This window comes from Pseudomonas sp. 18058, from assembly GCF_902706155.1.
Classification (GTDB): Bacteria; Pseudomonadota; Gammaproteobacteria; order Pseudomonadales; family Pseudomonadaceae; genus Aquipseudomonas; species Aquipseudomonas rustica.
Genome location: NZ_CACSJY010000039.1, coordinates 1 through 56,778 on the forward strand (window position 1 = coordinate 1; position 56,778 = coordinate 56,778).

Below are 56,778 nucleotides of genomic sequence, written 5' to 3' on the forward strand. Positions count from 1 at the left end.
AATTCTTCAACAACTTCAACCACTTGCGCTTCAGATCTCTCGTCAGCGGGAGGCGAATTCTACAGCGTTACACGCTGCTGTCAACACCTCTTTTTCAACTTCCTTTTGGCTTCGATGAACTGAAGCAACCTGCTGCCGAAAACTTCGTAACTCATTGAATCTCAAAGAGTTTTCCGTTTCAACTGCGCCGGAAGTGGGCGAATTATAGACATCTAGAATTCGCCGTCAACCCCTATTTGCAGCTTTACTCGGATTTCAGCGTAATCCGTGCAAATGCCTTCTTGCCTGCCTGGCAAACGTGAGTCGCACCCAGTACATATATAAAGGAGCGATCAACCACCTCACCATCAACACGCACACCACCGGACGCCAACAGGTCGCGCGCCGCTGCAGAGTTCTTCACCAGGCCTGCCTTATTAAGGACAGCGGCGATCGGCATGTCTTCAGCAGAAGTCAGTTCAATCTCCGGCAGATCATCTGGCAGCTCTCCATCCTTCATACGGTTGCCTGCCGCGCGATGAGCATTGGCCGCAGCCTCTTCACCATGGAAGCGCGCAACGATTTCTTCAGCCAGCTTGATTTTGACGTCACGCGGATTGGCGCCTGCTTCTACCTCAGCACGCAGCGCATTGATCTCGTCCATCGAGCGGAAGCTAAGCAGCTCGAAGTAACGCCACATCAATGCATCCGGGATCGAAACCAGTTTGCTGTACATGACGCCCGGCGCCTCCTGAATGCCGACGTAGTTGCCCAACGACTTGGACATCTTCTTCACGCCATCCAGTCCTTCAAGCAGCGGCATGGTCAGAATGCATTGAGCTTCCTGACCGTAACCACGCTGAAGCTCGCGCCCCATCAGCAAGTTGAACTTCTGATCGGTGCCGCCCAACTCAACGTCCGCACGCAAGGCCACCGAGTCGTAACCCTGAACCAGCGGATAGAGGAACTCGTGAATAGCGATCGGTTGATTGGTGGTGTAGCGCTTGTCGAAGTCATCGCGCTCAAGCATGCGAGCAACGGTGTACTGCGAAGTCAGACGGATGAAGTCCGCCGGCCCCATCTGGTCCATCCAAGTGGAGTTGAAGGCAACTTCAGTTTTCGCCGGATCGAGAATCTTGAACACCTGAGTCTTATAAGTCTCGGCGTTTTCCAGGACTTGCTCACGGGTCAACGGTGGGCGCGTGGCGCTCTTGCCGCTCGGATCACCGATCATCCCGGTGAAGTCACCGATAAGGAAGATCACTTGATGCCCCAGCTCCTGGAACTGGCGCAGCTTATTAATAAGCACCGTGTGACCCAAGTGCAGATCCGGAGCGGTCGGATCGAAACCAGCCTTGATACGCAGCGGTTGGCCGCGCTTGAGCTTCTCGATCAGCTCGGACTCGACCAATAGTTCTTCCGCACCACGTTTAATCAGCGCTAGCTGCTCTTCAACCGACTTCATAACAGACCCGCAAGGCTCAGATTCAAAGGGAACCAACCATACAAGATCGTGCACCAATTACAAGTTTTGCCCGGCGCACGGACACCAATCCACAAACGCGCTGTCTGTAGACTTGCTTAAGAGATGATTTGGTTATATTTTATACAGTTATTTCATCTTCATCATGTCATTCATCTTTTCCAATTCATCATATTTCAAAGTCAAAACTACTTATGACCACAGAACCGTCTAAAGCGCCTCCGCTTTACCCGAAGACCCACCTGCTCGCTGCAAGTGGAATCGCTGCCCTTCTCAGTCTGGCGCTCCTGGTATTCCCTTCCAGTGATGTTGAAGCCAAAAAGACGACCCTGAGTCTTGAACTGGAAAGTCCTGCTGAACAACTGACACAAGATCAAGACGCTGCTGACGCCGCTCAAGCCACAAATGAGCCTGTCAGCTCGCCATTTGCACAAATCGAAAACACTGACGAAAACGCTCCGCAAACCGCTGAAACCGAGCCGGCACCTGCCCCGGCTGCAGAGAAAGCCAAGGCTGCCAGCCATCGCGAAGTCGTCGTCGCCAAGGGTGATACGCTGTCCACTTTGTTTGAAAAGGTCGGTCTGCCCGCCGCTTCCGTTCACGAAGTATTGGCCAGCGATAAACAAGCCAAACAGTTCAGCCAACTTAAGCACGGCCAGAAGCTCGAATTCGAATTGAACCCGGAAGGCCAACTGACCAGCCTGCACAGCAAGGTCAGCGACGTCGAAACCATTACCCTGACCAGGAATGACAAGGGTTATGCCTTCAATCGGGTTACCACTAAACCAACCGTACGCACCGCTTACGTACACGGCGTGATCAACAGCTCGCTGTCCCAGTCCGCCGCCCGCGCTGGCCTCTCGCACAGCATGACCATGGACATGGCCAGCGTGTTTGGTTACGACGTCGACTTCGCTCAGGACATCCGTCAGGGCGACGAATTCGACGTGATCTATGAGCAAAAAGTGGTCAACGGCAAAGCCGTCGGCACTGGCCCGATCCTCTCAGCACGCTTTACCAACCGCGGCAAGACCTACACCGCCGTGCGTTACACCAACAAACAAGGCAACAGCAGCTACTACACCGCTGACGGCAACAGCATGCGCAAGGCGTTCATCCGTACGCCGGTGGACTTCGCCCGTATCAGCTCGAAGTTCTCCATGGGCCGCAAACACCCGATCCTCAACAAGATCCGCGCCCACAAAGGCGTCGACTACGCAGCACCACGCGGCACGCCTATCAAGGCTGCCGGCGACGGTAAAGTACTGCTGGCCGGCCGCCGCGGCGGTTACGGCAACACCGTGATCATCCAGCACGGCAACACTTACCGTACCCTTTACGGCCACATGCAAGGCTTCGCTAAGGGCGTGAAAACCGGCGGTACCGTCAAGCAGGGCCAGGTGATCGGCTATATCGGCACCACCGGCCTGTCCACTGGCCCGCACTTGCACTATGAGTTCCAGGTCAACGGCGTCCACGTCGATCCGCTGGGCCAGAAGCTGCCAATGGCTGACCCCATCGCCAAAGCCGAGCGTGCTCGCTTCCTCGCGCAGAGCCAACCGCTGATGGCGCGCATGGATCAAGAGAAGGCCACCATGCTGGCTTCGAGCAAGCGTTAAGCCATGGCCCTTTATATCGGTGTGATGTCCGGAACCAGCCTCGACGGTCTGGACATTGCTCTGATTGAGCAGACCTCGGCGATCAAACTGATCGCCACGCACTACATTCCCATGCCTGAATCCCTGCGCGCCGAGCTGCTTGGCTTGTGCGCCAGCGGCCCCGACGAAATCGCCCGTTCGGCGATTGCCCAGCAACACTGGGTGAAGCTCGCCGCGCAGGGTATTCATACCCTCCTCGACCTGCAGCAACTCAAACCCGAAGCCATTCGTGCGATCGGCAGCCACGGCCAGACCATTCGCCACGAACCGGCGCGCGGCTTCACGGTGCAGATCGGCAACCCTGCCCTGCTCACCGAGTTGACCGGCATTACCGTGGTCAGCGACTTCCGCAGCCGCGATGTCGCTGCCGGCGGCCAGGGTGCGCCGCTGGTTCCGGCCTTCCATGAAGCTTTGTTCGAAGAGCGTACCGGTAACCAGGCAGTCTTGAATGTCGGCGGTTTCAGCAATCTCAGTCTGATAGAGCCGACCAAGCCTGTAGCCGGTTTCGACTGTGGCCCTGGGAATGTTCTGATGGACGCCTGGATTCAGCAGCAGCGCGGTGAAAACTACGACCGTAATGGCGACTGGGCGAGATCAGGGGCTGTTGAGCCAACCCTGTTGCAGGCGCTGCTCAGCGATCCATTCTTCGTCACCAAAGGCCCGAAAAGCACCGGTCGCGAAGTGTTCAACCTGCCTTGGCTGGAGCAACACTTGTCACGGTTGCCGGCCTTCGCTGCGGAAAACGTGCAGGCCACGCTGCTTGAACTGACTGCGCTGACCATCATCGAGTCGCTGCAAAGCGCTCAGTCCGACACCCAAGAGTTGTTGGTCTGTGGCGGCGGCGCGCATAACGCCACATTGATGAAGCGCTTGGCCGCCCTGCTGCCTAACGCAACCGTAGCCAGCACTGCCACTCACGGCGTCGATCCGGACTGGGTCGAAGCCATGGCCTTCGCCTGGCTCGCTCATTGCTGCCTCGAAGGCATCGCCGCCAACCGCCCGAGCGTCACCGGCGCTCGCGGTCTTCGCGTCTTGGGCGCCATCTACCCGGCCTGATCAAACCGCACACAGCAAAACGCCGCAGAACCGAAAGGCTCTGCGGCGTTTTGTTATCTGAAACGAAGAGGCGTCAGATCGAGAACGAAGAACCGCAACCACAGGTCGTGGTGGCGTTCGGGTTCTTGATCACGAAGCGCGAACCTTCCAGACCTTCCTGGTAATCCACTTCAGCACCGGCCAGGTACTGGAAGCTCATCGGATCAACCACCAGACTCACGCCTTCGCGCTCGACGATGGTGTCGTCCTCGGCCACGTCTTCATCGAAGGTGAAACCGTATTGAAACCCTGAACAACCGCCGCCCGTAACGAATACGCGCAGCTTCAAGCGATCATTCCCCTCTTCATCGACCAGGCTCTTCACCTTGTGCGCGGCACCGTGGGTGAATTGCAAAGCCGTGGGGGTGAAGGATTCGACGCTCATGCTGACTATCTCCCGGCGTTACGCCGCCATAATGCGTGATGACGCGCATTATCCGCTTCTCCTAGAAAATCGGTCAACTATTGTTACGGTATATCAATAAACCCGATGAGCTGTTCAGAATGCAAAAAGGCCCGTTTGACGGGCCTTTTTGCTGCGCGGCTTAAAGTGTTACGGCAGCATACCGGCATGAGACAGACCGAAGCGCTCGTCCAGACCGAACAGGATGTTCATGTTCTGCACCGCTTGGCCCGACGCGCCTTTGACCAGGTTGTCGATCACCGACAACACCACCACCAGATCGCCATCCTGTGGACGGTGCACTGCGATGCGGCAGACATTGGCGCCACGCACGCTGCGGGTTTCCGGATGACTACCGGCTGGCATCACGTCGACGAACGGTTCGTTGGCATAACGCTTTTCGAACAGCGCCTGCAGATCCACCGAACGATCAACCACGGTCGCGTAGAGCGTGGAGTGAATACCACGAATCATCGGCGTCAGGTGCGGAACGAAGGTCAGCCCCACGTCCTTGCCCGCTGCGCGACGCAGACCCTGGCGAATTTCCGGCAGGTGACGGTGACCTTTCACCGCATAGGCCTTCATGCTTTCCGACGTCTCGGAGTACAACGAGCCTACAGCCGCACCGCGACCGGCGCCGCTGACACCGGATTTGCAGTCGGCGATCAGCATCGATGTGTTGGCCAGACCGGCTTCAAGCAAAGGCAGGAAACCCAGCTGCGTCGCAGTCGGATAGCAACCCGGCACCGCGATCAGACGAGCTTTCTTGATCTGCTCGCGATTGACTTCCGGCAGACCGTAAACCGCTTCGTCCAGCAGTTCAGGCGCGCCGTGCGGCTGGCCGTACCACTTGGCCCACTCTTCCGCGTCTTGCAGACGGAAGTCCGCCGACAGGTCGATGACCTTGGTGCCCGCTGCCAGCAGTTCGCCCGCCAGTGCGTGAGCCACACCGTGCGGCGTGGCGAAGAACACCACGTCGCAAGCGCCGAGGGTTTTGATGTCCGGCACGCTGAAGGCCAGGCCGTCGTAGTGACCGCGCAGGTTCGGGTACATATCAGCCACGGCCAGACCGGCCTCGGATCGGGAAGTGATCACAACCACTTCTGCCTGCGGATGCTGTGCCAACAGACGCAGCAATTCGACACCGGTGTAACCCGTGCCGCCGACGATACCGACCTTGACCATAACCTGCCCTCAAAGAACCCACTGGAAAGCCGTCGATAATAGGGGCCGCGCGGCCCTGCGACAACCGTCAAGGTGACGTGCGGACGCTCAAGCCTCTACTATCCGGGTACCGTGAACCTGGAATAACTAAAAATGCTCTATTTATGGATAAAAGCTTTTCACATTGTCAGCGTCGTTTGCTGGTTTGCCGGACTCTTCTACTTGCCGCGACTGTTCGTGTATCACACGCAAAGCGAAGACACGATCAGCAAAGAACGCTTCAGCGTCATGGAGCGCAAGTTGTACCGCGGCATCATGGGCCCGGCGATGATTGCCACGCTGATCTTCGGCGGCTGGCTGATCTACCTCAATCCGAGCATCTTCAGTATGGGCGGCTGGATTCACGCCAAACTGACTCTGGTCGTTTTGCTGATCGGCTACCACCACATGTGCGGCGCGCAGGTAAAACGTTTTGCCCGTGGCGAAAACACCCGCAGCCATGTCTTTTATCGCTGGTTCAATGAAGTGCCGGTTCTGATATTGCTGGCTATTGTAATTCTCGTCGTGGTCAAGCCGTTCTAACTTCAACAAGAACAGATCTTTGGGGTATTCATCATGTCGCTGCCCGCTTTGCTCGAACAACGTCTGCGTCTGCCCGTAGTGGCGGCGCCGATGTTTCTGATTTCCAACCCTGAGTTGGTGCTCGCCTGCTGCCGTAATGGCGTAGTCGGCAGTTTCCCCGCGTTGAACCAACGCGAAAGCAGCGGCTTCAAAGCGTGGCTGGAACAGATCGAAGCGGGCCTTGCGACACTGGAGAACCCCGCGCCCTACGCAGTGAACCTGATCGTACACAACAGCAATCCGCGCTTGCAGGCGGATCTGAACATCTGCGTCGAACACAAAGTGCCGATCGTCATCACCAGCCTCGGCGCGGTGAAGGAGTTGGTCGACGCGGTACACAGTTATGGTGGCCTGGTCTTCCATGACGTCACCACGCGCCGGCATGCCGAGAAAGCGGCCGAGGCCGGGGTCGATGGTTTGATCGCGGTCGCCGCCGGCGCCGGGGGCCATGCCGGTACCTGGAGTCCGTTTGCGCTGATCGCCGAGATCCGTGAGTTCTTCGACAAGACGCTATTGCTTGCAGGATGTTTGAACCACGGCCATGAGATTCTCGCCGCACAGCTGCTCGGCGCGGATTTGGCCTACTTCGGTACGCGATTTATCGGCACCACTGAAAGTCATGCGCCTGACGCTTACAAGGAGATGCTCCTGACAGCCAAGGCTGCGGACATCATTCATACTCCAGCGGTGTCAGGGGTTCCGGCCAGCTTCATGCGCCAGAGCCTGCAAGCCGCCGGTTTCGATACGGCTGCCCTGCAAGGCAAGGGCGAAGTGAATTTTGGCGACAAGCTCAAGCCGATCAATGACGAGGCCAAGGCCTGGAAGACCGTATGGTCTGCCGGTCAAGGTGTCGGGCAGATCGATGACCTGCCGAGTGTCGATCAGTTGATCGCACGACTCGACGCCGAGTATCGTCAGGCGCAGGAGCGCGCGGCACAGTTACCAAAACGCTGGCCTCGCCAATAAAAACAGGCCAGTCGCCCGTTGACTGGCCTTACACTGCTGACCTCAATCATTCGCGACAAGGATGCCTCGGCCATGAGCGACCCCCGTTACAAGATCGTTTTCGACGGTGCTCTACAGCCCGGTGTCGATATCACGACCGCCAAACTCAATCTGGCGAATCTATTCAAAAGCGATGTGGCCGCCATTGAGCGCCTCTTCAATGGCAGCGTCGTCGCCCTCAAACGTGATCTTTCCCACAGCGATGCGCAGACGTACCTGCAAGCGCTGAACAAAACCGGGATTGATGCGCGCATTGAAAATGAAACCGCCATCGAGCTGAACCTCAATGACGTCCACGAGCATGCCCCCGCCGTGGCCGAACCTGATTCTCCTTATGCACCGCCACGTGCCAGCGTCGGCGAAAGCCTGCCGGCCTTCGCAACGCTCAAGCCGTTTGGGGTCGAAGGCCGGATCGGTCGTCTGCGTTTTCTCGCCTGGACAATGGTGCTCGGCTTGGTGACGCTACCGATCGTGGGTGTGTTCGCACTGATCGCCTTGGGGCTGGTCAGCGGCGAATCGACCACTGGCTTGATCATCGGCGGGATTCTCGCCTTCTTTTTGTTCCTCGGCTTTTTCATCATCAGCATTCTGTTCAGCGTTCAACGCCTGCACGATATCGGCTGGTCGGGCTGGCTTTGGTTGCTCAACCTGGTGCCGGTGGTGGGCAGTTTCTTCCCGCTGGTGATCATGGTCGTGCCGGGCAATACCGGCGCCAACCGCTACGGCCCGCCGCCGCCACCGAACAGTACCGCGGTTAAAGTCCTGTGCTCGTTGTGGATCGTGTTCTTCGCGCTGATCTTTGTCGGTGGAATATTCGGCGGGTTCTCGGCCGTCCAGGACGAATATGAAAGCAACCTGGAAAGCAGCTACCAAAGCGGTTCAGTGACCACCGATGAAATCGACGTCGAGGTCGAACCCGCAGCGAATTCCACCGACGAGGCAGCCGAACCGGCGCAGGCCCCTGTAGACTCTGCGAAAGAATGAACAGCGCTCCCCGCCGTGACACCCGCGTCGCCGGCGCGGAGCTGTTGCGATGGAGAATTGCATGACCCGTTACGCTCTGATCACCGGCGCCTCCAGCGGCATCGGCCTGGCCATGGCCGAAGCTCTGGCCCGGCGCGGCCGCAGCCTGATTCTGGTGGCTCGACAGCGTGATCAGCTGGAAAGCATTGCGATCGAATTGACCCAGCGCTTCGGCGTCGAAGTGTTGTTCCGTGCCTGCGATCTCGGTGAGCCGTTGCGCTTGTCCGGTTTTCTGCTGGAACTGGAAGAAGGCGATCGGCAGATTGATTTGCTGGTGAACTGCGCCGGTATCGGCACCTGCGGCCCGTTCCTCGCGCAGGACTGGATGACCGAGCAGGATCTGATCGAGGTGAACATCCTCGCCCTCACCCGCCTCTGCCACGCGATCGGCAACAGCATGGCGCTGCAAGGTGGCGGGCAGATTCTCAACGTCGCTTCGGTGGCGGCGTTCAATCCCGGCCCGTGGATGAGCACTTACTTCGCCAGCAAGGCTTATGTGCTGCACTTTTCCGAAGCGTTGCGGGTCGAGCTGAAGAAGTGCGCGGTCAAGGTCTCGGTGCTCTGCCCCGGCCCGACGCGTACTGCCTTCTTCCGTACCGCACAGCTGAACACGGAAAAGCTCAACGCCAGCAACGTGCTGATGAGCCCCGAGGAAGTCGCGCTGTACACCGTGCGCGCCCTCGACAAGAACCGCGCGATCATCATTCCGGGGCGCCGCAACCGCTGGTTCGCGTTCCTGCCGCGACTGGGTTCGCGCTGGCTTAACCGCACGATTGTCGGCATGGTTAACAAAGCTTACTGCCCGCGCTGAAGCAGCATGATTCAACGCGGTACACTCGATTCAGCCCAAACAACGGAGAAAACAGTAGTGGATACTCTGTTCACCAAGATCATCAACCGGGAAATCCCGGCCAAGATCATTTACGAGGACGACCAGGTTCTGGCCTTCCACGACATCGCCCCTCAGGCACCGGTGCATTTTCTGGTGATCCCGAAGAAACCGGTGCGCACCCTCAATGACCTGACCGAAGACGACAAGGCTTTGGCCGGGCATATCCTGTTCACTGCGCAGCGTCTGGCACTGGAACTGGGTTGCGAGGACGGCTTCCGCGTGGTGATGAATTGCAATGAAAAAGGTGGTCAGACGGTTTACCACATTCATATGCATGTACTTGGTCAGCGCCAGATGAACTGGCCGCCGGGCTAAGATTCACCGACCAGGCCTGCGGCTTGTCACCTGTAGGAGCTGCCGAAGGCTGCGATCTTTTGATCTTCGAGGTAGCAAAAACAAGATCAAAAGATCGCAGCCTTCGGCAGCTCCTACATAAAGCCCCCCAGTACATCCAGCACATAAAGCGCATCCAGCGTGCCGAATGACCCAGCGCAAACCTTCCCCGGCCGATTCGGTTAAACTGACCGCCGAGATTCTTCCCGGAGGTCAGCATGACTACCCAACGTCACTACTCGCCGATTGACCGTCTTCTGCTGCAAGCCGATGCCGCGATGCGTACCCTGCTGCCCTCCAGTGGCCAGCCGTACCGTCCGTCGCCAGCGATCTTGCAGCCGGACACGCAGATGAGCGACGAGGACACCCGCCACGTCGCCGGTCTGATGCGCATCAACCACACCGGTGAAGTCTGCGCCCAGGCGTTGTATCAAGGGCAAGCATTGACCGCCAAGCTGCCGCAAGTGCGCGCAGCCATGGAGCACGCGGCTGAAGAAGAGATTGATCATCTGGTCTGGTGCGAACAGCGCATTCACCAGTTGGGCAGCCATACCAGTGTGCTCAATCCGCTGTTTTACGGGATGTCGTTCGGGATTGGTGCGGTGGCCGGGTTGATCAGCGACAAAGTGAGTCTGGGCTTTGTGGCGGCGACGGAGCACCAGGTGTGTAAACACTTGAATGAACATCTGGAGCAATTGCCGGCGGAGGACGAGAAGTCCCGGGCGATTCTGGAGCAGATGCGTATTGATGAAGAGCATCATGCGGAGAGTGCGCTGGAGGCTGGAGGGTTTCGTTTTCCGGCGCCGGTGAAGTTCGGGATGAGTATTTTGGCTAAGGTGATGACCAAGAGTACTTATCGGATTTGAAGTGTGATTGTGTGTTGCTGCGTTGGGCCTCTTCGCGAGCAAGCTTTGCTCCTACAAGGGGGTTATGGCAGACATGAAAAAGGCGACCGAGAGGTCGCCTTTTTTTGTGTGCGGGAATCTTAGGTCGGCATGTTGCGCGCGTAGAAGATTTCCAGCATTTCGTGTTTCACCCGGTCGGTCACCTGAGCACGCTGCTCGGAGGACAGGCTGCTGGTCGCGTCGCCGAACAGGTAGTTATCCAGTTCGAAGTTCTTCAGCAGCATTTTGGTGTGGAACAGGTTTTCCTGGTACACGTTCACGTCGGTCATCTGGTACGCGTCGCGAGTGTCTTCGGAGAGGTAGTTCTGGATCGAGTTGATCTCGTGGTCGATGAAGTGCTTGTTGCCTTCAACGTCACGGGTGAAGCCGCGCACACGATAATCCACAGTCACGATGTCCGAATCGAACTGGTGAATGAGGAAATTGAGCGCTTTCAGCGGTGAGATGACACCACACGTCGACACGTCGATGTCCACACGGAACGTGGCAATACCGTCGTCCGGATGAATTTCCGGATAGGTGTGCACCGTGATGTGGCTCTTGTCGAGGTGGGCCAGGATAATTTCGGGCAACGGGCCCGGCGATTCTTCGATCTGGCTGTCGGTCGGGGTGACCGGCTCTTCAGAGATCAGAATCGTGACGCTGGCGCCCTGGGGTTCATAGTCCTGACTCGCGATGTTCAGGATGTTGGCACCAATGATATCGACAACTTCCGTGAGGATCTGCGTCAGACGTTTCGCGTTGTACTCTTTATTGATGTACTCGACGTACGCCTGCTGGTCTTGCGGGGTTTCCGCGTAGCAGATGTCATAGATGTTGAAGCTCAAGGTCTTTGTCAGGTTATTGAACCCGTGGAGCTTGAGTTTGCTTTTCACCGTTAAAAACTCTCTATGTATGCGGCGCAGCCGCGTGATCAAGCATGCCCGTCAAGTGCGAACAACGCACCTGCGTAGGACGGTTAACACCTCTTCGCGATGGCGATTTTGGTTATCTGTTCAGGCGGATGACCCGTCGGTTGACCGATCACTGCCCTGAAAAAAGTGGCGCATTATGCAGACGTCAGCGGGGGATCGCCAGAGTCTGCACTGCTTTTATGATAGTTGAATGTCGCTTCAACCGAGTTCGACGATTTCGTAATCGTGGGTGATGGCCACGCCAGCGGCGCCGAGCATGATCGAGGCCGAGCAATATTTCTCGGCGGACAGTTCGATCGCGCGTTTGACCTGGGCTTCTTTCAAGCCACGGCCCTTGACCACGAAGTGCATGTGAATCTTGGTGAACACTTTCGGATCTTCGGTCGCGCGTTCGGCTTCAAGAAAGGCTTCGCAGCTTTCCACGGCCTGACGCGACTTCTTCAGAATGCTGACCACGTCGAAATTGCTGCAACCGCCCACACCGAGCAGGAGCATTTCCATCGGGCGAACACCCAGGTTACGACCACCGGCGTCCGGCGGTCCGTCCATCACCACGACATGACCGCTGCCGGATTCGCCGAGGAACATGGCTTCGCCAGCCCATTGGATGCGTGCCTTCATCGCCAAGACTCCACTGTAGAAAAAAGGGTCGCCAGCTTAGCACGGGCATTGTGCCGTCAGCGCGCGTCGTTCCTAGGACGGATGCGTCTACGACGTAGGTAATTTCTCGAATTTGCGACGAAGTGTCTGTTAAGCTGGCGCCAATTCGCTGGCGCCCATGCCAGCTGTGCAGCGACCGCCTTCAGCGCCTCATAAAAAAACCAAACATCACCGTGCAGTCTTTTCGGGATACAACCATGGTTGCTATTACCCCCACACCCAAAATCAAGAACCTCGACAAGCTGCTGATGCATTGTCAGCGCCGTCGTCATGCGGCCAAGAGCAACATCATCTGCGCCGGCGACCGTTCCGATACGTTGTATTTCATCATCAAGGGTTCGGTGACGATCCTGATCGAAGATGACGACGGTCGCGAAATGATCATCGCCTACCTGAACGCCGGGGATTTCTTCGGTGAACTGGGTCTGTTCGAACACGCCGGGCAGGAGCAAGAACGCAGCGCCTGGGTGCGCGCCAAGGTTGAATGCGAGATCGCGGAAATCAGCTACACCAAGTTCCGCGAATTATCGCAGCAGGATCCAGACATTCTTTACGTCCTCAGCGGACAAATCGCACAACGTCTGCGCAACACCACACGCAAAGTCGGCGATCTGGCGTTCTTTGACGTGACCGGTCGCGTAGCGCGTTGCCTGCTGGAGTTGTGCAAACAGCCAGACGCAATGACCCACCCGGACGGCATGCAGATCAAGGTGACGCGTCAGGAAATCGGCCGGATTGTCGGCTGTTCACGGGAGATGGTCGGTCGCGTGCTCAAGGATCTTGAGGAACGCAACCTGGTCGATGTGAAAGGCAAAACCATGGTGGTCTTCGGTACGCGTTAAGCCCGTAACTCAGACGCTGTACATCTGCGCCAGCATCAGACGAAACAGCTCATCGAGACGCGCCAAGGCCTGTGGCGCGTTGAATTTTTCATGCAAAGCGATGTGGCTTTGCGCCCTCACCCGCTGCTCCAGGCCACACGCTTCGTTGAAGCGATTGACCGCCGCGACCATCGATTCGCGCTCGTCATCCATCAGCATCGCCCCGTGCACCAGACCGACCGGACGCTGTCCGCCCTGACTCTGGCGCCAGCGCTGGGCGGTGCCGACCATTTTGCGACCGCCGAGATTGACGTTGAAGCGGCCGTCGCAGAATGCGCCGTCGATTTCGCCTAACGATGACGTGCCGCCCAACTCATCGAGCAACTGACAGATCGGATCGCAGAGGCGGTGGTAACCGGTTTCGATGCGGTTCAGGTCGCCTTCGCTGCGCGGTGGTGCGTAAACCAACGCGATGTTGATGGTGGCGGCGGATTGCGGGACGGGTTCGCCGCCGGTTTCACGCAGCAGGACGGGCCAGCCGGCGGCGGCGGAGACTTCGCAGGCGTGGTCGAATGCGGGCAGACGATTGAGGCGGCGTGGCATGACCAACGCGCGATCGCTGGGTTGCCAGAAGAGAAGGCCGAATTCGGAGTCGCCGGCGCAGACCGAGGCCAGCAAGTCTTGTTCGGCCTGGAGGCCGGCTTCGATGGTCAGGGGGGTTGGCAGCGACATGGAGAACTCCGGCAGATCGAAAATCTTCGGGAAATTTGAAGGCCCTTTCGCGAGCAAGCCCGCTCCCACAGGGGAAATGCATTCCAAATGTGGGAGCGGGCTTGCTCGCGAAGGGGTCGACTCGGTCTAACGGCAATCAGTCGAGGGTCGAACCGCTGATCGAGGTGCCACGCTCCGGGAAGAACAGGCGCTGCAGTTCAGTGCCCGGGTTTTCCGCGCGCATGAATGCTTCGCCGACCAGGAACGAATACACGTCGCTGATTTCCATCAACTCGACATCGGCACGGTTGAGGATTCCGCTCTCGGTGATCACCAACCGGTCGCGCGGAATACGCGGCAACAGGTCGAGCGTCACTTCGAGGCTGACGTCGAAGGTGTGCAGGTTACGGTTGTTGACCCCGACCAACGGCGTGTCGAGGGTTTTCAACGCGCGCTCCAGCTCATCACCGTCGTGCACTTCAACCAACACATCGAGACCGACGCTTTTGGCGACAGCGGCCAGCTCGGCCATTTTCACGTCATCCAGTGCGGAGACGATCAACAGCACGCAGTCGGCGCCCAACGCGCGGGCTTCGACGATCTGGTACGGATCGATCATGAAGTCCTTGCGGATCACCGGCAGGCTGCACGCGGCACGCGCCTGTTGCAGATAAGCATCGGCGCCCTGGAAGTAATCGATGTCGGTCAGCACGGACAGGCAGGTCGCCCCGCCCTTCTCGTAGCTTTTGGCGATGTCGGCCGGAACGAAGTTCTCGCGGATCACGCCTTTGCTCGGTGAAGCCTTTTTGATTTCGGCAATCACCGCTGGCTGCTTTTTCTTCGCTTGCGCCAGCAGCGCGTTGGCGAAACCGCGGGGTGCATCGGCCGCCTTGGCCAGACTTTCCAGCTCGCTCAGGCTGACGCGGGCGCTACGCTCGGCAACTTCCTGAACTTTGCGGGCCAGAATGTTTTCCAGAACCGTCGGTACACTCATCCCTCATTCTCCACTCTGAATACCGCGGTAAAGGCACCCAGCTCCTCGAGTTTTTCCCGAGCGAGGCCGGTGTGCAAAGCGTCGTGCGCGAGCTCCACGCCCTGTTTCAAACTGCTCGCCACGTCGGCGGCGTACAGCGCGGCACCGGCGTTGAGCACAATCATTTCGGCGGCTTTCTGGCCGTTCTCGGTTTTGCGCTTGCCGAGGGCATCGCGGATCAGCGCCAGCGATGCTTCCGGGCCGTCGACCGACAGACCGTGCAGACTCTGGCTCTTCATGCCGAGATCTTCCGGCTCGACCCAATACTCAGTGATTTCGTTGTTCTTCAGCTCGGCGACAAAGGTCGGCGCGGCGAGGCTGAACTCGTCCAGACCGTCCTTCGAATGCACCACCAGCACGTGCTTGCTGCCCAGACGCTGCAACACTTCGGCCAATGGCCGGCACAGTGCCTTGTTGAACACGCCCACTACCTGATGCTTAACACCGGCCGGATTCGTAAGCGGGCCGAGCATGTTGAACAACGTACGCAGGCCGAGATCGCGGCGCGGGCCGGCGGCATACTTCATGGCTTTGTGGTGAGTCTGAGCGAACATGAAACCGATGCCGACGTTGTCGATGCAACGCGCAACCTGCACCGGCGTCAGGTTCAGATAAATGCCGGCGGCTTCGAGCAAGTCGGCGCTGCCGCTTTTACCCGAGACCGCGCGGTTGCCGTGTTTGGCCACAGTGCAACCGGCTGCCGCGACGACGAACGAAGAAGCCGTCGACACGTTAAAGATGTTCGCACCGTCACCGCCGGTGCCGACCACATCGACCACGCCGTCGAGGGTTTTCAGTTCGACCTGATCGGCCAACTCACGCATCACCGACACAGCGCCGACGATCTCGTCGATGCTCTCGCTCTTCATGCGCATGGCCATCATGAACGCGCCGATCTGCGCGTCGCTGCATTGGCCGGTCATGATTTCGCGCATCACATCGCGCATTTCATCGGTGCTGAGATCGAGGTGCTCGACGATACGGCTCAGGGCTGACTTGATATTCATGGGAAGTCCTTAGCGCGTGCCGCCGGTTTGTTTGAGGAAGTTGGCAAACAGTTCATGACCCTGCTCGGTCAGGATCGACTCGGGGTGGAACTGTACGCCCTCAATGTTCAGGGTCTTGTGACGCAGGCCCATGATTTCGTCGACCGAACCGTCGTCGTGTTGCGTCCACGCGGTCAGTTCCAGGCAATCGGGCAAAGTATCGTGCTTGACGATCAGCGAGTGGTAGCGGGTAACCGTCAGCGGATGATTCAGGCCTTGGAAAACGCCCTTGTCCTCGTGGAATACCGGGCTAGTCTTACCGTGCATCACTTGGCGGGCGCGGACTACATCGCCGCCAAACGCCTGGCCGATCGATTGGTGGCCAAGGCAGACACCGAGGATCGGCAGTTTGCCGGCGAAGTGCTTGATGGCTTCGATGGAGATGCCGGCTTCGTTCGGGGTGCAAGGGCCTGGGGAGACGACGATGCGCTCGGGCTTCAGCGCTTCGATTTCGGCGACGGTCAATTCGTCATTGCGCACGACTTTCACCTCGGCACCCAGTTCGCCGAGGTATTGCACAACGTTGTAAGTAAAGGAGTCGTAGTTGTCGATCATCAGCAACATGGCGATTCGAACCTCTTGAATTCTGACTTGGAGACAGCCTTCAGATGACTTGCCCGCAGGGCGCTGCACGATGTCGGACGCGGGTAGACGCGTCGGCACAGCGGCATTTCAAACAGGCAAGGAAGGCAAAGCGATACAGATCCGGCGGGGCCGGCAGAAAAGATTCAGGCGCGCCAACGCCAGCGGGCGTGTGCCTTGATGACTTGATCCAGAAGTTTGCTGGTGATCAACACGGGGAAGGTCTCGTTCATACGTTCCGGCACAGTAACTTAGCTGGGCGGAGCGTGCAATATGGCCGGGGCCTTGGGGGTTAAATCTATAAGAGGGTTCGCGACCGATGGCAAAAGGCCGGAAGTTTTTGGTACTGTCGTTTCGTTCACCTACAACAATAAATAAACGGACTTGCTCATGATCAAACAGACGTTGTTTGTACCGCTGGCTGGATGCTTGCTCGCATTGGCCTGCGCCCAGGCGAATGCCGCCCCCAATCCTTACTCGAATTTCGTGGTGTTTGGCGACAGCCTCAACGACGCGGGCACCTTCCGCGACACCGGCGGCCCGGCCGGCGCTACCCAGCGCTACACCAACCGTACCGGGCCAATCTATCTGGACGGCAGCGGCGAATCCCGTGATCTGAACTCCACGCAATTGCTCGGTGGCCGACTCGGCTTCACCCCGGATCAGACCGCCTCTTCCAGCTCGCAAGTGCGCGTCGAAAACGGTCAGGTCGACGGCAACAACTGGGCGGTCGGCGGTTATCGCACCGACCAGATTCTCGATTCGATCACCTCGCAATCGGCCACCGGTGAACGCACTCGCACTGGTTATCTGCCCTCGAACGGCTTCCGCGCTGACCCGAATGCGCTGTATTACATTTCCGGCGGCGGTAACGACTTCCTCCAGGGCCGCATCCTCAGCCTGCCGCAAGCCAACGCCGGCGCCGATCGACTGGCTGACAGCGTGCAAGCGTTGCAATCGGCCGGTGCCAAATACGTGATGGTCTGGCTGCTACCTGACGTTGGTCTGACCCCGGCCATCAACGGCACGCCGCTGCAAGCGTTCAGCAGCCAGCTCGCCGCGCAATTCAACAGCCAGTTGGTCAGTCGTCTGCAAGGCATCAATGCGGAAATCATTCCGCTGAACATTCCGGTATTGCTGTCGGAAGTGTTCGCCGATCCGGGCCGTTTTGGACTGGCCACTGATCAGAACCTCACCGCGACGTGCTTCAGCGGCAGCGGTTGCCCGGAAAACGCCCGTTACGGCATCAACAGTGCGACGCCAGATCCGACCAAGCTGATTTACAACGACGGCGTGCACCCGACCGAAGCCGGGCAGAAACTGATCTCCGACTACGCCTATTCCCTACTGGCCGCGCCGTGGGAACTGACACTGCTGCCGGAAATGGCCCACGCCACCGTGCGTGCGCATCAGGATGAACTGCGCAGCCAATGGCAGGCGGATTGGGAAAACTGGCAAGCGGTCGGCCAATGGCGCGCGATCGTTTCCGCCGGTGGCCAGCATCTGGATGTCGACAGCCAAAGCAGCGGCGCCAGTGCCGACGGCAGCGGTTACAACCTCAATGTCGGGGGCAGCTATCGTCTGAATGACGCGTGGCGTGTCGGTGTGGCGGGTGGTTTCTACCGGCAGAACCTGGAGGCCGGGCATAACGATTCGGACTACAAACTCAACAGCTACATGGCCACCGCATTTGCCCAGTTCCAGCAGAATCGCTGGTGGGCTGACGCGGCGTTGACCGGCGGCAAACTCGACTACGACAACCTCAAGCGCAAGTTTGATCTGGGCGCCAGCGAAGGTGCGGAGAAAGGTGATACCGACGGCAGCCTGTGGGCGTTCAGTACGCGCATCGGTTATGACATTGCCCAGCCGGGTAGCGAATGGCACCTGTCGCCGTTCGTCAGTGCTGATTACGCCAGTGTCGATGTCGATGGTTATTCGGAGAAGAGCAACCGCGCTACAGCGCTGACCTTCGATGACCAGACCCGCGATTCGAAACGTCTGGGTGTCGGTATTCAGGGCAAGTACAACTTCACGCCGCAAACGCAGGTGTTTGGTGAGTATGCGCATGAACGCGAGTACGAGGATGACGTGCAGAAGGTCAATATCGCGCTGAATACCTTGCCGGCGAATGACTTCAAACTTGAGGGTTATACGCCGCAGAGCCATTTGAATCGGTTGAGTTTGGGCGTGAGCCACAAGTTGACGGCGGATCTGGCGTTGCGTGGCGGGTATTCGTTCCGCAAGGATGATGACTTTACCCAGCAGGGTGTGAATGTTGGGGTGGTGTTGGATTTTTAAGCGGTAGATCGAAAGATCGCAGCCTGCGGCAGCTCCTACAGGGGGTTGTTGCAGGGCATGAAAAAAGCGGCGCCCTCACAGGCGCCGCTTTTTTATGGTGGAAAACATTAACCTGTGGCGAGGGGATTTATCCCCGTTGGGGTGCGAAGCAGCCCCTAAACCAAACACCGCGGTGTATCAGGCAAACCGCATGTAATGGTTTTACGACTGCTGCGCAGCCGAGCGGGGATAAATCCCCTCGCCACAATGAATCCCCACACCACAGATAAATCCCCTTACCACACAAGGCCTCTCCCATAAGGGATCTGCGATCAGTCAGGGGTTTGTTCGGCCAGGGCGACGGCGCGGAACATCGCGCGGCGTTTGTTCAGGGTTTCTTCCCATTCCAGGGCCGGCACCGAGTCGGCAACGATGCCGCCACCGGCCTGCACATGCAGTTCGCCGTTCTTGATCACTGCGGTGCGGATCGCAATCGCGGTGTCCATGTTGCCGTTCCAGGCGAAGTAACCGACCGCACCGCCATACACACCACGCTTGACCGGTTCCAGTTCGTCGATGATTTCCATCGCACGAATCTTCGGTGCACCGGACAAGGTGCCCGCTGGCAGAATCGCCCGCAGTGCATCCATCGCCGTCAGCCCTTCTTTCAACTGACCGGTGACGTTGGAAACGATGTGCATCACGTTGGAATAACGCTCGATAACCATTTTCTCGGTGAGTTTCACCGAACCGATTTCCGAAACGCGCCCCGTATCGTTACGGCCCAAATCGATGAGCATCAAGTGCTCGGCGATCTCTTTGTCGTCCGACAGCAGGTCTTCTTCCAGCGCCAGATCGGCTTCTTCGGTCGCGCCACGTGGGCGTGTGCCGGCGATCGGGCGCACGGTGATCAGGTTGTCTTCAACGCGCACCAGCACTTCCGGCGAACTGCCGACCACATGAAAGTCGCCAAAGTTGAAGAAGTACATGTACGGCGTCGGGTTGAAGCAACGCAGCGCGCGGTACAGATCGATCGGTGCAGCCTTGAAGTCGATCGACATACGCTGCGACGGCACGACCTGCATGCAGTCACCGGCCAGGATGTATTCCTTGATGGTGTCGACGGCTTTTTCGTAATCGTCCTGAGTAAAACTGGAACGGAACACTGGATCAGCCGCTTGCTGCTTGCTGAAGTCCAGGCCACGGCGCGGGGTGATCGGCTGGCGCAGTTGCTCGAGCAATTCCTGCAAACGTGCCTGACCTTGTTCGAAGGCATCGGCCTGCGCAGGGTCGGCGAGGACGATCGCGTGCATCTTGCCAGCAAGGTTGTCGAACACCACGACGGCGTCGGACACCATCAGCAGAATGTCCGGCACGCCCAGTGGATCCGGGTTCGGGCACTTGCCCAAGCGCTTCTCGACATAACGCACGCAGTCGTAACCGAAGTAACCGACCAGACCACCGTTGAAGCGCGGCAGACCAGCGATGGTCGGCACGTTGTAGCGCGCCTTGAAGGTTTCGACGAAGGCCAGCGGGTCCTCAACGTCATGGCTTTCGGTCTCGACGCCATCAACAGTGATGCTGACGTGATGGTCGTGAACGCGCATGACCGTGCGGCACGGCAGGCCGATGATCGAGTAACGGCCCCATTTCTCGCCGCCCTGCACCGATTCGAGCAGGTAGGAGTTGGGCTGGTCGGCCAGTTTCAGGTAGATCGACAGCGGCGTGTCGAAGTCGGCCAGGGTTTCGCAGGCCAACGGAATGCGGTTGTAGCCGTCAGCGGCCAAGCGCAAGAATTCTTCGCGGATCATAAGGTGCCTCGTGGTGTGAGGTGCTATCAGTCAGGTATGCAAACGCGCCGGCAGGCCGGCCAGAAAAAAGTCAGGCGCGCCAACGCCAGCGGGCCAGGGCCTTGATGACTTTCATCCAGAGTTTGCGAGTGACCACCACGATGGCGTTTCCAGAATTGGATTGAGAAGCGTCGGGCAACGTTATCTCAGCGGCCGAACCGAGGCAACCGGGAATTAGCTTGCGCAGATCGTCGATCACCAGCGCCGGCGACTCTTCGGCAATCGGTCGGCCATGGTTGTAGCCGTAACTCAGCGCCACGCATTTGACCCCCGCCGCTTTCGCCGCCAGCACATCGCTGCGCGAATCGCCGACGAACAACGATTGCGAGGCCGGGATGTTGGCCATTTTCATCACGAAAAACAGCGCCGCCGGGTCAGGCTTCTTCTGCGGCAAGGTATCGCCGCCGATGATCCACTTGAAGTAGCGGCCAATCTTCATCTGATCCAGCAATGGCGCGACAAAGCGCTCGGGCTTGTTGGTGATCAGCGCCATGGCCACGCCTTGTTTGTGCAGCCACTTGAGGGTGTCGCGCACGCCGGGATAGACCACGGTCAGCTCATGGCTGGCGCCGTAAGCCTCCATGAACACTTCCAGCGCGTGCTCGGCCTCGACGTCATCCACCGCCGAATGATCGATGCTACCGGCCAAAGCACGGCGCACCAGAACCGGCGCGCCGTTGCCAACCCACTCGCGCACCGCTTCGATGCCGGCAGGCTGGCGGCCGAGGGAGAGCAGCATGGTGTCCACCGCCGCTGCCAGGTCTGGAACCGAGTCGATCAGCGTGCCATCCAGATCGAACATCACCAGCCGTGGCAGTTTGCCCGGGAACAGCTGCTCAAACCCGCTCATGGGCGCGCCAGCGCCAGTTCGGAACGCATCTTGTCGATGACTTCCTGATAGTTCGGCGCGTTGAAGATTGCCGAGCCGGCGACAAAAGTGTCAGCGCCAGCGGCAGCGATTTCGCGGATGTTGTTGACGTTGACGCCGCCGTCGATTTCCAGACGGATGTCACGGCCCGAGGCATCGATGATCGCTCGCGCTTCGCGCAGTTTGTCGAGGGTGCCGGGAATGAATTTCTGCCCGCCGAAGCCTGGGTTGACGCTCATCAGCAAGACCATGTCGACCTTGTCGATCACGTACTTGAGCACGTCCAGCGGGGTTGCCGGGTTGAACACCAGACCGGATTTGCAGCCGCCTTCACGGATCAGCTGCAGCGAGCGATCAACGTGCAGCGTGGCTTCCGGGTGGAAAGTGATGTAAGTCGCGCCGGCTTCGATGAAGTCGCCAACGATGCGATCCACCGGGCTGACCATCAAGTGCGCGTCGATCGGCGCGGTGACGCCGTACTTGCGCAACGCCGCGCAAACCATCGGGCCGATGGTCAGGTTGGGTACGTAGTGGTTGTCCATGACGTCGAAGTGAACGAAGTCGGCGCCAGCGGCGAGAACATTGTCCACTTCCTCGCCGAGGCGGGCGAAGTCGGCGGAGAGAATCGACGGAGCAATTACGAAGGGCTGCATGACGCACCTTTTCTGAGCTAAATCACGATGGCGCGCATTGTAGCCTCATGCATTGCTGCGCGCACCGTGACCGCGATGATCAGTACGCCGCTCGGTAAATCTTCTCGATATCGACGGCGCTGAGTTTGCGCGGGTTATTGCGCATCAAGCGCTCGATCCCCGCGGCTTCTGCGGCCATGGCCGGGATCGCCTCTTCCGGGACGCCGAAACTGCGCAGGCCGGCGGGAATTTCCACCGCCGCGCACAAATCGGTCATCGCCTGCACGGCTTTGTCCGCGGCCTCGGCTGCACTCAGATGAGCAGTCTTCACGCCCATGGCTTCGGCAATATCCTGCATGCGTTCGACGCAGGCCATCTTGTTCCAGGTCATGACATATGGCAGCAGCAAGGCATTGCTGACGCCATGGGCGATGTTGAAACGCCCGCCCAGCGGATACGCCAGCGCATGCACCGCGCCGACCCCGGCATTGCCGAACGCCATGCCGGCCATCAGGCTGGCGGTGGCCATGTCTTCGCGGGCTTGCAGATTGGCGCCGTTGGCGTAGGCCTTGGGCAGAGCTTTGGCGATCAACTTGATCGCGCCGATCGCCAGTGAGTCGGTGATCGGCGAGGCGTTGACCGACAGATAGGATTCGATGGCGTGCACCAATGCGTCGACGCCACTGGCGGCGGTGACGCTGCGTGGGCAGGTCAGGGTCATTTGCGGGCTGACCAGCGCGACGTCGGGTAATAGATAGTCGCTGACGATGCCTTTCTTCAGTTGCGCGACTTTGTCCGAAAGGATGGCGACGTTGGTCACTTCGGAACCGGTGCCGGCGGTAGTCGGGATGGCGATCAGCGGCGGGCCTTTGCGCGGCACCTGATCGACGCCGAACAGATCTTCCAGCGCACCGTGGTAACCGGCGTACGCGGCGACGCTTTTGGCGATGTCGATGGCACTGCCGCCACCGAGGCCGATCAAGCCGTCATGCCCACCCTCGCGGTACACGCGCATGCAGTCTTCGACGATGGCGATTTCCGGGTCTGGCAATACGCGGTCGAAAATCTCGTACTCGCGCCCGCCCAATTGGCACAACGCCAGCTCGACCGTGCCGGATTTGACCAGCGCCGCGTCGGTGACGATCAGCGGGTTGTCGATGTCGAGGCGCGTGAGTTCGGCGGCCAGTTGCTCGATGGCGGCGGCGCCGGTGATCAGTTTGTGAGCGATTTTGAACTGGGACAGACTCATCGTGCGCAGCCTCTTATAGATGTGGGAGCTGGGCACAAGATTAGCTGGGGATTTGGGGTTGTCTGCTATTCAGGTGGTGAATGACCAACCCGAGAGCAACACCATCCATTGTGGGAGCGGGCTTGCTCGCGAATGCGGTGTGCCAGTCGGTGAAAATGTTGACTGACACTCCGTATTCGCGAGCAAGCCCGCTCCCACATTTTTGACCGCGTGCGGATTTAGACCTGAGCAGTACGCAGTTTTTCGCTGCGGCCACGTAGCCATTCCAGCGTCAGCAGCAGGATGACCGAGAACGCAATCAGCAACGTCGCAGCAGCCGCAATCGTCGGGCTGAGGTTCTCGCGAATCCCGCTGAACATCTGCCGAGGCAACGTCGCCTGCTCAGGCCCCGCAAGAAACAACGTCACCACCACCTCATCAAACGAAGTCGCAAAGGCAAACAGCGCCCCGGAAATCACCCCCGGCGCAATCAACGGTAAGGTCACGCGACGAAACGCGGTCAGCGGTGATGCACCGAGACTCGCCGCCGCACGCACCAGATTATGGTTAAACCCTTGCAACGTCGCAGACACCGTGATGATCACAAACGGCACACCCAACACCGCGTGCACCACAATCAACGAGAAGAAGCTGTTACCCAACCCCAACGGCGCAAAGAACAGATAACTCGCCACACCAATGATCACCACCGGCACCACCATCGGCGAAATCACCAGCGCCATCACCAGCGCTTTACCGGGAAAGTCACCGCGAGTGAGGCCGATCGCCGCCAGCGTACCGAAGATCATCGCCAGCACCGTCGCCGCCGGAGCAACGATGATGCTGTTCTTCAGCGCGCGCATCCATTCCGCCGAGGCGAAGAAGTCGTGGTACCACTGCAGCGAGAAACCTTGTAGCGGGTAGACCAGAAAACTCCCCGAATTGAACGACAGCGGAATAATCACCAGCACCGGCAGAATCAGGAACAACAGAATCAGGCCGCAGAGGATCCGCAGGCTGTAGAACCACACCCGTTCAATGGGCGACATGTAAGGACTCAGCATCTCGAATTCCCCTTAGCTCAGGCGCAGGCGACTGGCGCCGACCAGCCAGCTGTAAATCAGATAAAGCACCACGGTCGCCAGCAGCAACAATCCGCCGAGTGCGGTGGCCATGCCCCAGTTGATGCTGGTGTTGGTATAGAAGGCGACGAAGTAGCTGACCATTTGATCGTTGGGGCTGCCGAGCAGCGCCGGGGTGATGTAGTAGCCGATGGCGAGGATGAACACCAGCAGGCAACCGGCGCCGACACCGGCGTAGGTCTGCGGGAAGTACACCCGCCAGAAACTGGCGAATGGGTGGCAGCCGAGGGAAATCGCCGCGCGCATGTAGGTCGGCGAGATGCCTTTCATCACGCTGTAGATCGGCAGGATCATGAACGGCAGCAGGATGTGCACCATCGAGATGTACACGCCGGTGCGGTTGAACACCAGTTCCAGCGGTTTATCGATGATGCCCATGGCCATCAGCCCGCTGTTGATCAGCCCGCCGGATTGCAGCAGCACGATCCACGCAGCAACGCGCACCAGAATCGAGGTCCAGAACGGCAGCAGCACCAGAATCATCAGCAGATTGCTTTGCCGCGATGGCAGGTTCGCCAGCAGGTAGGCCAGTGGATAGGCGAGCAGCAGGCAGATCACGGTGATCACCAGGCCCATCCAGAACGTGCGGGCGAAAATGTCGAGGTAGATCGCCTGATCCGGGGTGGCCGGGGCGATTTCGCCGAGGTCGTCGATGCGGTGATCGACGGACGCCAGCAAGTAATAAGGCGTGATGCTGCTGGTGTTGCGTTTGACCGCTTGCCAATACGCCGGATCGCCCCAACGTTCGTCGAGTGCTTCCAGCGCTTCTTTATAAGAGGCCGGTTCGCTGGCGAAAGGCAGCGCCCGGGCGGTTTTGGTCAGCAGGCTGCGGTAGCCGGCCAACTCCATGTTCAAGCGCTTGGACAAATCGCCCAGCGTCTGGTTTTTGCGCGCTTCGGCGAGGTCTTCGCTGGCGGCTTTGTAGACGGGTTCAGCGGGCAGGCCACGGCCGTCCCAACTGGCGATGGCCGCCACGGTGCGCGGCATGCCGCCGACCACTTCGGGGTTGCCGACGCTTTTGTAGAGCAGCGCCACGATCGGCACCAGAAACACCAGCAACAGAAACAGCACCAACGGCGCAATCAGCGCTTGAGCCTTCCAGCGGTTGACCCGCTCGGCGCGCTTGAGCTTCTGCTTCAAGGTGGGGCTGTTGCCCTCGTTCAGGGGAACGGCGATGGCCATGACGTACTCCGCAAATCTTTGATCGTTACAGAGGCGGCGAACCACCTCGAACTTTAGCTACTGATCGTTCCCACGCTCTGCGTGGGCACGCATCCAGTGACGCTCTGCGTCACACGAGGACGCGGAGCGTCCCGGGCGGCATTCCCACGCAGAGCGTGGGAACGATCATCTGGTACACCGTCGGCCCGTGTGACGTGCTTATTTCGCAGCCCAGGAGTTGAAGCGCTGCTCGAGTTGCTCGCCGTTGTCAGCCCAGAAGCTGACGTCGATCTGCACCTGGTTAGCGATGTTTTCCGGGGTGGTCGGCATGTCTTTCAGGACGTCCTTGGCCAGCAGCGGTACGGCTTGGGTGTTGGCCGGGCCGTAGGCGATGTTTTCCGAGTAGGTCTTCTGCTGCTGCGGTTGTACCGAGTAAGCGATGAACTTCTTCGCCGCTTCCGCACGCTTGGCGTCCAGACCTTTCGGGATGGCCCAGGCGTCGAAGTCGTAGATGCCGCCGTTCCACACCACTTTCAGGTTGGATTCTTTCTGCACGGCAGCGATGCGACCGTTGTAAGCCGAGCTCATCACCACGTCACCGGAAGCGAGGTATTGCGGCGGTTGCGCACCGGCTTCCCACCACTGGATGCTCGGTTTCAGCTCATCGAGCTTCTTGAACGCACGATCCTGACCGTCCTTGCTCGCCAGCACTTTGTAGACGTCTTTCGGCGCCACGCCATCGGCCATCAAGGCGAATTCGAGGGTGTATTTGGCGCCCTTACGCAGGCCACGTTTGCCCGGGAATTGCTTGGTGTCCCAGAAATCCGCCCAGCTGGTCGGCGCGGTTTTCAGCTTGTCGGCGTTGTAAGCCAGCACCGTCGACCACACAAAGAAACCTACGCCGCACGGCTGAATCGCGCCTTTGACGTAGTCTTCGGATTTGCCGAACAGCGCCGGGTCGAGTTGTTCGAACATGTCTTCGTCGCAACCACGGGACAGTTCTGGCGATTCAACTTCGACCAGGTCCCACGACACGCTCTTGGTGTCGACCATGGCTTTGACCTTGGCCATTTCGCCGTTGTATTCGCCGGCGACGATCTTGCCGTTGCCCGCCGCTTCCCACGGTGCATAGAAGGCTTTGACTTGCGCCGCCTTGTTCGCCCCGCCAAACGACACCACGGTCAAATCCGGGCCAGCGGCCATTGCGCTGGCCGCACCCATCAGGCCCAGGGTCAGGGCGGTGAACTTCAGGGATCTCAACATTTATTGTTCTCTCCACGTGCAGGGTTGGTGTTGGTATTGCCGGGGCGATCAGTTCGCCTCTAAAAGCGGATCAAGCGCGCGAACGTGCTCGACCTGCCAGCCAAGCGGTACCACGTCGCCGACGGCGAGCGCGGGATCGAGCTCGGCAATCGGTTGTTTCACGAAGAAGTCGGTCTTGCCGCAGACTTCCAGGCGTACCCGGACGTGGTCGCCCAGATAGATGAATTCCGCCACCCTCCCTGAGAAGCGGTTAACGCATTGATCGCTCGAACCGTTGAGGCTGACACGCTCCGGACGGATCGACAGGGTCACCGGTTCGCCGGTCTGGCCGACATTGACCGCCAGCGCCTCGACCTTTTCGCCACGGCCCAACTCGACCACGCAGCGCTCGCCGGTCTGGCTGAGCAGGCGGCCGTTGAGGCGGTTGTTCTCGCCGATGAAGTTGGCGACGAAGGTGTTTTTCGGTTCTTCGTAGAGGCTGCGCGGCGGAGCGATCTGCTGGATTTCGCCCTGATGAAATACCGCGACGCGGTCAGACATGGTCAGCGCTTCACCCTGATCGTGGGTCACGTAGACCACGGTCACACCGAGGCGCTGGTGCAGGTGTTTGATTTCCATCTGCATGTGTTCACGCAATTGTTTGTCGAGGGCGCCGAGGGGTTCGTCCATCAGCACCAGTTGCGGTTCGAACACCAGCGCGCGGGCCAGCGCCACACGTTGCTGCTGACCACCGGACAACTGCGCCGGGTAGCGCGAGGCGAACGCATCGAGCTGCACCATGCTCAGGACTTTCTTGACCTTGTCGTTGACGTCGCTCTTGTTCAGGCCGCGCACGCTCAGCGGGAATGCGAGGTTTTCAGCGACGGTCATGTGCGGGAACAGCGCGTAGTTCTGGAACACCATGCCGATGTCGCGCTTGTGCGGCGGCACGTTGTTGATCGAGCGCCCGGCCAGCAGAATTTCGCCGGCGGTCGGTGTTTCGAACCCGGCGAGCATCATCAGGCTGGTGGTCTTGCCGGAACCGGACGGCCCGAGCAGGGTGAGAAATTCGCCTTTGCGAATATCCAGGTTGAGGTCTTTGACGATCAGGTTCTCGCCGTCGTAGCTCTTCTGCACTCCACGAAAGCTGACCAGCACATCACTGGCCCCTGCGTTTGTATCGACCTGGCTCATACCCACACCTTTGTTGTTGATGACTGCTTGTGGATTAAGCCTAGTGGTTGCTGACAGGCACGCAAATCGGGGCGCAGGAGAGAATCGCCTCAGCCGGATGGAAGGTTGGGGGTAGGGATTGCCCTACAACGATGGCGCTAACGGATAAGGCAGTGGCGAGTGACAAGCTGCGAGCCGCAAGCAAGGGCAAAAAGCGTGTGTCGCTAATGGACATGCCCAAGATGCCAGCCTCAAAGCACATCCCTTGTGGGAGCGGGCTTGCTCGCGAATGCGGTGGGTCATTCAACTCATTCGGCGACTGGTACACCGCTTTCGCGAGCAAGCCCGCTCCCACAGTTTTGACCGCGGTGATTTTTAGAGGAGTTTGTGTTCCATCGCGTATTTGACCAGTTCGGCCAGCGAGGTGATGTTGAGCTTCTGCATCAGCCGCGCCTTGTGGGTGCTGATGGTTTTGCTGCTTAGCGCCAGTTGCTGGGCGATGTCGTTGACGTTGGCGCCTTGGGCCAGGCGCTCGAACACTGAAAACTCACGCTCGGAGAGAAGAGAGTGCAATGGCCTGGCATCGGTCAAACCGACTTCAAAAACCATCCGATCCGCCAGATCCGGATCGATGTAACGCCCACCCGCCGCGACCTTGCGGATCGCCGTGAGCAACAGCGCCGGATCGCTGTCCTTGGTCGCATAACCGGCCGCGCCGACCTTCAACGCGCGAGCAGCCATCTGCGCTTCGTCGTGCATCGACAGCACCAGAATCGCCGGCGGATTGTTCAGTGCACGAATCCGAGGGATTGCCTCCAAGCCATTGACCCCGGGCATGGAGATGTCGAGCAGCACCACTTCGCACGGTACGTGGCGCAGGGTTTCCAGCAGTTGTTCGCCATTGCTCGCCTCGCCCACCACTTGCAGATCCTTGGCCAGGCCGATCAATTGCTTGATGCCCTCACGGACGATGGTGTGGTCTTCGGCTACCAGTACACGGATCAAATTTTTCTCCTCATTACTTCCGAGCCAAGATCATTCGCGAGCAAGCCCGCTCCCACAGGGGAATGCATTCCAAAGTGGGAGCGGGCTTGCTCGCGAAAGCGTCAGCCCAAACACCACAAATCCTCAGACTTCATTCACCGGCACCCAAACATTCAGGCTAGTACCCTCCCCCGGCTCACTCTCAAGCACCAACCGCCCACCCATGATCAGCACCCGCTCGCGCATGCCGACCAAACCAAACGAAGTCGGCCTACCGGTAGCGGCGACAAATCCTACGCCATCATCGGCAACTGTCAGGCACAACTCATCGCCCTCCAGCGCCAGCGTCAGTTCCACAGTATGCGCCTGAGCATGACGCATCACGTTGGTCAGCGCTTCCTGCAAAATCCGGAACAACCCGATGGCCTTGGCATCACTCAGCGCCGGCAGATTCTCCGGCACCTGCACCAGACAGGGAATCTGCGTCCGCGCTTCAAATCGCCGCGCCTGCCATTCGATCGCCGACGCGATCCCGGCATCCAGAATCGGTGGACGCAGCGCCGTCGCCACATCACGCACCAACTGGAATAACTGGGCGATCAGGCGCTTCATGCTGTTCAGCCGTTCGTTCAGGCCCGGGTCGAGTTGCGCGTAGGCCAATTCGCACATCGATGTCTCCAGTTTCAGCACCGTGAGCATCTGCCCCAATTCATCGTGCACTTCGCGGGCAATGCGCGCCTTCTCTTCTTCGCGCACGCTTTCAAGGTGCGCCGACAGTTCGCGCAGCTGTTCACGAGAATCGGCCAGTTCCAGTTCAATGCGTTTGCTCTCGGTGATGTCCCAGACGATGCCGTCCCAGACGTACGCGCCATCCTCCAATTGCCGGGTGATCGCCTTGATTTCGGCCCAGCGCTGCTGGCCCTGTCGCGTGACAATTCTGCCCTGCCACGACCAGTCGCTGTCGGTGTCCAGCGCTTGATCCTGGGTGCGGTGATAACTGGCCTTGTCGTCCGGGTGCACCAGACTGCGCAGGCCCATGTCGCGATGGGCGATGGCGGCCGGCGCGTAGCCGACCAGACTTTCGCTACCCTCGCTGATGTAGGCAAAGTCGATCTGCCCGGTCACCGGCGCGCGCTCCAGCCGGAACACCAATCCCGGAACGTTGGCGGCGATGCCTTGCAGCCGCGCCTCACTTTCCTGCAACGCGGCCAGTGCGCGACGGCGGTCGGTGACGTCGGTGAGGTAGACCACCAGGTATTCACTGTCGCGAAAACGCAGAAAACTCAGCGACACATCCGCTGGCAAAATACTGCCGTCAGCACGCACGCAACTGGTTTCAAAACTCAACGGCCCTTCTTCGCTGGCTCGCGCACGCTTCCAGAGGTTGAGCCAGCGATCCATGTGCAGCCCCGGTTCGAAGTCGATCAGCGGCCGCTCGATCAACCCGCCCGAGGGATAACCGAGCATGTTTTCCGCCGCGCGATTGGCGTAGCGCACATGGCTGTCCCAGTTGACCCAGAGGATGCCGACGGTGCTTTGATCGATGGAAAACTGCGTCAGCCGCAGCGCTTCTTCGCTGGCGGCGCGCAAGGCTATGTCTTCTCTAGCGGCAAGCAAGCGTTGCTCGAGGCTGTGCTGCTGGCGCCGCTGCCAGAACACGATGGCCACGCAACTGAGCAACATCACCGCAAACAACAGCGCGAGGTTTTGCCAGAAGCCCGGCGACTCCGAGAGTCGGGGGTATTTCGGTTGCAGCCATTGATTGTGCAGGCGCTCCAGATCTTTCGCCGGGATCGCGCGCAAAGCGCTTTGGACGATACCGGCCAGTTCCGGCCAATCCCGTCGCGAAGCAACCCGCAACAATTGCGGTAGACCGATATCGCCAACCACTACCAGTTCGGCAAATTCCGGCTCCACCGACAGTCGCCCCAGTTGCGCTTCATCGACCACCGCATAGGACGCCTGCTGACTTAGCAGCAACTGCAACGCCTGACGTTCCAGCGGCACGCCTTGCAGGTTGAGATGGGGATAGTTGCCGCGCAGATAATCGGCAGTCGCGCTGGGCATGCGCACGGCGACGCGGGTCTGGCTGTCGAGTTTTTCCAGATCGATCGTGCCGCTGGCTTTTTGATCGCTGACCACCAGTTGCGGCACGCGCATGTACGGATCGGAAAACTGCCAGAGACGCAGCGCGCTCGGGGTTTGCATCAGACCGGGGGCGATGTCGATTTCACCTTCGCGCACCGCCGCTTCCAGTTGCGCGAGATCTTGAAAATTGCGCCAGCTCAGTTCGACATTGAGCACCTTGGCCAACGACTTCATCAACTCGACATTGGCTCCGGACAGCTTCTGCAAACGCCGGTCGTATTGTGCAAACGGCGCCTGCAACACCAGACCGACGCGCAGTTCATTGTGTTGCGCCAGCCACTGTTGCTGGCCCGCCGTCAATTGCGCAGCGTGCGCCGCCGGCTCAGGCACCGCCCAGGCGATCAAGGGAAAGCACAACCAGCCGATAAACCAGAGGCAGCAAAATCGCTTCATTGAAGTCTCATACACTGACAAATTCTGACCAACCCATTAGGCTGCCGGGATACATTTCTGGCCTGGAATAACCGATGCCCTCTGTCTACCGCCTGGCAATGCCAGCATTGTGCCTGTCGCTGATCCTGCCTTGTGCGTTTTCCGTCGAAGCCGCCGATCCGGCGCCCGCCGCCTCGGCGGAAAAACCTGCCGAAGCGAAACCCGCCGAACGCCAGCCACTGCTTGAGCGTAGTCAGGAAGAAGCCGCCGCACTCGGCCGTACGGTTCCGGCGCAAGAGCAGCAACAGTTGCAGGCCGGCAGCGACACCTTCCTCGCCCTGTGGAAAACCGCCAACACCGCCGAACCCAAGGGCGCGGTGATTATCATCCCCGGCGCCGGCGAAACCGCTGACTGGCCGCAAGCAATCGGCCCGTTGCGGCAGAAATTGCCCGACGCCAAATGGAGCAGCCTGAGTATCACCCTGCCCGATCTGCAAAGCGATGCCATCGCACCGCGCGTCGTCGAGCCCGTCGCCGCGCCGAAAGCGCCGGAAACCGGCAGCAAGGATGCCACCACCGCGCAGCCGATTGAGCAGGCCGCCGGCGGTGAAGCCGAGGTCGCCGATCAAGTTGCGGCCGACAACGTGGAGGAACAGGAAAAGGCTGACGGCGAGCGCATCTTCGCCCGCATCGACGCGGCCATTGCCTACGCCGAACAGCAGAGCGCGCGCAGCATTGTCGTGCTCGGGCATGGCACCGGGGCTTATTGGGCGGCGCGTTATCTCAGCGAGAAGCAGACCGCGCAGGTGGAGAAGTTTGTAATGGTCGATGCGCAGACACCGGCCAAAGCCAAACCGGCATTGGCGGAATTGACACCGACGCTGAAGTTGCCGACGGCGGATATTTTCTACATGGACAAGGCGCTGGATCGCAACGCAGCGCTGGAGCGTATGCAGGCGAGCAAGCGGTTGAAGACTTCGGCGTTTAGCCAGGTGGCATTGCAAGCGTTGCCGGATAAAAAGGCTGAGCAGGAACAGTTGGTCCGCCGGGTGCGCGGCTGGTTGAATCCGCAGAACACCGACTGATAACAGCAAAAGCAAAAGATCGCAGCCTGCGGCAGCTCCTACAGGAAACGCATTCCAAGGTAGGAGCTGCCGAAGGCTGCGATCTTTTGATCTTCAACGGTCAGCGAAAATCCCGCCGCTCACGAATCAATGTGTAGGCATTGTGCAATTCCCGCGTACGCTCGGTCGCCTCACGCACCTGCGCCGTCGTCGCGCCCGTGCCAGCAATCTTGTCCGGGTGATGCCGACTCAACAGCCGCCGGTACGCTCGTTTGATCTGCGCCGGTTCGGTATTGGCCGACACCCCGAGCAAACGCATCGCTTCCTGATAACTCACAGCCGCACTGACGATTGGCCGTTTGCCGGGCTCGTAATCACTGGCCAGCGCCTGCACCTGCTGCACTGTCCAGCCCAGCCACTTACCCCACTGCGCCAACAATTCACGTTCGCTGACACCGGAGCGACCATCGGCCCAGACCATCCGCCAACAGGCGCGCAAGACACCTTCGGCAGCATGCGGCTGGCCGCTGAGCCGACGCAGATACCCGCGCAGACTGTCGTTACCGGACTTACCGCGATTGAACGCGGCAATCGCCCGACGCATTGCCGGATCACTCATCTCCAGCGCACGCATTTCGTTGCGCGCCTGCTGGATATGCCCGTCAGTGACGCGCCCATCGCTCTTGGCCAGACGCCCGAGCAACACAAACAACAATTCGTCGTTGCGCAACATCGGTCGACCGCCGAGCTTTTCGCGCAAATGCCCCCAGCTCTGCAAGTGCAGACGCCGATCCAGCGCCTGCCCCAACAATGCCCCAAGCATGGCCCCCGGAATGCTGGCGATCGCAAAACCCGCTCCGGCTCCAATCAGAGTCCCTGGCCACAACATGTCAGCGACTCGCTTCTATCAATGTTTCCGCTTCCGCGAGACGCTCGTGGGTGCCGACATCCACCCAGTGACCTTTCAGGCGTTCGCCAGTGATTTCGCCTTCGGCCATGGCTTTACGCAGCAGCGGCGCGAGTTTGAAGGCGCCGTCCGTGCAACCGTCGAACAGTTGCGGATGCAGTACCGCGATACCGCTGTAGGTCAACGTCGCAGCATCGGCCTGGCCGTCGATCACCTGACCGTCGACCAAGGAAAAGTCGCCAGTCGGGTGATGCGCCGGGTTGTCCGCCAGCACCAGATGCGCCAGACCGTTAATCGGCTGGTGCAGCACGCTGAAGTCGTAATCCGTCCAGATATCACCGTTGACCACCAGAAACGCATCGTCACCGAGCAACGGCAGCGCGCGGAAAATCCCGCCGCCGGTTTCCAGCGGCTCACCTTCCGGCGAGTACTGGATGCTCAGGCCGAACTGCGAGCCGTCACCGAGGTAATCCTCGATCTGCTGACCGAGCCAGGCGTGGTTGATCACGATCTCGTTGAAACCGGCGGCCGCGAGGGCGCGCAGGTGATATTCGATCAAGGGCACGCCGCCGGCGCGCACCAGCGGTTTAGGAGTGGTCAGGGTCAGCGGACGCATGCGCTCGCCTTTGCCTGCCGCCAGAATCATTGCCTTCATGCTGTGGCTCCACCCCGCAGGCTGGTGAACAGCGCTTGCAACTCGGCCAGTTCCGGGCGACGCGCGATCACTGCTTCTATATAGGAGAAGAAACGCGGCACGTCGGCCAGGTAACGCGGCTTGCCATCGCGATGACAGATGCGCGCGAAGATGCCGATGACTTTCAGGTGACGCTGCACGCCCATCAGGTCGCTCGCGCGCAGGAAGTCTTCGAAGTTCGACTGCACCGGGATATTCAGTGCCGAGGCTTGCTGCCAGTAATTTTCCAGCCAGCCGCGCACACGTTCTTCAGGCCAGCTGAGGAAGGCGTCCTTGAACAGACAGGTGACGTCGTAAGTGACCGGGCCGTAGACCGCGTCCTGAAAATCCAGCACGCCGGGATTCGGCTCGCTGAGCATCAGGTTGCGCGGCATGTAGTCGCGGTGCACCAACACTTTCGGCTGAGCCAGGGCGCTGTCGATCAACAGATCGCTGATCTGCTGCCACTGCTGTTGCTGGGCCGAATCGAATTCGACGCCGAGTTCACGTTTCACGTACCACTCGGGAAACAGTTCCAGCTCACGGCGCAGCAAGGCGACGTCGTAACTCGGCAGCGGCGCGACCATCGGCAGTTGCTGAAATGCCAGCAGTGCTTGCAGGGCATCGCTGAATAATGCGTCGGCATTTTCGCTATCGATCACGTCGAGATAGGTCTTGTTACCCAGGTCATTGAGCAAAAGAAAACCGCGTTCGAGGTCTTCTGCATAAATTTTCGGCACATTAATTCCGGATTTCGCCAGCAAAAAAGCGATATCCACGAACGGTTTGCAGTTTTCCTGGGGCGGCGGAGCGTCCATGACGACAAAGCTTTTGCCCTCGCCTTCCCAACGGAAGTAACGGCGGAAACTCGCGTCGCTGCTGGCCGCAGTCAACGTGGCCGGGGGCACAGCGCCCCAACCCTGATCTGCAAAGAGGATTGCCAGCTGTTCATCGAGCCAAACTTTCAGGTGTTGCAAGCGTACATCTTGGTCAGGCATTGCAAGGGTCTCCGACGGCGCTAGCCGTCAAGCGGGTCATGCTTTATTATCCAGCATCTTTTTCAGACCATCGAGAGGCGTGCGGCCCACACCGCGGGCAGATGGCACGCAGGAAGCCCGGACTAATAAGATGGCATTGAAATCCCCCGCGTTTCGTAAAAAATTTCCGTTGTTGGTAACCGGCAGTCTGCTGGCTATGCAACCTCTGGCCAGTCAATTCGTTGTTGCCGCCGAGCAGTATGACTGCTCCGTCTCGGCAACGGGTGGTTGGGCCTGTGCGCCCAAGGCGACGGCGGCTGCATTGCCTCCGCGCCCAGTGCATGACGGCAGTGCCGTCAGCGCTGCCGGCGACGCTGCGACCGGAAACGGTTCGACCGCCGACACCGGCCCTAAAACAGCACTCGTCACCGAAGCCAAAGGCCGCGGCCTGAAAGCCCGTAGCGAAGACTACAGTCACCTCGACTGGGTTCCGCGCGAGAAGCTGACCGCTGCCCAATTGGCCGAAACCGGCCCGTACTGCTCCGGTGCTTACATCGAGCCGCCTCGTCCTGGCATGAATGACAAGACGAACAAAAGCGACGCGCCTACCTTTATCGGCGCAAAAGCCTCGCGCTATAACACCGATGATCAAGTCGGTACGTTGGCCGGTGATGTCGTCTTGCGTCAGGGCAGCATGCAGGTTGAATCCGACGAGGCGAGCCTGTACCAGGCCGAGAGCCGCGCCGAACTCAACGGCGGTGTGCGTATTCGCGACAACGGCGCGCTGATCGTCGGCGACCACGCCGATGTGCAACTCGACACCGGTGAAGCCAAGGTCGACAACGCCGAATACGTGATGCACAAATCGCGTATCCGTGGCAGCGCGCTGTACGCCAAGCGTGCAGAGAACGCGATCATCCGCTTGAAGGACGGCACGTACACCACGTGCGAACCGAACAGCAACGCCTGGCAGCTCAAGGGCAACAACATCACCTTGAACCCGGCCACCGGTTTCGGTACCGCGACCAACGTGACACTGCGGGTCAAGGACATTCCGATCCTGTACACCCCGTACATTTACTTCCCGATCGACGACCGTCGTCAATCCGGCTTCCTGCCGCCGACCATCGGCACAGGCACCGATACCGGCTTTATGCTGGTTACTCCGTACTACTTCAACCTGGCGCCGAACTACGATGCCACGTTGTACCCGCGTTACATGAGCAAGCGCGGCATGCTGGTCGAGGGCGAATTCCGCTACCTGACCAAGTCGAGCGAAGGTCAGTTCGGCGCGGCGTACCTCAACGACGAGGATGACGATCGCGACAAGCAGACCGACTCCAAGTCGACCCGTTACATGTACAACTGGCAACACAAAGGTGGCCTGGACTCGCGCGTCTTCACGCAAGTCGACTACACCAAGATCAGCGATCCGTACTACTTCCAGGATCTGGAAACCGATCAGATCGGCGTGAAAAGTGCCGACTACGTGAACCAGCAGGGTTCGGTCACTTATCGTGGCGACAGCTACACGGCGCGTTTGAATGCCCAGGCTTATCAACTGGCGACCGTGGCGAACACCACACCGTATGATCGTCTGCCGCAGATCACTTTCAATGGTCAGTTGCCGGTTCATCCTGAAGGCTTGAACTTCGATTACGAAACCGAGCTGGTTCGTTTTGATCGGGATCTTCTGAATGGCACTTATACGGACAAGGATGGCTCAGACCCGCAGCCTCGACTGGATAACAACATTCAAGGCCTGGCTCGCGCAAACGGCGACCGTTTGAACCTGAAGCCTGGCATCAGCCTGCCGATGAACTGGACCTATGGCTTCGTGAAGCCATCGCTGAAGTACCAGTACACCCAGTATCAACTTGATCTGGACAACACCGGCAAATCGCAAATTGCCGCGCAAAATGCTGAGCAGGACAAACTGAACGGCACGTTCGACAGCAATCAAAACCGTGGTGTGCCAATCGCCAGCATCGACAGCGGCCTGTATTTCGATCGTAAGACTTCCTACTTTGGCAAGAATTACAATCAGACTCTGGAACCGCGCCTGTACTACCTCTACGTACCAGAGAAAGATCAGGAAGATATTCCGGTATTCGATACCAGCGAATACACCTTCAACTATGCGTCGCTGTTCCGTGACAACCGCTTCTCCGGTTCCGACCGTGTCGGCGACGAGAACAAACTGTCGCTAGGCGTGACCAGTCGCTGGATTGAAGACGACGGCTTCGAGCGTCAACGCGTCAGCATCGGCCAGGCCCTGTACTTCAAGGATCGCAAGGTTCAGTTGCCAGGCATCAACTTTGCTGACCGTGATGATGCAAAGTCCAACGTTTCGCCATACGCACTGGAATATGAATACCGCTGGAACCGCGATTGGCGCACCACTGCCGATTACAACTGGGATCCGGACAGCCGCAGCCCACGCTCCGGCAGTGCGATGTTCCACTACCAGCCTGAAGACAATCCGAACAAGATCGTCAACCTTGGCTATCGCTACCGTAATGACCAGGTTCGTTTCGACCAGAACACCGGTAAATGGACTGTGGGCGGCGGCGATTACGGTACTCCGGGGCAGCCTGGCTACGTGAAGGACTACTACAAGATCCAGCAGCATGATTTCTCGGTCATCTGGCCGATCGTTCCGCAGTGGAGCGCTATCAGCCGCTGGCAGTACGACTACAACCGCAACCGTACGCTGGAAGCCTTCGGTGGTTTCGAATATGACAACTGCTGCTGGAAACTGCGCCTGATCAACCGTTACTGGGTGTCTTATGACGAGTTCAGTCAAGAGGCTCCAGAAAACGAAAAAGGCGACCACGGCGTCTTCCTCCAAATTGTTCTGAAGGGACTGGGCGGCCTGACTGGCGCCAAGGCTGAGAGTTTCCTCGACAAAGGCATCCAAGGTTATCGTCAACGTGAAGACCAAGCTTTCTGATTGTCTGCGCCCGCTGATGCTGGGCGCGCTGTTCCTGAGTACGGCGGGTAACGCCGCCGTTCAGTCCATCGATAAAGTGGTCGCGATCGTCGACAACGACGTGGTCATGCAGAGCCAACTGGATCAGCGTGTCCACGAAGTTCAGCAGACCATCGCCAAGCGTGGAGGCGGCCAGCCGCCTCCGGGCGTACTGGATCAACAGGTGCTTGAGCGCCTGATCGTCGAAAACCTGCAACTGCAGATCGGCGAACGTTCCGGTATCCGCATCACCGATGAAGAGCTGAACCAGGCTGTCGGCACCATTGCACAACGCAACAACATGACTGTGGATCAATTCCGCGCCGCTCTGGCTCACGACGGTCTGTCTTACGACGACGCTCGTGATCAGATCCGCCGTGAAATGGTCATCAGCCGTGTGCGTCAGCGTCGTGTGGCAGAACGCATCCAGGTCTCCGAGCAGGAAGTGAAAAACTTCCTCGCTTCCGATCTGGGCAAAATGCAGCTGTCCGAAGAACTGCACCTGGCCAATATCCTGATTCCAACCCCGGAAAGCGCTAACTCTGAAGCAATTCAGAACGCTGCCCGTCAGGCCATGGATGTTTACCAGCAACTCAAGCAAGGCGCCGACTTCGGTCAATTGGCTGTAGCCAAATCCGCCAGCGACAACGCATTGGAAGGCGGCGACATGGGCTGGCGTAAAGCTGCTCAATTGCCACCTCCGTTCGACCGCGAGCTGAGCAGCATGGCCGTAGGCGACATCACTCAACCAGCGCGCACACCGGGTGGTTTCATCATCCTCAAGCTGCTGGCCAAGCGTGGTGGCGAGACCCAGATGCGAGACGAAGTGCATGTGCGCCATATTCTGGTGAAGCCAAGCCCGATTCGCGACGAAGCCAAAACCCAAGCCCTGGTGCAGTCGCTGTATGACCGCATTCTGGCTGGCGAAGACTTCGCTGAACTGGCGAAAAGCTACTCCGAAGACCCGGGTTCTGCCCTCAACGGCGGCGACCTGAACTGGATCGATCCGGGCGCACTGGTGCCGGAATTCCGCGAAGTGATGGCCAAGACCCCACAAGGTCAGCTGTCCAAGCCATTCCAGACCCAATACGGCTGGCACGTTCTGGAAGTCCTTGGCCGTCGCGCCACTGACAGCACCGAACAGGCCCGCGAGCAGCAAGCCATGACCGTACTGCGTAACCGCAAATACGACGAAGAGCTGCAAACCTGGTTGCGTCAGATCCGTGACGAAGCGTACGTAGAGATCAAACTCCCTGGTGCAGACCAGGCAGCGCAGTGAAACCCCAGCGTTTCGCGCTGACACCCGGCGAACCAGCCGGCATCGGTCCCGACCTGTGCCTGCTGCTCGCCTCGCAAGCCCAGCCACATCCCCTGATTGCCATCACCAGCCGCGACCTGCTCAATGAGCGAGCCGCGCAGCTGGGGCTGGCCGTCAACTTGCTGGATGTCGGCCCGAATCACTGGCCGGACGCCCCGGCGCCCGCCAACAGCCTGTACGTCTGGGATACTCCGCTCAGCGCCCCCGTGGTGGCCGGGCAACTGGACAAGGCCAACGCTGCTTTCGTCCTTGAAACCCTGACCCGAGCCGGCAACGGCTGCCTGAACGGCGATTTCGCCGGGATGATCACCGCGCCGGTACACAAAGGCGTGATCAACGAATCGGGCATCGCGTTCTCCGGTCACACAGAGTTTCTGGCTGACCTGACCCATACCGCTCAAGTAGTGATGATGCTGGCGACACGCGGTTTGCGCGTGGCACTGGTCACCACTCACCTGCCCCTGCGCGAGATTGCCGATGCGATCACGCCGGAACGGCTGGAACGGGTCACGCGAATTCTGCACAGCGATCTGCAAAACAAATTCGGCATCGCCCAGCCACGCATTCTGGTGTGCGGACTCAACCCGCACGCTGGTGAAGGCGGACACCTGGGCCATGAAGAAATCGACATCATTGAACCGACATTAGAGCGCCTGCGCGGCGAGGGCATGGACCTTCGTGGCCCGCTGCCTGCCGACACTCTGTTTACCCCCAAATATCTGGAGCACTGCGACGCAGTGCTGGCGATGTACCACGACCAAGGCCTGCCTGTGCTTAAGTACAAAGGCTTCGGCGCTGCCGTCAACGTGACCCTGGGCCTGCCGATCATCCGCACATCGGTCGACCACGGCACTGCCCTGGATCTGGCCGGCAGCGGCAAGATCGACACCGGCAGCCTGCAAGTCGCCCTGGAAACCGCCTACCAGATGGCCGAGACCCGTTTATGACCGAGCAATACCAACACAAGGCGCGCAAACGCTTTGGCCAGAACTTCCTGCACGATGCCGGCGTTATCGACCGCATCCTGCGCTCCATCAGCGCCAAGCCTGACGATCGCTTGCTGGAAATCGGCCCGGGCCAAGGCGCACTGACTGCCGGCCTGCTGAACTCCGGCGGGCAGCTCGACGTGGTGGAACTGGACAAGGATCTGATCCCGATCCTCAATCAGCAGTTCGCCGGCAAGAGCAATTTCAACCTGCACCAGGGCGATGCGCTGAAGTTCGACTTCAACACGCTCAACGCCGCGCCAAACAGCCTGCGTGTGGTCGGCAACCTGCCGTACAACATCTCGACGCCGCTGATTTTTCACCTGCTGAATAACGCCGGCATCATTCGCGACATGCACTTCATGCTGCAGAAAGAAGTGGTCGAGCGGCTGGCCGCAGGCCCGGGCGGCGGTGACTGGGGTCGTCTGTCGATCATGGTTCAGTACCACTGCCGCGTCGAACATCTGTTCAACGTTGGCCCGGGCGCGTTCAACCCGCCGCCAAAAGTTGATTCGGCGATCGTTCGTCTGGTGCCGCATGCCGTGCTGCCGCACCCGGCCAAGGATCACAAGTTGCTGGAGCGCGTTGTGCGCGAAGCCTTCAACCAGCGTCGCAAGACTCTGCGCAACACCCTCAAACAATTGCTCAGCAATGCCGAGATCGAAGCCGCTGGCGTTGATGGCAGCCTGCGTCCGGAACAACTGGATCTGGCCGCATTCGTGCGCCTGGCCGATCAGCTCGCAGTACAAGTCCCGGCCTCCCCCGCCGCCGACTGACATACGATGAACGCTATCGGGCAGGACGCCACTCTGGTTTACTGCCCGATACTTGCCTAGACTGATTCCCCATCAGCTACGCCCCGCGTTCCGCTTCGTTAAGGCCCCTTGCATGTCCGATTCCCGTTACCAGGTCGATGTCAGCGTCGTTACCCGCTATCTGGCAGACCAATCGCAACCCGAGCACGACCGTTTCGCCTTCGCCTACACCATCACCGTGCAGAACAATGGCGCGATCCCGGCCAAACTGCTGTCGCGGCACTGGGTGATCACCGATGGTGACGGCCACGTCGAAGAAGTACGCGGCGCCGGCGTGGTGGGTCAGCAACCACTGATCAATGCCGGGCAAAGCCACACCTACAGCAGCGGCACGGTGATGACCACCAAGGTCGGCACCATGCAAGGCACTTATGAAATGGTCGCCGACGACGGCAAACATTTCGATGCCATCATCAAACCTTTCCGCCTGGCCGTGCCCGGGGCCTTGCACTGATGGCAACCTATGCCGTCGGCGACCTGCAAGGCTGCCTCGAACCGCTGAAGTGTCTGCTCAAGCAAGTCGCGTTCGACCCGACGCTCGATCGGCTATGGCTGGTCGGCGATCTGGTCAACCGAGGCCCGCAGTCGCTGGAAACCCTGCGCTTTCTGTACGGCATGCGCGAGTCGCTGGTCTGCGTGTTGGGCAATCACGATCTGCATCTGCTGGCTGCCGCCAAAAATATCGAGCGTTTGAAGAAGTCCGACACCTTGCGCGAGATTCTCGACGCACCGGACTGTGCCGAACTGCTTGAGTGGGTGCGTCAGCAGAAGCTGATGCATTACGACGAAATGCGTGATGTCGCCATGGTTCACGCAGGCATTCCACCGCAATGGTCACTGCGCCGCGCCTTGAAGTGCGCGGACGAAGTCGAAACAGCGCTGCGCGACGACAACCTGTTCCCCGCCTACCTCGACGGCATGTACGGCAACGATCCGGCGAAATGGGACAATGACCTCAAAGGCGTGACTCGCCTGCGCGTGATCACCAACTACTTCACGCGCATGCGTTTCTGCACCGCCGAGGGCAAGCTTGACCTCAAGAGCAAGGAAGGCCTGGATACTGCACCGCCCGGCTACAAACCGTGGTTCCAGCACAAAGAGCGCAAGACCAAAGGCCTGCGCATCATCTTTGGTCACTGGGCGGCCCTTGAAGGCAATATCCATGAGCCAGGCATCTCGGCGCTGGACACCGGTTGTGTCTGGGGCGGCAGCCTGACCCTGATGAATGTCGACAGCGGCGAACGCCTGTCATGCAAATGCGACGAACACGGTGGCCTCGCGCCAACCGTCGCACCACTTATCCCCGAAACTTCGCCAGTCAACGCACCGCGTTAAACTGCGCTTTCAGCCGAGCAACAGGAACCCGCCATGAGCGAATTCAAACGAATCCCCCCGGAACAGGCCCAGGCCCTGCGTGAGCAAGGTGCCGTCGTCGTCGACGTCCGTGATCCGGCGACTTTCGCTGCCCTGCACATCAGCGGCTCGAAGCATCTGGACAATCATTCCCTGCACGCCTTCATTCAGGGCGCTGACCTCGATGCACCGACCGTGGTCGTCTGCTATCACGGCAATTCCAGCCAGGGCGCTGCGGCCTACCTGATCAGCCAAGGCTTTTCCGACGTCTACAGCATGGACGGCGGCTTCGAGTTGTGGCGTACGACTTATCCTGCGGAAACCGCGCAAGGCATCGCCGAATAATTTTTTTGTCACGCGCAGGCCCCGGCTGCCGTGGGCCTGCGCGGGCAGACGAACGGTCTTGCCACAACTAATTACGTATCTCGCCTTTACCTCCTGAATTCCCAACTATCCTTAAGCCCAGGCCATCCAAAACAGGGGAGAGCCGGTACACCGGCGCACGGGTCATCGGGAGTGACTTTCGCGATTGTCGATCGTGGAAGTGTTCTGGGGGGTAAACAAACAGCTGCCAAAACGGTTGTTTGCCAGCATCGACTGAGTGATCCGGCGTCGGCTCCACGTATCGAGCGAGGTGACGTCATGAGTATCTTTAGCCACTTCCAACAACGCTTCGAGTCCACACGCCAGGAAGAACTCTCGCTGCAAGAGTACCTGGAGCTGTGCAAGAAAGACCGAAGCGCCTACGTTTCCGCCGCCGAGCGTCTATTGCTGGCCATCGGCGAACCGGAACTGCTCGACACCTCGACCAATTCGAGGCTGTCACGCATCTTCTCCAACAAGGTGATCCGTCGCTATCCGGCCTTTGAAGACTTCCACGGGATGGAAGAATGCATCGACCAGATCGTTTCGTATTTCCGCCATGCCGCCCAAGGCCTGGAAGAGAAGAAACAAATCCTTTACCTGCTCGGCCCCGTCGGTGGCGGTAAATCGTCCCTGGCCGAGAAGCTGAAACAGCTGATCGAGAAAGTGCCCTTCTACGCGATCAAGGGCTCGCCGGTATTCGAATCTCCTTTGGGTCTGTTCAACGCCACCGAAGATGGCGCGATCCTCGAAGAAGACTTCGGTATTCCACGGCGCTACCTGAACACCATCATGTCGCCCTGGGCGACCAAACGTCTGGCCGAATTCGGCGGCGACATCAGCCAGTTCCGCGTGGTCAAACTGTACCCGTCGATCCTCAACCAGATCGCTGTGGCCAAGACCGAACCGGGTGACGAGAACAACCAGGACATCTCGGCGCTGGTCGGTAAAGTCGACATTCGCAAACTCGAGGAATACCCACAGAACGATGCCGACGCTTACAGCTACTCCGGTGCGCTGTGCCGGGCCAACCAGGGCCTGATGGAATTCGTCGAAATGTTCAAGGCGCCGATCAAGGTGCTGCACCCATTGCTGACCGCGACTCAGGAAGGCAACTACAACAGTACCGAAGGCCTCGGCGCGATTCCGTTCACCGGGATCCTGCTCGCCCACTCCAACGAGTCGGAATGGCACACCTTCCGCAACAACAAGAACAACGAAGCCTTCATCGACCGGATCTACATCGTCAAAGTGCCGTATTGCCTGCGCGTCAGCGACGAAGTGAAAATCTACGACAAACTGCTGTTCAACAGTTCTCTGGCCAAAGCGCATTGCGCGCCTGACACCCTGAAAATGCTCGCGCAGTTCACTGTGCTTTCGCGCCTCAAAGAGCCGGAAAACTCCAACATCTATTCGAAGATGCGCGTCTACGACGGTGAAAACCTCAAAGACACCGATCCGAAAGCCAAGTCGATTCAGGAATACCGCGACTCGGCAGGTGTTGATGAGGGCATGAACGGTCTGTCGACGCGCTTTGCGTTCAAGATCCTCTCCAAGGTCTTCAACTTCGATCCGCATGAAATCGCCGCCAACCCGGTGCACCTGCTCTATGTGCTGGAACAGCAGATCGAACAGGAACAATTCCAGGCCGAAACCCGCGAACGCTATCTGCGCTACCTGAAAGAATACCTGGCACCGCGTTATATCGAATTCATCGGCAAGGAGATCCAGACCGCTTACCTCGAGTCTTACAGCGAGTACGGCCAGAACATCTTCGACCGCTACGTGCTGTATGCAGACTTCTGGATTCAGGATCAGGAATACCGCGATCCGGAAACCGGCGAGATCCTCAACCGTGTTGCCCTGAATGAAGAACTGGAGAAAATCGAAAAACCGGCCGGCATCAGCAATCCGAAGGATTTCCGCAACGAAATCGTCAACTTCGTCCTGCGCGCCCGGGCCAACAACAACGGCAAGAACCCGACCTGGCTCAGCTACGAAAAACTGCGCGTGGTCATCGAGAAGAAAATGTTCTCGAACACCGAGGATCTGCTGCCGGTCATCAGCTTCAACGCCAAGGCCAGCAAGGAGGATCAGCAAAAGCACAACGACTTCGTCACTCGAATGGTCGAACGCGGCTACACCGACAAACAGGTACGGCTTCTTTCCGAATGGTACCTACGGGTACGGAAGTCGCAGTGAAGCAGCTGCAAGCTTCTAGCTACGAGCTGCAAGAACAAAGCGCGTAACCCACTGATGCCCGGGAACCTGCTTTTACTTGCAGCTTGAAGCTCACAACTTGAAGCTGCCCGGAGGGCTTCCTATGAGTTATGTGATCGACCGACGTTTGAATGGCAAGAACAAGAGCACGGTAAACCGCCAGCGTTTCCTGCGGCGTTACCGTGACCACATCAAAAAGGCTGTCGAAGAGGCGGTCAGCCGGCGCTCCATCACCGATATGGAGCATGGCGAACAGATCAGTATTCCCGGTCGCGACATCGACGAACCGGTGCTTCACCACGGCCGCGGCGGCAAACAGACCGTGGTTCATCCCGGTAACAAGGAATTCACCGCCGGCGAACACATTGCTCGTCCACCAGGCGGTGGCGGCGGGCGCGGCCCGGGCAAGGCAGGTAACTCCGGCGAAGGCATGGACGAGTTTGTCTTCCAGATCACTCAGGAAGAGTTTCTCGAATTCATGTTCGAAGATCTCGAACTGCCGAACCTGGTAAAACGCAACCTGAGCGGCACCGACACTTTCAAAACCGTGCGCGCCGGCATCAGTAACGAAGGCAACCCGTCCCGGATCAATATCATCCGCACCCTGCGTTCGGCCCACGCGCGGCGCATTGCTTTGTCTGGCAGTAGCCGGGCGAAACTGCGCGAAGCCAAAGCAGAACTCGAGCGGCTGAAACGCGAAGAGCCAGATAACTTTGGCGATATTCAGGAGCTCGAAGCAGAAATCGAGAAACTCAGCGCGCGCATTCATCGCGTACCGTTCCTCGACACCTTCGACCTGAAATACAACCTGCTGATCAAGCAACCAAATCCCAGCTCGAAAGCCGTGATGTTCTGTCTGATGGACGTGTCCGGCTCCATGACCCAGGCGACCAAGGATATCGCCAAACGCTTTTTCATCCTGTTGTACCTGTTCCTCAAGCGGAACTACGACAAGATCGACGTGGTGTTCATCCGTCACCACACCAGTGCGCGCGAAGTCGACGAAGAAGAGTTTTTCTATTCACGGGAAACCGGCGGCACCATCGTTTCCAGTGCATTGAAACTGATGCAAGAGATCATGGCCGAGCGTTATCCGAGCAACGAATGGAACATCTACGCGGCGCAGGCCTCCGACGGTGATAACTGGAACGATGACTCGCCGATCTGCCGCGACATCCTCATCAACCAGATCATGCCGTTTGTGCAGTACTACACTTACGTGGAGATCACCCCGCGCGAACATCAGGCCTTGTGGTACGAATACGAACGCATCGCCGACGCCTTTTCTGACACTTTTGCCCAGCAGCAACTGGTCTCGGCCGGGGATATCTATCCGGTCTTCCGTGAACTCTTCCAGCGCAGGTTAGTGACATGACCGCCAAAGAGCAGAAGCGCCAACCCATTTCCACCGGCTCTGAATGGACGTTCGAGCTGATCCAGACCTACGACCGCGAAATCGCCCGTATCGCGGCCGGCTATGCGCTGGACACCTACCCCAACCAGATCGAAGTGATCACCGCCGAGCAGATGATGGACGCCTATGCCTCGGTGGGCATGCCGCTGGGTTATCACCACTGGTCCTATGGCAAACACTTCCTCAGCACCGAAAAATCCTATAGCCGCGGGCAGATGGGCCTGGCGTACGAGATCGTGATCAACTCGGATCCGTGCATCGCCTACCTGATGGAAGAAAACACCATCTGCATGCAGGCACTGGTGGTGGCGCACGCGTGCTATGGCCACAACAGTTTCTTCAAGGGCAATTACCTGTTCCGCACCTGGACCGACGCCAGTTCGATCATCGATTACCTGGTGTTCGCCAAGCAGTACATCATGCAGTGCGAGGAGCGCCACGGCATCGACGCGGTGGAGGACTTGCTCGACTCCTGCCACGCGCTGATGAATTACGGTGTCGACCGCTACAAACGCCCCTACCCTATTTCCGCCGAAGAAGAACGCCGGCGGCAAAAGGATCGCGAAGAACACATGCAAAAGCAGATCAACGATCTGTGGCGCACCATTCCCAAAGGCGCGGACAAATACAGCGACAAGGACAACGCTCGCTTCCCGGCCGAGCCGCAGGAAAACATTCTTTACTTCATCGAGAAACACGCACCATTGCTCGAGCCTTGGCAACGCGAGATCGTGCGTATCGTGCGCAAGATTGCCCAGTACTTTTACCCACAGCGTCAGACCCAGGTGATGAACGAGGGCTGGGCGACGTTCTGGCACTACACCCTGATGAACGACCTGTACGACGAGGGCCTGGTCACCGACGGTTTCATGATGGAATTCCTCACCTCACACACCAGCGTGGTGTTCCAGCCAGGTTTCGACAGCCCTTACTACAGCGGCATCAACCCGTACGCATTGGGTTTCGCCATGTACCGCGACATCCGGCGCATGTGCGAGGAACCTACCGAAGAGGATCGCCACTGGTTCCCGGACATCGCCGGGAGCGACTGGCTGTCGACGATCAAATTCGCCATGAGCAGCTTCAAGGACGAGAGTTTCATCCTGCAATATTTGTCGCCGAAGGTGATCCGCGATCTGAAACTGTTCAGCATCATGGATGACGATCAGAAGGACGATTTGCTGGTGCCGGCGATTCATGACGAGCCCGGTTACCGAATCATCCGCGAAACTCTGGCCGCGCAATACAACCTCGGCAACCGTGAACCGAACGTGCAGATTTACAGCATCGATCGACGTGGCGACCGCTCACTGACCCTGCGGCACCAGCAGCACGACCGCAAACCGTTGGGCGATTCCACTGAAGAGGTGCTCAAACATCTGCACCGTTTGTGGGGCTTCGATATTCATCTGGAAACGCTGCAGGGCGACCAGATCATGAAAACCCATCACGTGCCGCCGCGCAGTGAACACAGCGAAGGGGATTACGGCCGGCTCGACCTCGCCGTCATTCATCTTTGAAACGGTTCTGGCCTCCGAAAGTCCGGCGCAAGGGTTATCCTGTCGGGCTAACGGAGGTTTTTTATGCAGATTTTCAAGGTTGGCGGCGCGGTTCGTGATCGCTTGCTGGGGTTGCCGGTTACAGATGTCGATCGAGTGGTGGTCGGCGCCACGACCGAGGAAATGCTCGCGCAGGGGTTTCGTCCGGTCGGCGCGGATTTCCCGGTGTTTCTTCATCCGAAAAGCGGCGAGGAGTACGCCCTCGCCCGCACCGAACGTAAAAGCGGTCGCGGCTATGGCGGCTTCACCTTTCACGCCAGTCCCGAAGTGACGCTTGAAGAAGACCTGATTCGTCGCGACCTGACCATCAACGCCATCGCTGAAGACGATCAGCAAAATCTGACCGATCCATACCACGGTCAGCGCGATCTTGAAGCGCGAATCCTGCGTCACGTATCCCCGGCGTTCGCCGAAGATCCTCTGCGTGTCCTGCGTGTAGCCCGCTTCGCGGCGCGTTATGCCGGGCTCGGTTTTAGCGTTGCGCCGGAGACGCTTGAGTTGATGCGTCAACTCAGTGAGTCCGGTGAACTGGAGGCACTGACCGCTGAGCGCAGTTGGAAAGAAATCTCCCGCGCGCTGATGGAAGATCAGCCACAGGTATTCATTCAGGTGCTTCGCGATTGCGGCGCGCTGAAAGTCTTGATGCCGGAAGTGGATGCGCTGTTCGGCGTGCCGCAACCGGAGGCGCATCACCCGGAAATCGACACCGGGCTGCACACGCTCAGCGTGCTGGAGCAATCAGCGCTGCACAAACAACCGCTGACCGTACGCTGGGCCTGTCTGCTGCACGATCTTGGTAAAGGCCTGACACCGGAAGAGGAATGGCCACGGCACATCGCCCATGAGCACACCGGACTGAAGCTGATCAAAGCGGTCAACGAACGCTTTAAAGCGCCGAAGGATTGCCAGGAATTGGCCTTGCTGGTTGGCAAATACCACACCCATGGGCACCGGACGCTGGAGCTGAAGGCTTCGACGTTGCTGGAGTTGTTGCAGAGTTTTGACGTGTATCGCCGGCCGCAGCGGTTTGAAGAATTTATCGCTGCGTGCGAAATGGATGCCCGGGGCCGCAAGGGGCTGGAGCAGAGAAGTTATCCACAAGCGGATTATTTGCGCGGTGCGGCGAAGGTTGCACGGGAGGTTGCGGTGCAGCCGTTGCTGGAGAAGGGATTCAAGGGGCCGGAGTTGGGTGAGGCGCTGAAGCGTGAGCGACTGAAAGCGTTGAAGGCCTACAAAGAGGCGCCGTCAGCCTGAAAAGCTTCGCGAGCAAGCCCGCTCCCACAGGGAAATGCATTCCAAAATGCGGGAGCAGGCTTGCTCGCGAAGGCGCCAGTCAGATCAACGCAAATCCGAAGGCGTGAGTTGCTGCCCGCGCCACTCAAACCCGACCGGTGCCAGCACCTGATCAATCTGCGCCTCCGCCCACAATGTCGCGAAGCTTTTTCCCACACCCGGATGCACGCGATCCGGCGCAATCAGCGACAACGGCCACAACACAAAAGCATTTTTCAGAATTTCCGCACGCGGCAACACCAGACCGTCGAAATTGCCCGCCAGATCGCCGTACAACAGCACGTCGATATCCAGCGGCAAGCCCTTGCGATCCGGGGCATATCGTCCGTTATCCGCCTCAATAAACTTCAAGCGACGATCCAGTTCAATCAACGGCAGATCGGTAAACGCCGACACCACAAAATTGATGAACGGCCCGCTTTTGATTCCGACTGGCTGGCTCTCGAACACCGCCGAACAGCGGATATCCACCAGAAACGTCGCCAACGCGTCGAGACCTGCACGCAAATGGGTTTCGCGCTCGATATTGCTACCGAGCCCGAGGTAGACCTGAGTCAGCGACATCCGCGCTCGATCTCCACACCCACGCCGCCCTTGGCCGCTGGCACCGCGCCAGGCTTGGTCAGCTTCAGCCGAATCCAAGTGATGTTGAATTCACTCATCAGCACTTCGACCAGACGCTCGGCGAACGTCTCGACCAGTTGAAACTGCGCTTGCTCGGCGAAAGCCTGAATCCGTGTGGAAACGCTGGCGTAATCGAGCGCCAGGGTCAGGTCGTCACCGGCGGCGGCCGGGCGATTGTCCCAGGCGAAGCTCAGATCAAGACGCAGGCACTGGCGGATGCCGCGTTCCCAGTCGTAGGCACCGATCACGGTATCGACTTCCAGGCCCTCGATAAACACTCTGTCCAAGCACTTCTCTCCGCTGCACGACAAGGGCGCAATGCGCCGTTAGAATCAGGGCGTCCTCGCCCGGAATAGTTAGCATGTTTTGGTTACTGGCGACTCTCGCCTACCTGCTCGGCTCGCTGTCCTTCGCCATTTTGCTCAGCCGCCTGACCGGAAATCCGGATCCGCGAATGAGTGGCTCGGGTAATGCCGGCGCCACCAACATGCTCCGCCTGGTCGGTCGCAAACTGGCGATCCTGACCCTGCTGGGTGATCTGTGCAAAGGCCTGGTGCCGGTGCTGATTGCCTCGGCTGTCGGCCTTTCGCTGCAGGAGCAGGCGTGGATCGGCGTGTGTGCCGTGATCGGTCACCTGTTCCCGCTGTATTTCCGCTTCCGTGGTGGCAAAGGTGTCGCCACCGCCGCTGGCATGCTGCTGGGCCTGTATCCGCCCGCCGCGCTGCTGGCCGTGTGCGCCTGGCTGCTGACGTTCTACCTGACCCGCACCAGCTCGCTGGCGGCACTGATCGCCACGCCGCTGACCCTGCCACTGCTGGCCTGGCAAGAACCGGAGGCGCTACTGCCGATGAGCGCGCTGACACTGCTGATCGTCTGGCGCCACCGCGGCAATCTACGCGACCTGTTTGCCGGGCGCGAACGGCATTTTTAAATACCGTTCTTGAGCGCCGCTCATCACAGCGGCGACAACTGCTCCATCGGCCAACGCGCCTGCACGCTGATCGCCAGACTTTCCTGCTGACCGGCCTGCAAGCGCTGGCAACCGGCAAAGGCGATCATCGCGCCGTTATCGGTGCAGAACTCCGGACGCGCATAAAACACATCGCCCTTCATGTCGCCGAGCATTTTCTCCAGCGAAACGCGCAAAGCCTTGTTGGCGCTGACGCCGCCAGCGATCACCAGACGCTTCATGCCCGCCTGTTTCAGGGCGCGCTTGCACTTGATGGTCAAAGTCTCCACCACGGCCTGCTGGAACGCCAGCGCGATGTCGCAACGGGCTTGCTCGTTGTCGTCCCCGGCGCTGACGCACTGCTGCCAGGCGTTGAGCGCGGAGGTTTTCAGACCACTGAAGCTGAATTGCAGACCCGGGCGATCACACATCGGACGCGGAAAGGTAAAACGTCCTGCAACGCCCTTCTCCGCCAACTTGGCGATTTCCGGCCCGCCCGGATAATTCAGGCCCATCATCTTCGCGGTTTTGTCGAAAGCTTCACCGGCGGCATCGTCGAGTGTCTCGCCGAGCAAGGTGTATTGACCGATGCCATCGACCTGAACCAGCTGCGTATGACCGCCCGAGACCAACAAAGCGACGAACGGGAATTCCGGCGGTTTTGGCTCCAGCATCGGTGCGAGCAAATGCCCTTCCATGTGGTGCACGCCGAGCGCCGGAATGCCCCAGGCAAACGCCAGCGCCTGAGCGCAGGAAGCGCCGACCAGCAACGCGCCCACCAGGCCAGGGCCCGCGGTATAGGCGATCGCGTCGATCTCGGTGGGCACACAGTCCGCTTCGGCCAACACCTGACGAATCAAGGGCAGCATGCGTTTGACGTGGTCACGCGAGGCGAGCTCCGGCACCACACCGCCATAGGCGCGGTGCAGGTCGATCTGGCTGAACAGCGCGTCGGCCAGCAGACCGCGCTCACTGTCATATAATGCGACGCCGGTTTCGTCGCAGGAGGTTTCTAATCCCAGTACTAGCATGGGTTTGCGCCTTGTTTAGGCTGACTTCGAAGGCGCGCATAATAGTCGCCACGTGATGCCCCGACCAGCGGTTTTCGATCAGAGGCTTTGCATTCCGAGCGATGAGGGGTTAACATCCGCAACCCTTAAAAACCGACGTCTTCAAGTGCTCTTTTGCCGCGAGGATGTTGACCCCGGTAATGAATGAAGGTAGCTCTGGATGCCAGCCGTCAAAGTTAAAGAGAACGAACCCTTCGACGTAGCTCTGCGTCGTTTCAAGCGCTCCTGCGAAAAAGCCGGTGTACTGGCTGAAGTTCGTAGCCGCGAATTTTACGAGAAGCCAACTTCTGAGCGTAAGCGCAAAGCAGCAGCCGCTGTTAAGCGTCACGCCAAGAAAGTTCAGCGCGAACAGCGCCGCGCCGTTCGTCTGTACTAATACACAGACGTTCGTAGCAAGCTTCTTGCCTAAGCCCGGCTCTGAGCCGGGCTAATGGCATTTGCGTAAAACGCTTGATGCTTCAACGTCGAAGCCGCACACGCGACTAAGACGAATCTGCTTCACACGTCAGACCTGGCTCTTTTGCCAGCGGTGCACGTCTTTTCTGACGAGCCTTTCAAGGCTACTGACGAGCACACCCACTGATTCCTCTCACGACGATCAGCCCAAGGCACCTGCATGCGTGCCCGCTTTATTGAGCTATCCGAGGCCCTCAACCGGCCGTCAGCGGATTCAGCGCAACACTTTCAAATAGTCGAAGACTGATAGGTACTAACGTCAGTGGATTTTCGGCAGATACACTTCCCGACAGCGATTACGCAGACGACACCGGTCGAGCCGCACTTTTTGCGCGCTTCAAACAACGACCCGCGTCCGGCAGCCTTACGCATCGGACTTATTGCAGCGCAGACGACGAGAATGCCATGGCCGGGCTAATTCCCCAGAGCTTCATTGACGACCTGCTGAACCGCACCGACATCGTCGATGTGGTCAGTTCGCGCGTGCAATTGAAGAAGGCCGGCAAGAACTACACCGCCTGTTGCCCGTTTCACAAAGAGAAAACCCCGTCGTTCAGCGTCAGCCCCGACAAGCAGTTCTATTACTGCTTCGGCTGCGGCGCCGGCGGTAATGCCCTCGGCTTTCTCATGGATCACGACAACCTGGATTTTCCTCAGGCCATCGAAGATCTGGCGAAAGCCGCCGGCATGGAAATCCCCCGCGAAGAAAGCGGCCGCGAGCGCAAGCCACGGCAACCGACTGATTCGCCGCTCTATCCGTTGCTCACTGCCGCTGCCGATTTCTACAAACAGGCCCTCAAGAGCCACCCCGCGCGCAAAGCGGCCGTGGATTACCTCAAGGGTCGCGGCCTGACCGGCGAGATCGCCCGGGATTTCGGCCTCGGCTTCGCGCCGCCAGGCTGGGATAACCTGTTCAAACATTTGAGCAGCGACACCCTTCAGCAAAAAGCCATGATCGACGCCGGCCTGCTGATAGAGAACGCCGAAACCGGCAAACGCTATGACCGCTTCCGCGATCGCGTGATGTTCCCGATCCGCGACACCCGTGGCCGCATTATCGCCTTCGGTGGCCGCGTACTCGGCGACGACAAGCCCAAGTACCTGAACTCCCCGGAAACCCCGGTTTTCCATAAAGGTCAGGAACTCTACGGCCTTTATGAAGCACGCAAGAACAACCGCAACCTCGACGAAATCATCGTCGTCGAAGGTTATATGGACGTCATCGCGCTCGCCCAACAAGGCCTGAAAAATGCCGTCGCAACGCTGGGCACTGCGACCAGCGAAGAACATTTGAAGCGCCTGTTTCGCGTCGTGCCGAACGTGTTGTTCTGTTTCGACGGCGACCAGGCTGGCCGCAACGCCGCGTGGCGCGCACTCGAAGCAACGCTGTCGAGCCTGCAGGACGGCCGTCGCGCACGCTTTTTGTTTCTACCCGAAGGCGAAGATCCGGATACGCTGGTTCGCGCTGAAGGCACCGACGCCTTCAAGGCGCGCATCAATCAGCACGCTCAGCCGCTGGCGGATTATTTCTTCCAGCAACTGACCGAAGAGTCCGACCCGCGCTCGCTCGAGGGCAAGGCCCACATGGCCACCCTCGCCGCACCGTTGATCGACAAAGTGCCGGGCGCCAACCTGCGCATCCTGATGCGTCAGCGCCTGACCGAAATCACCGGTCTGAGCAGCGAAACCGTCAGTCAGCTGGCGCAAAATGCGCCGCAGGAAGCGCCGCCCGCTTACGACCCGGGCATCAATTACGACGCAATGCCGGACTACAGCGACTACCATCAGCCGCAGGCACAGGACATGTATGTGCCGCAGCAGGAGTGGACGCCGAAGAAACCTGGCGCTGGCGGCAAGAAGTGGGACAAGAAGCCCTGGGATAAAAACGGCAAGCGTGGCGGCGATCGCGACCAGCAACGCCCGCGCACGCCGATTGGCGTCGAATCGCCAACCCTGACCGCCCTGCGCACACTGCTCCATCACCCGCAACTGGCCGAGCGCGTCGAAGATGCCGGGCACATTGCGGACGAGAATCAGACCAACGCCCAGCTGCTTGTGGCGCTGCTCGAAGCCGTACAGAAGAATCCCAAGCTAAACTCATTTCAGTTGATCGCGCGATGGCACGGCACTGAACAGGGTCGATTGCTCAAGGCATTGGCAGAAAAGGAGTGGTTGATTGACGGAGATAACCTTGAACAACAGTTTTTCGACACCATTACTAGCTTGTCAGCCCGCCAACGCGAGCGAAATCTTGAACAGTTACTCAGGAAAGCCCGTCAAAGCGAACTGAGTATTGAAGAGAAAAATCAACTGCGCGACCTTCTAAGTCGCAATGTTTCCGCATCAAACCCGACCTCAACTGGCGCGTGAGGTCATAGCTCAGGTATAATCCTCGGCTTGTTTTTTGCCCGCCAAGACCTTCAGTGGATAGGGTGTTATGTCCGGAAAAGCGCAACAGCAGTCTCGTATTATTGAGTTGATCAAACTGGGTCGTGAGCAGAAGTATCTGACTTACGCCGAGGTCAACGACCACCTGCCCGAGGATATTTCAGATCCAGAGCAGGTGGAAGACATCATCCGCATGATTAACGACATGGGGATCCCCGTACACGAGAGTGCTCCGGATGCGGACGCCCTTATGTTGGCCGACGCCGATACCGACGAGGCCGCTGCGGAAGAAGCAGCCGCCGCGTTGGCAGCGGTGGAGACCGATATCGGTCGCACCACTGACCCGGTGCGCATGTACATGCGTGAAATGGGTACGGTCGAGCTTCTGACTCGTGAAGGCGAAATTGAAATCGCCAAACGAATCGAAGAAGGCATCCGTGAAGTGATGAGCGCAATCGCGCACTTCCCTGGCACGGTTGACCATATTCTCTCCGAGTACACTCGTGTGACCACCGAAGGTGGCCGCCTGTCCGACGTCCTGAGCGGTTATATCGACCCGGACGACGGCATTGCGCCGCCTGCCGAGGTACCGCCGCCTGTCGAAGCGAAAGTCGCGAAAGCCGACGACGAAACCGACGACGAAGAAGCCGAATCTTCCGATGACGAAGAAGAAGCCGAAAGCGGTCCGGATCCGGTTATCGCCGCCCAGCGTTTTGGCGCGGTCGCCGACCAGATGGAAATCACCCGCAAGGCCCTGAAAAAGCACGGTCGCAGCAACAAGGCAACAATTGCCGAATTGCTGGCGCTGGCCGAGCTGTTCATGCCGATCAAACTGGTACCGAAGCAATTCGAAGGTTTGGTTGAACGTGTTCGCGGTGCCCTCGATCGTCTGCGTCAGCAAGAGCGCGCGATCATGCAATTGTGTGTACGTGATGCACGTATGCCACGCGCTGATTTCCTGCGTCAGTTCCCGGGTAACGAAGTCGACGAAAGCTGGTCCGAAGCCCTGGCCAAAGGCAAGAGCAAGTACGCCGAAGCCATTGGTCGCGTACAGCCGGACATCATTCGTTGCCAGCAGAAACTGATCGCGCTGGAAACCGAAACCGGTCTGACCATCGCTGAAATCAAGGACATCAACCGTCGCATGTCGATCGGTGAGGCCAAGGCCCGCCGCGCGAAGAAAGAGATGGTTGAAGCCAACTTGCGTCTGGTGATCTCGATCGCCAAGAAGTACACCAACCGTGGCCTGCAATTCCTCGATCTGATCCAGGAAGGCAACATCGGCTTGATGAAAGCGGTAGACAAGTTCGAATACCGTCGTGGTTACAAGTTCTCGACTTATGCCACTTGGTGGATCCGTCAGGCGATCACTCGCTCGATCGCCGACCAGGCCCGCACCATCCGTATTCCGGTGCACATGATCGAGACGATCAACAAGCTCAACCGTATTTCCCGGCAGATGTTGCAGGAAATGGGTCGCGAACCGACCCCGGAAGAGCTGGGCGAACGCATGGAAATGCCTGAGGATAAAATCCGCAAGGTATTGAAGATCGCTAAAGAGCCGATCTCCATGGAAACGCCGATCGGTGATGACGAAGACTCCCATCTGGGTGACTTCATCGAAGACTCGACCATGCAGTCGCCAATCGATGTCGCCACTGTTGAGAGCCTGAAAGAAGCGACTCGCGAAGTGCTGTCCGGCCTCACTGCCCGTGAAGCCAAAGTACTGCGCATGCGTTTCGGTATCGACATGAACACCGACCACACACTCGAAGAAGTGGGCAAACAGTTTGACGTAACGCGTGAGCGGATCCGTCAGATCGAAGCCAAGGCGCTGCGCAAGCTGCGCCACCCGACGCGAAGCGAGCATCTGCGCTCCTTCCTCGACGAGTGATACCAGAACCCCCGGCCCAGGCCGGGGGTTTTGTTTATGTGGCAGATTAAATCCCGCGCATCCCCCCTCCCCCGCATAC

General features: G+C 59.0%; 51 protein-coding genes. 26 read left to right on the forward strand and 25 right to left on the reverse strand.

Features of this window, described 5'->3' with window-relative positions:
* Window positions 1-244 precede the first annotated feature (244 nt).
* Window positions 245-1,444: a tyrosine--tRNA ligase gene (tyrS, locus tag GVL50_RS19750; RefSeq protein ID WP_159814830.1), complete on the reverse strand. Its 1,200-nt coding sequence runs from the start codon at window positions 1,442-1,444 to the stop codon at window positions 245-247.
* 212 nt (window positions 1,445-1,656) lie between these two features.
* On the opposite strand from tyrS, the gene GVL50_RS19760 reads away from it, so the two are divergent.
* Both GVL50_RS19760 and GVL50_RS19765 read left to right on the forward strand, forming a co-directional pair.
* Window positions 1,657-3,081 (forward strand): peptidoglycan DD-metalloendopeptidase family protein, encoded by a 1,425-nt coding sequence (locus GVL50_RS19760; protein ID WP_159814831.1) that lies wholly within the window; start codon window positions 1,657-1,659, stop codon window positions 3,079-3,081.
* Between the two features lie 3 nt (window positions 3,082-3,084).
* Window positions 3,085-4,176 (forward strand): anhydro-N-acetylmuramic acid kinase, encoded by a 1,092-nt coding sequence (locus GVL50_RS19765; RefSeq protein WP_159814832.1) that lies wholly within the window; start codon window positions 3,085-3,087, stop codon window positions 4,174-4,176.
* A 73-nt stretch (window positions 4,177-4,249) separates the two neighbouring features.
* On the opposite strand, the gene erpA is transcribed toward GVL50_RS19765, so the two are convergent.
* Together erpA and argC are read right to left on the reverse strand one after the other, a co-directional pair.
* On the reverse strand, window positions 4,250-4,600 hold the full coding sequence (gene erpA, locus GVL50_RS19770) for an iron-sulfur cluster insertion protein ErpA (protein WP_008077999.1): 351 nt from the start codon (window positions 4,598-4,600) through the stop codon (window positions 4,250-4,252).
* Window positions 4,601-4,768: 168 nt separating this feature from the next.
* The gene (gene argC / locus GVL50_RS19775; protein ID WP_053124345.1) at window positions 4,769-5,803 is read right to left on the reverse strand and encodes an N-acetyl-gamma-glutamyl-phosphate reductase; all 1,035 of its coding nucleotides are present in this window, start codon (window positions 5,801-5,803) and stop codon (window positions 4,769-4,771) included.
* A 132-nt stretch (window positions 5,804-5,935) separates the two neighbouring features.
* On the opposite strand from argC, the gene hemJ reads away from it, so the two are divergent.
* From hemJ to coq7, 6 genes are all read left to right on the forward strand, one after another.
* Window positions 5,936-6,364, forward strand: coding sequence for a protoporphyrinogen oxidase HemJ (gene hemJ / locus GVL50_RS19780; RefSeq protein ID WP_159814833.1), 429 nt, complete (start codon window positions 5,936-5,938; stop codon window positions 6,362-6,364).
* Between the two features lie 33 nt (window positions 6,365-6,397).
* Window positions 6,398-7,369: a nitronate monooxygenase family protein gene (locus GVL50_RS19785; RefSeq protein WP_159814834.1), complete on the forward strand. Its 972-nt coding sequence runs from the start codon at window positions 6,398-6,400 to the stop codon at window positions 7,367-7,369.
* A 72-nt stretch (window positions 7,370-7,441) separates the two neighbouring features.
* Window positions 7,442-8,392, forward strand: coding sequence for a DUF805 domain-containing protein (locus GVL50_RS19790; protein ID WP_159814835.1), 951 nt, complete (start codon window positions 7,442-7,444; stop codon window positions 8,390-8,392).
* Window positions 8,393-8,453: 61 nt separating this feature from the next.
* Window positions 8,454-9,242 carry an SDR family oxidoreductase gene (locus tag GVL50_RS19795; RefSeq protein WP_053124351.1) on the forward strand — a complete coding sequence of 263 codons (789 nt, stop codon included), beginning with the start codon at window positions 8,454-8,456 and terminating at the stop codon, window positions 9,240-9,242.
* A gap of 57 nt (window positions 9,243-9,299) precedes the next feature.
* On the forward strand, window positions 9,300-9,638 hold the full coding sequence (locus tag GVL50_RS19800; RefSeq protein WP_053124353.1) for a histidine triad nucleotide-binding protein: 339 nt from the start codon (window positions 9,300-9,302) through the stop codon (window positions 9,636-9,638).
* 236 nt (window positions 9,639-9,874) lie between these two features.
* Window positions 9,875-10,522, forward strand: coding sequence for a 2-polyprenyl-3-methyl-6-methoxy-1,4-benzoquinone monooxygenase (gene coq7, locus GVL50_RS19805; protein ID WP_053124355.1), 648 nt, complete (start codon window positions 9,875-9,877; stop codon window positions 10,520-10,522).
* A gap of 119 nt (window positions 10,523-10,641) precedes the next feature.
* Here coq7 and speD read toward each other — a convergent pair whose 3' ends face one another.
* Window positions 10,642-11,436, reverse strand: a complete 795-nt coding sequence (gene speD, locus GVL50_RS19810; RefSeq protein ID WP_053124357.1) for an adenosylmethionine decarboxylase — start codon at window positions 11,434-11,436, stop codon at window positions 10,642-10,644.
* 237 nt (window positions 11,437-11,673) lie between these two features.
* On the reverse strand, window positions 11,674-12,096 hold the full coding sequence (locus GVL50_RS19815) for an OsmC family protein (RefSeq protein ID WP_003228794.1): 423 nt from the start codon (window positions 12,094-12,096) through the stop codon (window positions 11,674-11,676).
* A gap of 236 nt (window positions 12,097-12,332) precedes the next feature.
* Here GVL50_RS19815 and crp point away from each other — a divergent pair, with 236 nt between their 5' ends.
* On the forward strand, window positions 12,333-12,977 hold the full coding sequence (gene crp / locus GVL50_RS19820) for a cAMP-activated global transcriptional regulator CRP (RefSeq protein WP_159814836.1): 645 nt from the start codon (window positions 12,333-12,335) through the stop codon (window positions 12,975-12,977).
* Between the two features lie 9 nt (window positions 12,978-12,986).
* Here the strand turns inward: crp and GVL50_RS19825 are convergent, their stop codons facing one another.
* The 4 genes from GVL50_RS19825 to GVL50_RS19840 all read right to left on the reverse strand — a co-directional run bounded on the left by GVL50_RS19825 (window position 12,987) and on the right by GVL50_RS19840 (window position 16,310).
* Window positions 12,987-13,688, reverse strand: coding sequence for a lipoate--protein ligase family protein (locus tag GVL50_RS19825; RefSeq protein ID WP_159814837.1), 702 nt, complete (start codon window positions 13,686-13,688; stop codon window positions 12,987-12,989).
* Between the two features lie 136 nt (window positions 13,689-13,824).
* Window positions 13,825-14,661: an indole-3-glycerol phosphate synthase TrpC gene (trpC, locus tag GVL50_RS19830; RefSeq protein ID WP_053124365.1), complete on the reverse strand. Its 837-nt coding sequence runs from the start codon at window positions 14,659-14,661 to the stop codon at window positions 13,825-13,827.
* Window positions 14,658-15,707, reverse strand: coding sequence for an anthranilate phosphoribosyltransferase (gene trpD, locus GVL50_RS19835; protein WP_159814838.1), 1,050 nt, complete (start codon window positions 15,705-15,707; stop codon window positions 14,658-14,660). The genes trpC and trpD overlap by 4 nt, the downstream gene beginning before the upstream one ends.
* Window positions 15,708-15,716: 9 nt before the next feature.
* Window positions 15,717-16,310 carry an aminodeoxychorismate/anthranilate synthase component II gene (locus tag GVL50_RS19840; RefSeq protein ID WP_159814839.1) on the reverse strand — a complete coding sequence of 198 codons (594 nt, stop codon included), beginning with the start codon at window positions 16,308-16,310 and terminating at the stop codon, window positions 15,717-15,719.
* Between the two features lie 408 nt (window positions 16,311-16,718).
* Between GVL50_RS19840 and estP the strand changes: the two genes are divergently transcribed.
* Window positions 16,719-18,626: an esterase EstP gene (gene estP / locus GVL50_RS19845; protein ID WP_159814840.1), complete on the forward strand. Its 1,908-nt coding sequence runs from the start codon at window positions 16,719-16,721 to the stop codon at window positions 18,624-18,626.
* A gap of 311 nt (window positions 18,627-18,937) precedes the next feature.
* Here estP and trpE read toward each other — a convergent pair whose 3' ends face one another.
* The 10 genes from trpE to GVL50_RS19895 form a co-directional block, all read right to left on the reverse strand.
* Window positions 18,938-20,416, reverse strand: coding sequence for an anthranilate synthase component I (gene trpE / locus GVL50_RS19850; RefSeq protein WP_159814841.1), 1,479 nt, complete (start codon window positions 20,414-20,416; stop codon window positions 18,938-18,940).
* A gap of 70 nt (window positions 20,417-20,486) precedes the next feature.
* Window positions 20,487-21,305 carry a phosphoglycolate phosphatase gene (locus tag GVL50_RS19855; protein WP_159814842.1) on the reverse strand — a complete coding sequence of 273 codons (819 nt, stop codon included), beginning with the start codon at window positions 21,303-21,305 and terminating at the stop codon, window positions 20,487-20,489.
* Complete coding sequence (gene rpe / locus GVL50_RS19860) at window positions 21,302-21,976, reverse strand: ribulose-phosphate 3-epimerase (RefSeq protein ID WP_007918813.1); 675 nt, start codon at window positions 21,974-21,976, stop codon at window positions 21,302-21,304. The genes GVL50_RS19855 and rpe overlap by 4 nt, the downstream gene beginning before the upstream one ends.
* Before the next feature lie 79 nt (window positions 21,977-22,055).
* Window positions 22,056-23,204: an iron-containing alcohol dehydrogenase gene (locus GVL50_RS19865; RefSeq protein WP_053124374.1), complete on the reverse strand. Its 1,149-nt coding sequence runs from the start codon at window positions 23,202-23,204 to the stop codon at window positions 22,056-22,058.
* 218 nt (window positions 23,205-23,422) lie between these two features.
* Window positions 23,423-24,247 carry an ABC transporter permease gene (locus tag GVL50_RS19870; protein ID WP_008084123.1) on the reverse strand — a complete coding sequence of 275 codons (825 nt, stop codon included), beginning with the start codon at window positions 24,245-24,247 and terminating at the stop codon, window positions 23,423-23,425.
* 12 nt (window positions 24,248-24,259) lie between these two features.
* Complete coding sequence (locus GVL50_RS19875; protein WP_159814843.1) at window positions 24,260-25,507, reverse strand: ABC transporter permease; 1,248 nt, start codon at window positions 25,505-25,507, stop codon at window positions 24,260-24,262.
* 198 nt (window positions 25,508-25,705) lie between these two features.
* Window positions 25,706-26,749: an ABC transporter substrate-binding protein gene (locus GVL50_RS19880; RefSeq protein WP_159814844.1), complete on the reverse strand. Its 1,044-nt coding sequence runs from the start codon at window positions 26,747-26,749 to the stop codon at window positions 25,706-25,708.
* Between the two features lie 48 nt (window positions 26,750-26,797).
* Entirely contained in the window at window positions 26,798-27,922 is a 1,125-nt protein-coding gene (locus GVL50_RS19885; protein ID WP_159814845.1) for an ABC transporter ATP-binding protein, read from the reverse strand.
* 354 nt (window positions 27,923-28,276) lie between these two features.
* Entirely contained in the window at window positions 28,277-28,906 is a 630-nt protein-coding gene (locus tag GVL50_RS19890; protein WP_008085218.1) for a response regulator transcription factor, read from the reverse strand.
* A 123-nt stretch (window positions 28,907-29,029) separates the two neighbouring features.
* Window positions 29,030-31,426, reverse strand: a complete 2,397-nt coding sequence (locus tag GVL50_RS19895; protein ID WP_159814846.1) for a PAS domain S-box protein — start codon at window positions 31,424-31,426, stop codon at window positions 29,030-29,032.
* A gap of 74 nt (window positions 31,427-31,500) precedes the next feature.
* On the opposite strand from GVL50_RS19895, the gene GVL50_RS19900 reads away from it, so the two are divergent.
* Window positions 31,501-32,490, forward strand: a complete 990-nt coding sequence (locus tag GVL50_RS19900; RefSeq protein WP_159814847.1) for an alpha/beta hydrolase family protein — start codon at window positions 31,501-31,503, stop codon at window positions 32,488-32,490.
* Between the two features lie 100 nt (window positions 32,491-32,590).
* On the opposite strand, the gene GVL50_RS19905 is transcribed toward GVL50_RS19900, so the two are convergent.
* Genes GVL50_RS19905 through GVL50_RS19915 form a run of 3 tightly spaced genes read right to left on the reverse strand, consistent with a single transcriptional unit; the run spans window position 32,591 to window position 35,047 of the window.
* Window positions 32,591-33,358, reverse strand: a complete 768-nt coding sequence (locus tag GVL50_RS19905; RefSeq protein WP_159814848.1) for a TerB family tellurite resistance protein — start codon at window positions 33,356-33,358, stop codon at window positions 32,591-32,593.
* A 1-nt stretch (window position 33,359) separates the two neighbouring features.
* Window positions 33,360-34,031 carry an N-acetylmuramate alpha-1-phosphate uridylyltransferase MurU gene (gene murU, locus GVL50_RS19910; protein ID WP_159814849.1) on the reverse strand — a complete coding sequence of 224 codons (672 nt, stop codon included), beginning with the start codon at window positions 34,029-34,031 and terminating at the stop codon, window positions 33,360-33,362.
* Window positions 34,028-35,047, reverse strand: coding sequence for an aminoglycoside phosphotransferase family protein (locus GVL50_RS19915; protein WP_159814850.1), 1,020 nt, complete (start codon window positions 35,045-35,047; stop codon window positions 34,028-34,030). Before GVL50_RS19915 ends, murU begins: the two co-directional genes overlap by 4 nt.
* Before the next feature lie 130 nt (window positions 35,048-35,177).
* Here GVL50_RS19915 and GVL50_RS19920 point away from each other — a divergent pair, with 130 nt between their 5' ends.
* The 11 genes from GVL50_RS19920 (at window position 35,178) to GVL50_RS19970 (ending at window position 49,279) form a co-directional block, all read left to right on the forward strand.
* Window positions 35,178-37,979, forward strand: coding sequence for an LPS-assembly protein LptD (locus GVL50_RS19920; protein ID WP_159814851.1), 2,802 nt, complete (start codon window positions 35,178-35,180; stop codon window positions 37,977-37,979).
* Complete coding sequence (gene surA, locus GVL50_RS19925; protein ID WP_159814852.1) at window positions 37,960-39,276, forward strand: peptidylprolyl isomerase SurA; 1,317 nt, start codon at window positions 37,960-37,962, stop codon at window positions 39,274-39,276. Before GVL50_RS19920 ends, surA begins: the two co-directional genes overlap by 20 nt.
* Complete coding sequence (gene pdxA / locus GVL50_RS19930) at window positions 39,273-40,262, forward strand: 4-hydroxythreonine-4-phosphate dehydrogenase PdxA (protein WP_159814853.1); 990 nt, start codon at window positions 39,273-39,275, stop codon at window positions 40,260-40,262. Before surA ends, pdxA begins: the two co-directional genes overlap by 4 nt.
* Window positions 40,259-41,077, forward strand: a complete 819-nt coding sequence (gene rsmA / locus GVL50_RS19935) for a 16S rRNA (adenine(1518)-N(6)/adenine(1519)-N(6))-dimethyltransferase RsmA (RefSeq protein ID WP_053124397.1) — start codon at window positions 40,259-40,261, stop codon at window positions 41,075-41,077. Before pdxA ends, rsmA begins: the two co-directional genes overlap by 4 nt.
* 112 nt (window positions 41,078-41,189) lie before the next feature.
* Window positions 41,190-41,570: a Co2+/Mg2+ efflux protein ApaG gene (gene apaG, locus GVL50_RS19940; RefSeq protein ID WP_016983136.1), complete on the forward strand. Its 381-nt coding sequence runs from the start codon at window positions 41,190-41,192 to the stop codon at window positions 41,568-41,570.
* Entirely contained in the window at window positions 41,570-42,451 is an 882-nt protein-coding gene (locus tag GVL50_RS19945; RefSeq protein WP_159814854.1) for a symmetrical bis(5'-nucleosyl)-tetraphosphatase, read from the forward strand. Before apaG ends, GVL50_RS19945 begins: the two co-directional genes overlap by 1 nt.
* A gap of 33 nt (window positions 42,452-42,484) precedes the next feature.
* Window positions 42,485-42,814, forward strand: a complete 330-nt coding sequence (gene glpE / locus GVL50_RS19950; RefSeq protein WP_008085194.1) for a thiosulfate sulfurtransferase GlpE — start codon at window positions 42,485-42,487, stop codon at window positions 42,812-42,814.
* 297 nt (window positions 42,815-43,111) lie between these two features.
* Window positions 43,112-45,034: a PrkA family serine protein kinase gene (locus GVL50_RS19955; RefSeq protein ID WP_007910115.1), complete on the forward strand. Its 1,923-nt coding sequence runs from the start codon at window positions 43,112-43,114 to the stop codon at window positions 45,032-45,034.
* A gap of 121 nt (window positions 45,035-45,155) precedes the next feature.
* Window positions 45,156-46,427 carry a YeaH/YhbH family protein gene (locus tag GVL50_RS19960; RefSeq protein WP_053124403.1) on the forward strand — a complete coding sequence of 424 codons (1,272 nt, stop codon included), beginning with the start codon at window positions 45,156-45,158 and terminating at the stop codon, window positions 46,425-46,427.
* Window positions 46,424-47,986: a SpoVR family protein gene (locus GVL50_RS19965; protein WP_053124404.1), complete on the forward strand. Its 1,563-nt coding sequence runs from the start codon at window positions 46,424-46,426 to the stop codon at window positions 47,984-47,986. Before GVL50_RS19960 ends, GVL50_RS19965 begins: the two co-directional genes overlap by 4 nt.
* A gap of 63 nt (window positions 47,987-48,049) precedes the next feature.
* Complete coding sequence (locus GVL50_RS19970; RefSeq protein WP_159814855.1) at window positions 48,050-49,279, forward strand: multifunctional CCA addition/repair protein; 1,230 nt, start codon at window positions 48,050-48,052, stop codon at window positions 49,277-49,279.
* 84 nt (window positions 49,280-49,363) lie between these two features.
* Here GVL50_RS19970 and folK read toward each other — a convergent pair whose 3' ends face one another.
* Together folK and folB are read right to left on the reverse strand one after the other, a co-directional pair.
* Window positions 49,364-49,882: a 2-amino-4-hydroxy-6-hydroxymethyldihydropteridine diphosphokinase gene (gene folK, locus GVL50_RS19975; protein ID WP_159814856.1), complete on the reverse strand. Its 519-nt coding sequence runs from the start codon at window positions 49,880-49,882 to the stop codon at window positions 49,364-49,366.
* Window positions 49,873-50,229, reverse strand: a complete 357-nt coding sequence (folB, locus tag GVL50_RS19980) for a dihydroneopterin aldolase (RefSeq protein ID WP_159814857.1) — start codon at window positions 50,227-50,229, stop codon at window positions 49,873-49,875. Before folB ends, folK begins: the two co-directional genes overlap by 10 nt.
* A gap of 74 nt (window positions 50,230-50,303) precedes the next feature.
* Between folB and plsY the strand changes: the two genes are divergently transcribed.
* Window positions 50,304-50,873 (forward strand): glycerol-3-phosphate 1-O-acyltransferase PlsY, encoded by a 570-nt coding sequence (gene plsY / locus GVL50_RS19985; protein ID WP_053124414.1) that lies wholly within the window; start codon window positions 50,304-50,306, stop codon window positions 50,871-50,873.
* 23 nt (window positions 50,874-50,896) lie between these two features.
* On the opposite strand, the gene tsaD is transcribed toward plsY, so the two are convergent.
* Window positions 50,897-51,922, reverse strand: a complete 1,026-nt coding sequence (gene tsaD / locus GVL50_RS19990; protein ID WP_053124416.1) for a tRNA (adenosine(37)-N6)-threonylcarbamoyltransferase complex transferase subunit TsaD — start codon at window positions 51,920-51,922, stop codon at window positions 50,897-50,899.
* A 199-nt stretch (window positions 51,923-52,121) separates the two neighbouring features.
* Between tsaD and rpsU the strand changes: the two genes are divergently transcribed.
* The 3 genes from rpsU (at window position 52,122) to rpoD (ending at window position 56,699) form a co-directional block, all read left to right on the forward strand.
* Window positions 52,122-52,337: a 30S ribosomal protein S21 gene (gene rpsU / locus GVL50_RS19995; protein WP_002551877.1), complete on the forward strand. Its 216-nt coding sequence runs from the start codon at window positions 52,122-52,124 to the stop codon at window positions 52,335-52,337.
* Window positions 52,338-52,822: 485 nt separating this feature from the next.
* The gene (dnaG, locus tag GVL50_RS20000; RefSeq protein ID WP_053124418.1) at window positions 52,823-54,787 is read left to right on the forward strand and encodes a DNA primase; all 1,965 of its coding nucleotides are present in this window, start codon (window positions 52,823-52,825) and stop codon (window positions 54,785-54,787) included.
* 67 nt (window positions 54,788-54,854) lie between these two features.
* On the forward strand, window positions 54,855-56,699 hold the full coding sequence (gene rpoD, locus GVL50_RS20005) for an RNA polymerase sigma factor RpoD (RefSeq protein ID WP_159814858.1): 1,845 nt from the start codon (window positions 54,855-54,857) through the stop codon (window positions 56,697-56,699).
* Window positions 56,700-56,778 lie beyond the last annotated feature (79 nt).

Bases quoted from the DNA above. Each gene is read 5' to 3' on its own strand.
- GVL50_RS19865 (WP_053124374.1), bottom strand. From the start codon at position 23,204: ATGAGTCTGTCCCAGTTCAAAATCGCTCACAAACTGATCACCGGCGCC.
- rsmA (WP_053124397.1), top strand. From the start codon at position 40,259: ATGACCGAGCAATACCAACACAAGGCGCGCAAACGCTTTGGCCAGAAC.
- GVL50_RS19815 (WP_003228794.1), bottom strand. From the start codon at position 12,096: ATGAAGGCACGCATCCAATGGGCTGGCGAAGCCATGTTCCTCGGCGAA.
- argC (WP_053124345.1), bottom strand. From the start codon at position 5,803: ATGGTCAAGGTCGGTATCGTCGGCGGCACGGGTTACACCGGTGTCGAA.
- GVL50_RS19970 (WP_159814855.1), top strand. From the start codon at position 48,050: ATGCAGATTTTCAAGGTTGGCGGCGCGGTTCGTGATCGCTTGCTGGGG.
- GVL50_RS19885 (WP_159814845.1), bottom strand. From the start codon at position 27,922: ATGAGCCAGGTCGATACAAACGCAGGGGCCAGTGATGTGCTGGTCAGC.
- GVL50_RS19790 (WP_159814835.1), top strand. From the start codon at position 7,442: ATGAGCGACCCCCGTTACAAGATCGTTTTCGACGGTGCTCTACAGCCC.
- GVL50_RS19825 (WP_159814837.1), bottom strand. From the start codon at position 13,688: ATGTCGCTGCCAACCCCCCTGACCATCGAAGCCGGCCTCCAGGCCGAA.
- GVL50_RS19840 (WP_159814839.1), bottom strand. From the start codon at position 16,310: ATGTTGCTGATGATCGACAACTACGACTCCTTTACTTACAACGTTGTG.
- murU (WP_159814849.1), bottom strand. From the start codon at position 34,031: ATGAAGGCAATGATTCTGGCGGCAGGCAAAGGCGAGCGCATGCGTCCG.
- rpe (WP_007918813.1), bottom strand. From the start codon at position 21,976: ATGCAGCCCTTCGTAATTGCTCCGTCGATTCTCTCCGCCGACTTCGCC.
- rpsU (WP_002551877.1), top strand. From the start codon at position 52,122: ATGCCAGCCGTCAAAGTTAAAGAGAACGAACCCTTCGACGTAGCTCTG.
- GVL50_RS19855 (WP_159814842.1), bottom strand. From the start codon at position 21,305: ATGAGCGGGTTTGAGCAGCTGTTCCCGGGCAAACTGCCACGGCTGGTG.
- apaG (WP_016983136.1), top strand. From the start codon at position 41,190: ATGTCCGATTCCCGTTACCAGGTCGATGTCAGCGTCGTTACCCGCTAT.
- dnaG (WP_053124418.1), top strand. From the start codon at position 52,823: ATGGCCGGGCTAATTCCCCAGAGCTTCATTGACGACCTGCTGAACCGC.
- GVL50_RS19760 (WP_159814831.1), top strand. From the start codon at position 1,657: ATGACCACAGAACCGTCTAAAGCGCCTCCGCTTTACCCGAAGACCCAC.
- estP (WP_159814840.1), top strand. From the start codon at position 16,719: ATGATCAAACAGACGTTGTTTGTACCGCTGGCTGGATGCTTGCTCGCA.
- GVL50_RS19765 (WP_159814832.1), top strand. From the start codon at position 3,085: ATGGCCCTTTATATCGGTGTGATGTCCGGAACCAGCCTCGACGGTCTG.
- GVL50_RS19900 (WP_159814847.1), top strand. From the start codon at position 31,501: ATGCCCTCTGTCTACCGCCTGGCAATGCCAGCATTGTGCCTGTCGCTG.
- GVL50_RS19895 (WP_159814846.1), bottom strand. From the start codon at position 31,426: ATGAAGCGATTTTGCTGCCTCTGGTTTATCGGCTGGTTGTGCTTTCCC.
- plsY (WP_053124414.1), top strand. From the start codon at position 50,304: ATGTTTTGGTTACTGGCGACTCTCGCCTACCTGCTCGGCTCGCTGTCC.
- hemJ (WP_159814833.1), top strand. From the start codon at position 5,936: ATGCTCTATTTATGGATAAAAGCTTTTCACATTGTCAGCGTCGTTTGC.
- GVL50_RS19945 (WP_159814854.1), top strand. From the start codon at position 41,570: ATGGCAACCTATGCCGTCGGCGACCTGCAAGGCTGCCTCGAACCGCTG.
- GVL50_RS19965 (WP_053124404.1), top strand. From the start codon at position 46,424: ATGACCGCCAAAGAGCAGAAGCGCCAACCCATTTCCACCGGCTCTGAA.
- tyrS (WP_159814830.1), bottom strand. From the start codon at position 1,444: ATGAAGTCGGTTGAAGAGCAGCTAGCGCTGATTAAACGTGGTGCGGAA.
- rpoD (WP_159814858.1), top strand. From the start codon at position 54,855: ATGTCCGGAAAAGCGCAACAGCAGTCTCGTATTATTGAGTTGATCAAA.
- GVL50_RS19880 (WP_159814844.1), bottom strand. From the start codon at position 26,749: ATGTTGAGATCCCTGAAGTTCACCGCCCTGACCCTGGGCCTGATGGGT.
- trpD (WP_159814838.1), bottom strand. From the start codon at position 15,707: ATGAATATCAAGTCAGCCCTGAGCCGTATCGTCGAGCACCTCGATCTC.
- GVL50_RS19960 (WP_053124403.1), top strand. From the start codon at position 45,156: ATGAGTTATGTGATCGACCGACGTTTGAATGGCAAGAACAAGAGCACG.
- crp (WP_159814836.1), top strand. From the start codon at position 12,333: ATGGTTGCTATTACCCCCACACCCAAAATCAAGAACCTCGACAAGCTG.
- GVL50_RS19905 (WP_159814848.1), bottom strand. From the start codon at position 33,358: ATGTTGTGGCCAGGGACTCTGATTGGAGCCGGAGCGGGTTTTGCGATC.
- GVL50_RS19915 (WP_159814850.1), bottom strand. From the start codon at position 35,047: ATGCCTGACCAAGATGTACGCTTGCAACACCTGAAAGTTTGGCTCGAT.
- GVL50_RS19875 (WP_159814843.1), bottom strand. From the start codon at position 25,507: ATGGCCATCGCCGTTCCCCTGAACGAGGGCAACAGCCCCACCTTGAAG.
- glpE (WP_008085194.1), top strand. From the start codon at position 42,485: ATGAGCGAATTCAAACGAATCCCCCCGGAACAGGCCCAGGCCCTGCGT.
- GVL50_RS19795 (WP_053124351.1), top strand. From the start codon at position 8,454: ATGACCCGTTACGCTCTGATCACCGGCGCCTCCAGCGGCATCGGCCTG.
- GVL50_RS19955 (WP_007910115.1), top strand. From the start codon at position 43,112: ATGAGTATCTTTAGCCACTTCCAACAACGCTTCGAGTCCACACGCCAG.
- GVL50_RS19870 (WP_008084123.1), bottom strand. From the start codon at position 24,247: ATGCTGAGTCCTTACATGTCGCCCATTGAACGGGTGTGGTTCTACAGC.
- GVL50_RS19785 (WP_159814834.1), top strand. From the start codon at position 6,398: ATGTCGCTGCCCGCTTTGCTCGAACAACGTCTGCGTCTGCCCGTAGTG.
- GVL50_RS19920 (WP_159814851.1), top strand. From the start codon at position 35,178: ATGGCATTGAAATCCCCCGCGTTTCGTAAAAAATTTCCGTTGTTGGTA.
- tsaD (WP_053124416.1), bottom strand. From the start codon at position 51,922: ATGCTAGTACTGGGATTAGAAACCTCCTGCGACGAAACCGGCGTCGCA.
- erpA (WP_008077999.1), bottom strand. From the start codon at position 4,600: ATGAGCGTCGAATCCTTCACCCCCACGGCTTTGCAATTCACCCACGGT.
- trpE (WP_159814841.1), bottom strand. From the start codon at position 20,416: ATGATCCGCGAAGAATTCTTGCGCTTGGCCGCTGACGGCTACAACCGC.
- folK (WP_159814856.1), bottom strand. From the start codon at position 49,882: ATGTCGCTGACTCAGGTCTACCTCGGGCTCGGTAGCAATATCGAGCGC.
- trpC (WP_053124365.1), bottom strand. From the start codon at position 14,661: ATGAGTGTACCGACGGTTCTGGAAAACATTCTGGCCCGCAAAGTTCAG.
- coq7 (WP_053124355.1), top strand. From the start codon at position 9,875: ATGACTACCCAACGTCACTACTCGCCGATTGACCGTCTTCTGCTGCAA.